At 60.5% G+C, this 57,491-nt stretch carries 51 protein-coding genes and 5 pseudogenes (2 of these 56 only partly in view); 37 read left to right on the top strand and 19 right to left on the bottom strand.

Annotated features, from left to right (window positions below):
- Positions 1-64, bottom strand: partial view of a FecCD family ABC transporter permease gene (locus VOY09_RS13140; RefSeq protein WP_322894153.1) — the start only. 983 nt of this gene lie to the left of the window's left edge; the window shows 64 of its 1,047 coding nt (coding positions 1-64); the start codon lies at positions 62-64; the stop codon falls past the left edge of the window.
- A complete protein-coding gene (locus tag VOY09_RS13135; protein WP_322894154.1) occupies positions 61-1,071 on the bottom strand; it encodes an ABC transporter substrate-binding protein in 1,011 nt (336 codons plus the stop codon). The genes VOY09_RS13140 and VOY09_RS13135 overlap by 4 nt, the downstream gene beginning before the upstream one ends.
- A gap of 763 nt (positions 1,072-1,834) precedes the next feature.
- Here VOY09_RS13135 and VOY09_RS13130 point away from each other — a divergent pair.
- Positions 1,835-2,335, top strand: a complete 501-nt coding sequence (locus tag VOY09_RS13130) for a ferritin-like domain-containing protein (RefSeq protein ID WP_322894344.1) — start codon at positions 1,835-1,837, stop codon at positions 2,333-2,335.
- A 593-nt stretch (positions 2,336-2,928) separates the two neighbouring features.
- Here VOY09_RS13130 and VOY09_RS13125 read toward each other — a convergent pair.
- From VOY09_RS13125 to VOY09_RS13110, 4 genes are all read right to left on the bottom strand, one after another.
- Positions 2,929-3,282, bottom strand: a complete 354-nt coding sequence (locus VOY09_RS13125) for a hypothetical protein (protein ID WP_322894155.1) — start codon at positions 3,280-3,282, stop codon at positions 2,929-2,931.
- 98 nt (positions 3,283-3,380) lie between these two features.
- On the bottom strand, positions 3,381-4,670 hold the full coding sequence (locus tag VOY09_RS13120) for an ATP-binding protein (RefSeq protein WP_322894156.1): 1,290 nt from the start codon (positions 4,668-4,670) through the stop codon (positions 3,381-3,383).
- Entirely contained in the window at positions 4,667-5,335 is a 669-nt protein-coding gene (locus tag VOY09_RS13115; protein ID WP_322894157.1) for a response regulator transcription factor, read from the bottom strand. Before VOY09_RS13115 ends, VOY09_RS13120 begins: the two co-directional genes overlap by 4 nt.
- On the bottom strand, positions 5,332-5,628 hold the full coding sequence (locus tag VOY09_RS13110; protein WP_322894158.1) for a Cys/Met metabolism pyridoxal-phosphate-dependent enzyme: 297 nt from the start codon (positions 5,626-5,628) through the stop codon (positions 5,332-5,334). Before VOY09_RS13110 ends, VOY09_RS13115 begins: the two co-directional genes overlap by 4 nt.
- Positions 5,629-5,748: 120 nt before the next feature.
- Here VOY09_RS13110 and VOY09_RS13105 point away from each other — a divergent pair, with 120 nt between their 5' ends.
- Complete coding sequence (locus tag VOY09_RS13105) at positions 5,749-6,588, top strand: prevent-host-death protein (protein WP_322894159.1); 840 nt, start codon at positions 5,749-5,751, stop codon at positions 6,586-6,588.
- 59 nt (positions 6,589-6,647) lie between these two features.
- On the opposite strand, the gene VOY09_RS13100 is transcribed toward VOY09_RS13105, so the two are convergent.
- Positions 6,648-6,773 (bottom strand): hypothetical protein, encoded by a 126-nt coding sequence (locus VOY09_RS13100; protein ID WP_322894160.1) that lies wholly within the window; start codon positions 6,771-6,773, stop codon positions 6,648-6,650.
- Between the two features lie 44 nt (positions 6,774-6,817).
- Here VOY09_RS13100 and VOY09_RS13095 point away from each other — a divergent pair.
- From VOY09_RS13095 to VOY09_RS13025, 15 genes and pseudogenes are all read left to right on the top strand, one after another.
- Positions 6,818-6,943: pseudogene (locus VOY09_RS13095) on the top strand (IS3 family transposase); the annotation flags it as partial.
- A gap of 42 nt (positions 6,944-6,985) precedes the next feature.
- Positions 6,986-7,150, top strand: a pseudogene (locus tag VOY09_RS13090) (IS481 family transposase); the annotation flags it as partial.
- Positions 7,151-7,329: 179 nt separating this feature from the next.
- Complete coding sequence (locus VOY09_RS13085) at positions 7,330-8,001, top strand: response regulator transcription factor (RefSeq protein ID WP_322894161.1); 672 nt, start codon at positions 7,330-7,332, stop codon at positions 7,999-8,001.
- Positions 8,002-8,137: 136 nt separating this feature from the next.
- Positions 8,138-9,457: a nucleotide sugar dehydrogenase gene (locus VOY09_RS13080; protein WP_322894162.1), complete on the top strand. Its 1,320-nt coding sequence runs from the start codon at positions 8,138-8,140 to the stop codon at positions 9,455-9,457.
- Between the two features lies 1 nt (position 9,458).
- The gene (locus VOY09_RS13075) at positions 9,459-10,922 is read left to right on the top strand and encodes a glycosyltransferase (RefSeq protein WP_322894163.1); all 1,464 of its coding nucleotides are present in this window, start codon (positions 9,459-9,461) and stop codon (positions 10,920-10,922) included.
- A gap of 21 nt (positions 10,923-10,943) precedes the next feature.
- The gene (locus tag VOY09_RS13070) at positions 10,944-12,023 is read left to right on the top strand and encodes a hypothetical protein (RefSeq protein WP_322894164.1); all 1,080 of its coding nucleotides are present in this window, start codon (positions 10,944-10,946) and stop codon (positions 12,021-12,023) included.
- 3 nt (positions 12,024-12,026) lie between these two features.
- The gene (locus VOY09_RS13065; RefSeq protein ID WP_322894165.1) at positions 12,027-13,442 is read left to right on the top strand and encodes a mannose-1-phosphate guanylyltransferase/mannose-6-phosphate isomerase; all 1,416 of its coding nucleotides are present in this window, start codon (positions 12,027-12,029) and stop codon (positions 13,440-13,442) included.
- Entirely contained in the window at positions 13,435-14,916 is a 1,482-nt protein-coding gene (locus VOY09_RS13060) for a NosD domain-containing protein (RefSeq protein WP_322894166.1), read from the top strand. Before VOY09_RS13065 ends, VOY09_RS13060 begins: the two co-directional genes overlap by 8 nt.
- Complete coding sequence (locus VOY09_RS13055) at positions 14,916-16,337, top strand: MBOAT family O-acyltransferase (RefSeq protein ID WP_322894167.1); 1,422 nt, start codon at positions 14,916-14,918, stop codon at positions 16,335-16,337. Before VOY09_RS13060 ends, VOY09_RS13055 begins: the two co-directional genes overlap by 1 nt.
- Before the next feature lie 8 nt (positions 16,338-16,345).
- Complete coding sequence (locus tag VOY09_RS13050; RefSeq protein ID WP_322894168.1) at positions 16,346-17,416, top strand: alginate O-acetyltransferase AlgX-related protein; 1,071 nt, start codon at positions 16,346-16,348, stop codon at positions 17,414-17,416.
- Positions 17,413-18,168 (top strand): hypothetical protein, encoded by a 756-nt coding sequence (locus VOY09_RS13045; protein WP_322894169.1) that lies wholly within the window; start codon positions 17,413-17,415, stop codon positions 18,166-18,168. Before VOY09_RS13050 ends, VOY09_RS13045 begins: the two co-directional genes overlap by 4 nt.
- Positions 18,165-19,454 carry an alginate O-acetyltransferase AlgX-related protein gene (locus tag VOY09_RS13040; RefSeq protein WP_322894170.1) on the top strand — a complete coding sequence of 430 codons (1,290 nt, stop codon included), beginning with the start codon at positions 18,165-18,167 and terminating at the stop codon, positions 19,452-19,454. Before VOY09_RS13045 ends, VOY09_RS13040 begins: the two co-directional genes overlap by 4 nt.
- A 20-nt stretch (positions 19,455-19,474) precedes the next feature.
- Positions 19,475-20,098, top strand: a complete 624-nt coding sequence (locus VOY09_RS13035) for an alginate O-acetyltransferase AlgF (protein WP_322894171.1) — start codon at positions 19,475-19,477, stop codon at positions 20,096-20,098.
- Between the two features lie 19 nt (positions 20,099-20,117).
- On the top strand, positions 20,118-22,865 hold the full coding sequence (locus VOY09_RS13030) for a hypothetical protein (protein ID WP_322894172.1): 2,748 nt from the start codon (positions 20,118-20,120) through the stop codon (positions 22,863-22,865).
- Positions 22,862-23,896 carry an alginate lyase family protein gene (locus VOY09_RS13025; RefSeq protein WP_322894173.1) on the top strand — a complete coding sequence of 345 codons (1,035 nt, stop codon included), beginning with the start codon at positions 22,862-22,864 and terminating at the stop codon, positions 23,894-23,896. Before VOY09_RS13030 ends, VOY09_RS13025 begins: the two co-directional genes overlap by 4 nt.
- A 353-nt stretch (positions 23,897-24,249) precedes the next feature.
- On the opposite strand, the gene VOY09_RS13020 is transcribed toward VOY09_RS13025, so the two are convergent.
- Together VOY09_RS13020 and VOY09_RS13015 are read right to left on the bottom strand one after the other, a co-directional pair.
- On the bottom strand, positions 24,250-24,477 hold the full coding sequence (locus VOY09_RS13020; protein WP_322894174.1) for a hypothetical protein: 228 nt from the start codon (positions 24,475-24,477) through the stop codon (positions 24,250-24,252).
- Positions 24,474-24,944, bottom strand: coding sequence for a hypothetical protein (locus VOY09_RS13015; RefSeq protein ID WP_322894175.1), 471 nt, complete (start codon positions 24,942-24,944; stop codon positions 24,474-24,476). Before VOY09_RS13015 ends, VOY09_RS13020 begins: the two co-directional genes overlap by 4 nt.
- Between VOY09_RS13015 and VOY09_RS13010 the strand changes: the two genes are divergently transcribed.
- Both VOY09_RS13010 and VOY09_RS13005 read left to right on the top strand, forming a co-directional pair.
- Entirely contained in the window at positions 24,915-25,550 is a 636-nt protein-coding gene (locus VOY09_RS13010; RefSeq protein ID WP_322894176.1) for a hypothetical protein, read from the top strand. The genes VOY09_RS13015 and VOY09_RS13010 overlap by 30 nt on opposite strands.
- Entirely contained in the window at positions 25,432-26,520 is a 1,089-nt protein-coding gene (locus VOY09_RS13005; protein WP_323811284.1) for a GH36-type glycosyl hydrolase domain-containing protein, read from the top strand. Before VOY09_RS13010 ends, VOY09_RS13005 begins: the two co-directional genes overlap by 119 nt.
- Positions 26,521-26,532: 12 nt before the next feature.
- Here the strand turns inward: VOY09_RS13005 and corA are convergent, their stop codons facing one another.
- Together corA and VOY09_RS12995 are read right to left on the bottom strand one after the other, a co-directional pair.
- Positions 26,533-27,633, bottom strand: coding sequence for a magnesium/cobalt transporter CorA (gene corA / locus VOY09_RS13000; RefSeq protein WP_322894177.1), 1,101 nt, complete (start codon positions 27,631-27,633; stop codon positions 26,533-26,535).
- Between the two features lie 124 nt (positions 27,634-27,757).
- Positions 27,758-27,880, bottom strand: a pseudogene (locus VOY09_RS12995) (IS3 family transposase); the annotation flags it as partial.
- 188 nt (positions 27,881-28,068) lie between these two features.
- Here VOY09_RS12995 and VOY09_RS12990 point away from each other — a divergent pair.
- From VOY09_RS12990 to VOY09_RS12965, 6 genes and pseudogenes are all read left to right on the top strand, one after another.
- A complete protein-coding gene (locus tag VOY09_RS12990) occupies positions 28,069-29,157 on the top strand; it encodes a PstS family phosphate ABC transporter substrate-binding protein (RefSeq protein ID WP_322894178.1) in 1,089 nt (362 codons plus the stop codon).
- Positions 29,158-29,258: 101 nt separating this feature from the next.
- On the top strand, positions 29,259-30,818 hold the full coding sequence (gene pstC, locus VOY09_RS12985) for a phosphate ABC transporter permease subunit PstC (protein WP_322894179.1): 1,560 nt from the start codon (positions 29,259-29,261) through the stop codon (positions 30,816-30,818).
- A pseudogene (locus tag VOY09_RS12980) lies at positions 30,818-31,099 on the top strand (DUF3333 domain-containing protein); the annotation flags it as partial. The gene pstC and the pseudogene VOY09_RS12980, both read left to right, overlap by 1 nt.
- Positions 31,100-31,741: 642 nt before the next feature.
- A pseudogene (locus VOY09_RS12975) lies at positions 31,742-32,638 on the top strand (ABC transporter ATP-binding protein); the annotation flags it as partial.
- Positions 32,635-33,408, top strand: coding sequence for an L-iditol 2-dehydrogenase (locus VOY09_RS12970; RefSeq protein ID WP_322894180.1), 774 nt, complete (start codon positions 32,635-32,637; stop codon positions 33,406-33,408). The pseudogene VOY09_RS12975 and the gene VOY09_RS12970, both read left to right, overlap by 4 nt.
- Positions 33,396-34,883 (top strand): mannitol dehydrogenase family protein, encoded by a 1,488-nt coding sequence (locus VOY09_RS12965; protein WP_322894181.1) that lies wholly within the window; start codon positions 33,396-33,398, stop codon positions 34,881-34,883. Before VOY09_RS12970 ends, VOY09_RS12965 begins: the two co-directional genes overlap by 13 nt.
- A gap of 116 nt (positions 34,884-34,999) precedes the next feature.
- Here the strand turns inward: VOY09_RS12965 and VOY09_RS12960 are convergent, their stop codons facing one another.
- Positions 35,000-36,175: a DegT/DnrJ/EryC1/StrS family aminotransferase gene (locus VOY09_RS12960; protein WP_322894346.1), complete on the bottom strand. Its 1,176-nt coding sequence runs from the start codon at positions 36,173-36,175 to the stop codon at positions 35,000-35,002.
- A gap of 329 nt (positions 36,176-36,504) precedes the next feature.
- On the opposite strand from VOY09_RS12960, the gene VOY09_RS12955 reads away from it, so the two are divergent.
- Genes VOY09_RS12955 through VOY09_RS12930 form a run of 6 tightly spaced genes read left to right on the top strand, consistent with a single transcriptional unit; the run spans position 36,505 to position 42,447 of the window.
- Positions 36,505-37,632, top strand: a complete 1,128-nt coding sequence (locus VOY09_RS12955) for an ABC transporter permease (protein ID WP_322894182.1) — start codon at positions 36,505-36,507, stop codon at positions 37,630-37,632.
- A 4-nt stretch (positions 37,633-37,636) separates the two neighbouring features.
- The gene (locus tag VOY09_RS12950) at positions 37,637-38,344 is read left to right on the top strand and encodes an ABC transporter ATP-binding protein (RefSeq protein WP_322894183.1); all 708 of its coding nucleotides are present in this window, start codon (positions 37,637-37,639) and stop codon (positions 38,342-38,344) included.
- The gene (locus VOY09_RS12945; RefSeq protein WP_322894184.1) at positions 38,344-39,267 is read left to right on the top strand and encodes an efflux RND transporter periplasmic adaptor subunit; all 924 of its coding nucleotides are present in this window, start codon (positions 38,344-38,346) and stop codon (positions 39,265-39,267) included. The genes VOY09_RS12950 and VOY09_RS12945 overlap by 1 nt, the downstream gene beginning before the upstream one ends.
- Positions 39,264-40,613 (top strand): TolC family protein, encoded by a 1,350-nt coding sequence (locus tag VOY09_RS12940; RefSeq protein WP_322894185.1) that lies wholly within the window; start codon positions 39,264-39,266, stop codon positions 40,611-40,613. The genes VOY09_RS12945 and VOY09_RS12940 overlap by 4 nt, the downstream gene beginning before the upstream one ends.
- Positions 40,614-40,630: 17 nt before the next feature.
- Positions 40,631-41,332 carry a response regulator transcription factor gene (locus VOY09_RS12935; RefSeq protein ID WP_322894186.1) on the top strand — a complete coding sequence of 234 codons (702 nt, stop codon included), beginning with the start codon at positions 40,631-40,633 and terminating at the stop codon, positions 41,330-41,332.
- Positions 41,329-42,447, top strand: a complete 1,119-nt coding sequence (locus VOY09_RS12930; RefSeq protein ID WP_322894187.1) for an ATP-binding protein — start codon at positions 41,329-41,331, stop codon at positions 42,445-42,447. The genes VOY09_RS12935 and VOY09_RS12930 overlap by 4 nt, the downstream gene beginning before the upstream one ends.
- Before the next feature lie 74 nt (positions 42,448-42,521).
- Here the strand turns inward: VOY09_RS12930 and ggt are convergent, their stop codons facing one another.
- The gene (gene ggt, locus VOY09_RS12925) at positions 42,522-44,312 is read right to left on the bottom strand and encodes a gamma-glutamyltransferase (protein ID WP_322894188.1); all 1,791 of its coding nucleotides are present in this window, start codon (positions 44,310-44,312) and stop codon (positions 42,522-42,524) included.
- 307 nt (positions 44,313-44,619) lie between these two features.
- Here ggt and VOY09_RS12920 point away from each other — a divergent pair, with 307 nt between their 5' ends.
- Positions 44,620-45,576: a ParB/RepB/Spo0J family partition protein gene (locus VOY09_RS12920; RefSeq protein ID WP_322894189.1), complete on the top strand. Its 957-nt coding sequence runs from the start codon at positions 44,620-44,622 to the stop codon at positions 45,574-45,576.
- Positions 45,577-45,661: 85 nt separating this feature from the next.
- Here VOY09_RS12920 and VOY09_RS12915 read toward each other — a convergent pair whose 3' ends face one another.
- The 6 genes from VOY09_RS12915 to VOY09_RS12890 are packed head-to-tail and all read right to left on the bottom strand — an operon-like array spanning position 45,662 to position 53,123.
- On the bottom strand, positions 45,662-47,353 hold the full coding sequence (locus tag VOY09_RS12915; protein ID WP_322894190.1) for a peptidase M14: 1,692 nt from the start codon (positions 47,351-47,353) through the stop codon (positions 45,662-45,664).
- The gene (locus tag VOY09_RS12910; RefSeq protein ID WP_322894191.1) at positions 47,350-48,201 is read right to left on the bottom strand and encodes an ABC transporter permease; all 852 of its coding nucleotides are present in this window, start codon (positions 48,199-48,201) and stop codon (positions 47,350-47,352) included. Before VOY09_RS12910 ends, VOY09_RS12915 begins: the two co-directional genes overlap by 4 nt.
- A 3-nt stretch (positions 48,202-48,204) precedes the next feature.
- Positions 48,205-49,128, bottom strand: a complete 924-nt coding sequence (locus tag VOY09_RS12905; protein ID WP_322894192.1) for an ABC transporter permease — start codon at positions 49,126-49,128, stop codon at positions 48,205-48,207.
- Positions 49,129-49,177: 49 nt separating this feature from the next.
- Positions 49,178-50,698, bottom strand: a complete 1,521-nt coding sequence (locus tag VOY09_RS12900; RefSeq protein ID WP_322894193.1) for an ABC transporter substrate-binding protein — start codon at positions 50,696-50,698, stop codon at positions 49,178-49,180.
- Positions 50,699-50,719: 21 nt separating this feature from the next.
- Positions 50,720-52,558, bottom strand: coding sequence for a dipeptide ABC transporter ATP-binding protein (locus VOY09_RS12895; protein ID WP_416236744.1), 1,839 nt, complete (start codon positions 52,556-52,558; stop codon positions 50,720-50,722).
- A 1-nt stretch (position 52,559) separates the two neighbouring features.
- Positions 52,560-53,123, bottom strand: a complete 564-nt coding sequence (locus VOY09_RS12890; RefSeq protein WP_322894195.1) for a winged helix DNA-binding protein — start codon at positions 53,121-53,123, stop codon at positions 52,560-52,562.
- A gap of 304 nt (positions 53,124-53,427) precedes the next feature.
- Between VOY09_RS12890 and VOY09_RS12885 the strand changes: the two genes are divergently transcribed.
- The 5 genes from VOY09_RS12885 to VOY09_RS12865 form a co-directional block, all read left to right on the top strand.
- Complete coding sequence (locus tag VOY09_RS12885; RefSeq protein WP_322894196.1) at positions 53,428-54,399, top strand: TRAP transporter substrate-binding protein; 972 nt, start codon at positions 53,428-53,430, stop codon at positions 54,397-54,399.
- Positions 54,400-54,453: 54 nt separating this feature from the next.
- A complete protein-coding gene (locus VOY09_RS12880) occupies positions 54,454-55,008 on the top strand; it encodes a TRAP transporter small permease (protein ID WP_322894197.1) in 555 nt (184 codons plus the stop codon).
- 1 nt (position 55,009) lies between these two features.
- Entirely contained in the window at positions 55,010-56,314 is a 1,305-nt protein-coding gene (locus VOY09_RS12875) for a TRAP transporter large permease subunit (protein WP_322894347.1), read from the top strand.
- 102 nt (positions 56,315-56,416) lie between these two features.
- Positions 56,417-56,590 (top strand): hypothetical protein, encoded by a 174-nt coding sequence (locus VOY09_RS12870; protein WP_322894198.1) that lies wholly within the window; start codon positions 56,417-56,419, stop codon positions 56,588-56,590.
- Positions 56,591-56,823: 233 nt separating this feature from the next.
- On the top strand, positions 56,824-57,491 hold the 5' portion of the coding sequence (locus tag VOY09_RS12865) for an ABC transporter permease (RefSeq protein WP_322894199.1). It continues 37 nt past the right edge of the window; the window shows 668 of its 705 coding nt (coding positions 1-668); it begins with the start codon at positions 56,824-56,826; its stop codon lies beyond the right edge, outside the window.

Here is a 57,491-nt window from a genome sequence, read left to right as displayed (position 1 = left end):
CAAGTGTCAGAAGCGCAAGCCGCACCATGCTGCCTTCGCTACCGTCGGGGGCGCTTGCGGTCATTGCGACAGGTCGATCGCCTCAAGCTGCTCGGCGACCTCCTCGGCCCCATATATTGTCTGGATGCTGGCATTCGTAGCGGCGCCAGGCATCACGACGATGCGACCTTTCGAGACCGCCTCCATCTGGCTGACAATTGGATCGGATTGCAGGAACGCGATCTTATTCTCGGCCGTGTCGAGGGTCCAGCGCTCGCGGTCCACCTGCGCCGCGACGATAACTGTCGGGTCCGACGCCATGATGCCCTCCCATCCGAGTGTCGGCCATTCGGATTCGGCCTTGATAGCGTTCGAGCCGCCAAGAAGGTCCGCGATATAGCTCGACGGACCGTTGCCTCCGGCCAGATAGGCATCGTCTTGCGGCGACGGGCTGGAGAACCAGAACAGGAAGGTCAGGTCCTCGCGATCCTCGAACCGGTCGCGCAGGGCCGCCTCGCGCGCTTTGAGATCCTCGATCACGGCCTCACCGCGATCCGCGACATCGAAGATCCGGGATAGATCCTCGATCTCCTTATAGAGCTGATCCATGGACCAGAGATCAGCGCGCGCGCCGTAGATATCACCGGAAACCTCGGTGACAGAGCACGCGCTCGGCGACAGATAGGTGGGAATGTCCAGTGCTTGGAAATCCTCGCGCTTTGCGACCTTGCTGTCCGGTCCCAGAAGCGTGACAAGCATTGCGGCGACAAAGTCAGGCTGCTTCGACAGCACCGACTCAAGGGTCGGAAACTCGACGGTCAGCAATTCCACCTGGGCGTTCGAGTCTGCAAGTTCAGGCAGCACCTCGTTCGGCCAGAAGGCGGTGGCCGCCATCCGATCCTCCAGGCCCAGCATCAGCATGATCTCGGCGCTGTTCTGGCCAAGGGCCACGGCGTTCTGCGGGGCGTGATCGAAGGTGACGGTCTGGCCGCAGTTCTCGATCGTCAGGGGATAGGTCGTGTCCGCGTAGAGGGGTGCGCCAAAAAGCGCCAGCACAGCAGTTCCAAGAGCAAGGGTTGACTTGAGTGGCATGTGGGAGTCCCATTTCTGAGTAATTTAGTCAGGATCCGGCTAATACCGAACCGCCAAAACATCAACAGTGTTTTTGTCAGGAAAAATGGCGAGAGGCGACGCCTCCGGCAAGGCATCGGCTCTGCCGATTGCGTGCCACTAAGACTGAACGGTAAATTTACGGCATGCGACCACGCCGCACTTAATAAACCCGACCGGCGGCTTTGGACCGATACTACTCTGTAGGCCGAAAAGAGATCGGCTTGCCTACATGGCTTTCAGCGATTGACCGTAAATTTTCTAAGCCACCGACTGCGTCCTCAATAGCCTTCCTGAGTTTTTGATCGTGGCCTGGGCAGAATTTCCCACCCTTTGTTTTCTCCCCGCAACCGCAGACGCAATCGTATTCAGCCATGCTTTTTTATCAGTGCTAGTTCGTGCTTGAGTATGCTTATTCAGATCACATGAGGCAACGGCTGCTTTTGGGTTTCGGCACTTTAGCACCTGACCATCTCTGAACGTCCAGAAGGGGCCGTCTGCAGCCACTTTGGGCAATGACCCCGACCGACACTCAGTAATGCTGCATGACCGCTTTGAGCCCTTACGCTTCTTATTTACGCGTCACCAAAATATGGCAGAGCGGTCTTCACGGCAAGCGGCGGACATTCTCTCGCTGGTCCAGACTAGGCTGCCAATGCGGCGGAATACAGTTTAGCCCGACCGACCAAAGGAACTTTCCTTGGTGCTGACCGTTGTGGAATTAACCGGAACAAAGGAGACCGATATGGTCATGAACTCGCTCAAAGACGTTTACCTCGACCAACTTCAGGACATCTGGAGCGCTAACACGCAGTGCCTGCCCGTTGTGACCGAACTCGGCCGCGCGGCCAAACACAAGGACTTGTCCGAAGCCCTGATCGCCGGCGGCAACGGTATTGCCGATGGGATCGCCGAAATAGAAAAGCTGTGCAACGACCACGGCATTAAGCCTAACGCGGAACATTGCAAGGGTATGGAAGGCCTTGTGAAGGAAGCTCGCGCACATGGCTTGTCTGATGAGATCACTGACGCTGACGTGCGCGACGCCGCCATCATCCCGCAATACCAGCGCATGGTGCATTACGCATTAGCGGGCTATGGCACGCTGGCCGCCTTTGCAAATCGCCTCGGTTTGGACAGTGACGCGGCAATTTTGAAGAAATGCCTTGATCAGACCTATGACGGCGACCGCCGCATGACCGAGATCGCCACCAAGGGTGGGGTGAACAGGGACGCCGTCTCCTGAACCATTTCCGCAACCGGCGAACTGGGCCGCCCAATATATCGGGCGGCCCTCCATAATATAGATATTCGTCGAGCGGCAATCTATCAAAAGCTACTGACATCTTAAGCGACCTTTTAGACACGTGTCATGATCTCAACCGCTGTCTGGCATCTTTCGAGCCCCCCTATACAGAAGGGTTCAGCCGTGTGACCGCACTATCAAAACTTAACTTTTCCGGCGGGGCATATCGATTTGTCCTGAAGGGAAAGCAGCAATGTGTGCAAAGAACAGAGGAAGTACTGAGGACCTCGCCGTCGTCGGGATCGACATCGGGAATGATATGATTTGTGATCCGCTTGGATTTCGCCGCATCTCGCATCCCACCACCCGGCACGATTTCTCGCGGGTCCATTGGCAGGCTGCCACGCGGTATCATCCTGCTGAAGGCGGCAACAGTCGCTGAAATACTGCATCGATACCCGCTGGGCGGGGTGATCAACGGACGGTCTTGGACCGACCTTGGGTATGGCCTCGGCGTCATGAGTGGCCGCGTGGGTGTCGCTGGGCGCGCAATCGGGCAGTCTGGCGCCGGCCCGTCCTGCGTAAACACCGTCTCAATGCCAGAATACCCGCCAATTCCCCTGCCAGTTCAATGTAGTGCCCGTTCGGCGCGTCTGTCTCCGGGATCGTCCCGATCTCGGAGACAGTCCGCGCAGCGCTTCTGTCACCTCGGTCTTGAGACCTGGATCCTGCAGTGCTGCCGACAGATTGCGGATCTTCATCCGGTAGACCTCCGACAGGCTTGGATGCAGCCGCAGGGCAGTTGGCTTAGGGCTTTGTGCGAGATAGGCGGTTAACTTGCGCTTCTCGCCTTCAAGTTCCGCGATCCGGTCCTTCATACTTGGCTGATACATCCCGTCTTCGATTGCTGCCATGATGCTGCTGATCTTCTTGTCGACCTGCCGCAAGGTCGCGGCAGGCCTTCTCACGCGCGGCATAAGCACCGGGGGCTTCCGAGTCGAAGCTGCCCAGCCGACTTGGTTGATACGGTCGCAAAATCTCTTAACTATCGTCCCGGCAAGTCCAGGGTCACCACCAGACCGCCCCTTGGACCATCATCAAGCCGCAGTGATCCACGATAAAGTCTGACAAGATCCGACACAATCGCCAACCCCAGCCCCGACCCGGGCTGACTTTCGTCGAGCCGTGCGCCCCGGTGCAGGAGGGCGGCGCGCCGGTCGGGGGGTATGCCAGGGCCGTCATCGCAGATCAGTAGGATGATTCTGCCATCTGGCCCGGCCTTGGCCAGCAGGCTGACGCTTTGGTTCGCCCAGTTGAGCGCGTTTTCCAGCAGATTGCCCAGCATCTCGGTCAGGTCTTCAGGCTCACCGGCAAAGATAAGATCATTGCCCGGGTCCAGCGATAGCGCGATACCGCGCCTTGCCGCATCGGGAGAAAGCACAAGCGCCAGATCCGCGACCACATCGGCAATCGGCACAGAATCGGTCAGCATCCGCCCGGACCCCGCCGCCCCCGCGCGCCGCAGATGCCAGCGGATCGACCTGTCCATCTGCTCCAGCATCGGGCGTTGGTTCGGCGTGGCGGTATTGGTCAGGGCGGCCAAGGGTGTTTTCAGCGCATGGGCCAGATTGCCCGCATGCGTGCGCGCGCGGGACACTGTTTCGCGGTTGGCCTCGATCAACCCGTTCAGTTCTTCCACCAATGGGCGCAATTCGCTGACGCCGGGGTCCGGCAGGCTCGTTGTCACACCACGGCGCAGGCGTTCCAGATTGCGGCGCAAATGGTCCAGCTTGCGCAGGCCGAGCACTGATGCGCCCAGACCGGCAGCCACCAGCGCTGCCCCTAATCCTGCCAGCGCCAGCGCCAATGGCCTGATCACCGCATCGCGCTCCGCGTCGACAACTTGCAAGGGCGCAGTGACCGTGACCCGCAACGGGTCCGACAGGCCCGGCGCGGTGAAAGTCCGGCGATAGGCCAAGAGTTCCGCGCCCTGCGGACCGAATATGCGCCTGTCGGCTTCGGTCATCATACCTGTAACCAAGGATGCGGCACTGGCCTGAACCTCGCCTGATTGGGTGGTCACGGTCCAATACCAGCCGGAATAAGGCGCATCAAAGCGTGGATCGGCGGGCCTTGGCGAGACCGTGAACATGCCGGTTTCATCATATTCCGAAGCGGCCATCACGCCAAGCGCCATCGCATCAAGTTCGGCCAGCACGCGTCTTTCGATGAAATCGCCCAGCAAGGCTGCGATCCACCACCAGGCCACCAGCAAGGCCGCCGCCGTCAGCCCGGCCGACAGCACCAGCAGCCGCGCGCGGATAGACCCCATCATTTTTCAGAACCCGCGGGCAGCAGATAACCTTCGCCACGGCGGGTTTCGATCCTGTCCATGCCGATCTTGCGGCGAATCCGGCCGATCACCACCTCGAGCGAGCGGAAATCGCGGTCGGCGGCATGATCATACATATGATCCGACAATTCTGTCCGGCTGACGATCCGGCCTTTGTGCAGGATCAGATAGGCCAGCAACCGGTTTTCAAAGGCGGTCAGTCGGACCGGCATACCCGCTTGGGTGATCTGGCCGCTGCTGGTGTCGAGATCCAGATCACCGGCGGTGACAATGGCGCTGGCATGGCCTGCCGCGCGGCGGATCAGGGTCTGCAGCCGCAGCACCACCTCATCCATGCGAAAGGGTTTGACGACGTAATCATCCGCACCAGCACGGAACCCGCGCACTTTATCGGCCCATTCATCGCGGGCGGTCAGGATCAGCACGGGGATCGTGACACCACTGGCGCGCCAGCGCGTAAGGACCTCGACCCCGTCAAGGCCGGGCAGGCCAAGGTCAAGCACGGCGGCATCGTAGGTTTCGGTCGATCCGAGAAATTCGCCATCTTCCCCGTCATGGGCGGTGTCGACGATCATGCCCGCAGCGCGCAAAGCCTCTGCGATCTGGGCGCAAAGTGTCGGATCGTCTTCGGTGACGAGGATCTTCATGGCAATATCCATGCCTCGGACAGACCGACACCGCGCACGTCGATGAACCGGCACCCCGGCCCGGTCAGCGTGATCCGCAGCACATTCTGCGACGGGGTCAGCCAGCGCAATTCAACCATCCCGTCATCCTGTTCAATCGACAAAGGTTCCCCCCTGAACCGCGTGGCTGCGCAGACCAGCGCACCATCAGGCGTGTCAGCGCTAATACGATCGGCAGCAGGCGGATTCTGGGCCGATGACAAGGTGCCGCAAAGGCCAAGCACCGCGCTGAGCATGATGAATCGATAAAGCATAGGATCAGCATAGGCTTTTGCACCCTAATGAAAACCAAACAACGGATTGCGGTGCTGTTTGGCCCAATTATGCGAAATGATTCTCCATCGACACATCAATCGATATTGAAAGGATACAAAATGACGATCTCAAACTTCCGCGCATTGACCTTTGGCATCGCTCTGGCGCTGCCTGTTGCCGCCTTTGCCCAGAACCAGAACCTCACCGGGACGGTCGGTGCAATCTTTGACAACCAGTTTACCGTGACCACCACCGAAGGTCAGGTGCTTGTCACAGCGACCGAGGGCGCTGACCTGCCGCAGGCGGGACAGAACGTCCGGCTGACCGGTACGCAGGATGGCAACAGCTTTGCCGCCACCGGTATTGAAACTGTGGCCGCAGGCGCAGCGACGCCGCCCGCGAACACTGCCCCGGTCACCGGCCGGGCTGCCGAGTTCGGCTTTGTCCAGACGCTGGCACAGGTGGATGAGGACGATGATGAATTCTTCGGCCAATTGCCTGACGGCACCTGGATCGCCGTCGAATATGACGATAACCGTATCGAGGATATCAAGGTCAGCGAAGGCATGGCCATTCCGGACGCAGTTCTGGACAATCTGCTGCCAGCATCGGTGCGCAACAATGCGCGGCTGACCGCATTGGCCCGGATCACCGAGATCGAACTTGATTCTGATGGCGATACCGAGGTCGGTGGGTTCGACGCAGACGGCATGCAGGTTGAACTGGAGTTCGACCAGACGGGCGAGCTGGAAGAGATCAAGATGGGGCGCGACAGCCGCCGGTCCCCGACACTGGACACCGCGACAGCCCGGCTGACCGAGGAAGGTTATACTGATCTGGGTTGGGCAAACCGGGCCGGACGGCATATCGAGGTGATTGCCCGCAATCCATTTGATGAAATGGTGCTGGTCCGGCTGGATGAAGACGGTCGGGTTTCGCGAGAGCGCGCGCTACGCTAAACATATCAGCAACGTAGGTAGGTAACCATCTGCCGAAGGCCGTTGCCGCGCTATATTGATCAGAGGCTTCTCAGTATGGCTTTTGGTTTGCGCGGCTTCGGGGCCGGTTTTTTGGCGCGGCGCTCGAAGTTGTCGAGGATGCGGTCGATCTCTGCCTTATCGGGATCGAATTGTGCCAATACCATTTCAGCATCCTGTCATGTTCTTCGTGCGGCCCTGACGGCGGTTGTGGGAAACCCGACGGAAAGCCGAGATGGCGGCCTTTGAACACATCAATGGCTTTTACAACTCGCGCCGCGGACGCTCAGCATTGGGTTGGAAAAGACCGGTCGCTTTCAAACGGAAGGTGGCTTAAACGAGCACTTGGACCGGTACAAATACGCGACAGGTCCAAAGCTTGCGGGCGCATGTCGCTGACTTCATTGCAGTTCACAACTTCGCTTGCAGGCTCAAGACCCTTGGTGGGTTCACACCCAACGAATATATCTGCAAGATCTGGACACCTGAGCCAGACAGATTCATCCTAAATCCGATCCATCAGGTGCTGGCGCTAAATACCTAGGTATTTTCCGGTGCTAGCCAGCCAATCATCCCCAAGCATAGTCTAATCCGTGTTCCAGTCCTGGGGCTTTGATGATCAAAAGCAGTGTAGTTTCACTTGTCTTTGTGTTGGCCATTATTCTGATTCTACGTTTTTATATTTGTTTTTTTAATTGGGGTTTAAGAGTAATGATGATTGATATGACTGCTGATATCTGTGGTGATCTGGACGAGAAAAATCTTGCGGATATACAGAGAAAAATATTCGTGATGGACGCCAATCCGATCCTTGCGTCGGGTATTGCATCTGCTCTCGCCTCGTCCGAACATTTGTCGTCGTTTGTTGTCTCAATTCATCCGACCGTGGACTACGACGTAATAGATTGCGGGACATCAGATATTCTGATTCTGGATCCGACACAGCTGTTGCAGAAGACAAAATCTTCGCAGCGCTGTTTCCAGGACGTCGCCAAAGCAACGTCGCTGATCGGCTATTGCTCTGATATATCGACAGAAGATTTGAGTGGTTTCAGGGCCGATGGATTCCGGGCGGTACTGCCGAAATTCGTCTTTGGCGAAGAGCTGGTGCGCATCGTCTGTGCCGTAGCTTTTGGCGGCGAATATTTCCACGAATCCTATCAGGACAGTCGCAGTTTTGCCAAAGAGGCGTATCGGGATGTTGATTTGACCGATCGCGAAATTGCTGTTTTGCGTAATCTCGCCATGGGCGTATCGATCAAGCAGATCGCGGCCATTCTGGAAATAAGCGCCAAAACGGTCGACACCTACAAGGCCCGTGCGAATCGCAAGCTGAACCTGTCTTCGCGCGCCGACATCGTGCAGTTTGCCATCCGGTCGGGCTGGATGAACTGACGTTGTGGCATTTCCTATTTTCCTGACAAGAGCTCTGGATTTACTGACAGAGTTACACATTTTACGGACGGGTCATCCCGGTGTTTTATCAATATCTAACCAGTGATAGTTTAAATGTTTACAAATTGGAAAACTCTTGGCCCATATCTCTGTTTTTGGAATCGGCTATGTCGGTGTGGTTTCTGCGGCCTGTCTGGCGCGCGACGGACATAAGGTCTGGGCGGTCGATATCGTGCCGGACCGCGTCGATGTGATCAACTCGGGTCGTTCGCCCATTGTCGAAAATGGGCTCGATCCGCTGATCGCCGATGCGGTGTCCCAGGGTCTTCTGACCGCCACTTTGGATGCGGAGGCCGCGATTGCCGCGACCGAGGCGAGTTTTGTCTGCGTCGGCACGCCAAGCAATGCGGACGGATCGGTTGGTCTGGATCATGTGATCTCGGTCTGTGGCATCATCGGGCGGGCGATTGCGAAAAAGCAGGGCTATCATTCGGTGATCATCCGCTCGACCATCGTGCCGGGCACGATGGAGACGACCTGCATCCCGGCGCTGGAAGCGGCTTCTGGCCTGCGCGCCGGTGTGGATTTCGGTGTGGGTTATTACCCTGAATTCCTGCGCGAAAGCACGGCGATTGAGGATTACGACAATCCCGGCCTGATCGTCTTTGGCGCTTTGGACAAACCCACCTTTGGCATTCTGAATGCGCTGAACAAGAACATGCCCTGTGCCATTCACGAGGTTGATCTGCGCACCGCCGAGATGGTGAAATATACCTCCAACACCTGGCGCGCGGTCAAGGTCAGCTTTGCCAATGAGATCGGCAATATTGCCAAGGCCTGTGGGCTTGACGGGCAATTGGTGATGAAGCTTTTGTGCTCTGACATCAAGGTGAATATCTCCGCCCATTTCATGCGCCCCGGTTTTGCCTTTGGTGGGTCCTGCCTGCCCAAGGATGTGCGCGCTTTGCAGCAGCTTGCCAAAGACCGTGATGTCGCAGCGCCGCTGTTGGGTGCGGTTTTATCCGCGAATGATGCGCAGATTGACCGCGCCGTGCAGATGGTCGCGCAAAGCGGGATGAAATCGGTGGGGCTGGTCGGTATCAGCTTTAAACCCGGCACCGATGATCTGCGCGAAAGCCCGCTGGCAGAGCTTGCTGCGCGGCTGATCACCGATGGTCATGATGTGCAGGTCTATGACCCCAATGTCAGCCTTGGCTATGCTCAGGATCTGGACAGTGTCGGACGCGGCAATGATGTGGTGCCGGATCTGCGCGACCGGATGGTGCCGAGCATTGATGCGTTGATCGCCGGTGCTGATATCCTGATCGTGGGCAATAATTACGACGAGGCGCTGCTGCCTTTGCGCCAGGCCGCGACGGATCAGCCGATGATTGATCTGTCGCGCATTCAGCGCGGCCTGACCTCGGCTGGCAGCTATCAGGGCATTTGCTGGTAACATGCAGGTTCTGGGTCATCTTCTTTACTTGCTGGTCTTGGGCGTGCTGGTGTTCAGCCTGCCCAAGGACGGGCTGGCCGGTGCCGAAGGGGCTGTGCTGGTCTTAGGTATTGTCGGCACCTGGCGTTATTCCTGGGCGGCGATCAATTTGATCCGGGCGGGGATCTATCAACTTTGGGCCTATCCACGGCTGCGGCGCAGCGCAGAGGTGGCTTACGCGGATCGCGCGACAGCTGCCCATGCCTATTTTCTGGTGACGAGCTATATGATCGAGCCGGATGTCACCCGGCGGGTCTATCATTCGATCTTTGCCGCGGCTGCGGCTTCGGCTGGTGGTGCGACTATCGTCGCCTCTGTCGTCGATGGTGCTGATCTGCGGTTGATCCGGTCGGTGCATGCGCTGATGCGGATGGATATGCGTAATGTGCGGCTGGTCATCGATCAAGTGCCCGGCACCGGCAAACGCGATGCTTTGGCCAAGTCGTTGCGGATCATCACCGGACAGGCCCCGACCTGGCGCGATATCGTGATCTTTGTGGATGGTGACAGCTGCGTGCCGGTTGATATTGTCGCCCGCGCCGCGCCGTTTTTCTGTGACCCATCTGTCGGCGCCCTGACCACCGATGAAAGCGTCGAGATTGTCGACACCCCGGCCTTTCGCGATTGGTTCGCGCTGCGTTTTACCCAGCGGCAGATGATGATGTCCTCGATGGGGCTGGGTCGCCGCGTGCTGACGCTGACCGGGCGGATGTCGGTATTCCGCGCCGATCTTGCGACCGATGCGGCGTTCATCCGGCAGGTGCAAAGCGATTATCTGGACCATTGGCGGCTGGGCCGGGTCAATTTCCTGACCGGCGATGACAAATCGACATGGTTCTGGTTGCTCAAGAACGGCTACCAGATGCTCTATCTGCCTGATGTGCAGACCGTGTCGATGGAGCGCCAGCCTTTGCCGGGGTTCACCGCCAGCGCGGTGACGCTGATGGTGCGCTGGTTTGGCAATATGATGCGGACCAATGGCCGCGCCTTGGCACTGCCTGGGTCGCTGATCGGCGGCTTTACATGGTGGTCCGTGCTGGATCAGCGGGTTTCGGTCTGGACCACGCTGGCGGGGCCTTTGGGCGTGATCCTGACGGCGATTTTCGTCAATCCGCTGATCCTGCCTGCCTATCTGGCCTGGGTCATGGCGACCCGCTATGTTTTCTGCGCTTTGCTGTCCTTGTTCCGTGGTGGCAGTTTTCCGATCAGCTATCCGTTTTTGCTGTATTTCGGGCAGATCGTCGGGGCTGGCGTCAAAAGCTTCGTGATGTTCCGCCTCGACCGGCAACGCTGGACCCGGCAGGGCAGCGGATCTTTTGCACGGCCTGCCGCTATGCGGCTGAGCGGCTTTATTTCTTCCTATGTCCACATTCTGTCACTCGGCTGGCTGACGCTGGCGGTGTCATGGATGACGGGCCTGATTTGACCTGAACCTGAAAGACATCCCATGGATCCTGTGATCACCACCAAAGCAAGCCGTGCGCCTGCCACTCTGCAAGCGGGCAATGATCACCCGGTCGTGCAGCTGCCCTTTATCGCCTTGATCGACGGACGGCAGTTCCGTGGCCATGGCCTGTCACTGGTCGCGGCCTATGTCGCGGGACTGATGGACCCTGCCGTTCTTGGCGCGACACGGATCGTGCGGCTGATGTTCCAGTTTGATGGCTTTGCCGTGACATTGGTCGTCGATGCCAAGGTGCAGGAAACCGCCCATGGTTCGGGCGAGGCTGAATTGATCTTCACCCAGCCCAGCGGCGCGCATCTGCCGCAGCTGCGCCATATCCTGAATGCCTATATCGCAGGTGATCTGGTCGCCTTGGGTCAGACCATCGGGGTGGCTGGCACAACGGCACCCAAGGCGCCGCAGCAGACCCGCAGCGCCAGGACCCGGCTGTCCTTGCGCCGCGTTGTCGGCGGCATGGGCCTTGCCTTGCTGTCTTTGGCCTTGGTCGCGATTGCCGGATCGCTGGTCTATCAACGCGCTTTCGTCACCTTGGTGCCGAGCCTGGGCAGCGTTGTCTCAACCGGTGAAACATTGCGCGCTACAACCACGGGTCAGGTCGTCTTTGTCAATCTGGACGCGGGGCAGGGCGATGTGGTTGTGGCGATCCAAGCTGCATCGGGTGAAGTGCAAAGCCTGCTCATGCCTTGCGATTGCACCGCCGTCACGCAGGGGTTGCGCGAAGGATCGACCGTTCTGATTGGCGAAACCATCATGCAATTGGTTTCGGCCAGTGACCAATGGGTCGTTGCGGCGACATTGGATCCGCAGATGCTGTTTGCACTCGCAGGGGCGGACCGGATTCTGTTGACCTATCCTGATGGGCAGACATCAGATGCGACAGCCGACCCGCAGCCGCTGTTTCAAGGTGCAGCGCAGACCATCATCCTGCGCCCCATCACCCCGCTGACCGAAGGCCAAGCCGGTGCGCCGGTGCAATTGCGCCTGCTGCGCGACGCGAGCGGCCTGGCTGTCTGGGCGGAAAACATCCGTGACCGTTTCCTAGTGACCTTTGAAGGGGCCTGAACCATGGCACATATTTCTCCTCTTATCCTGTGCGGTGGCATGGGGGCGCGGCTTTGGCCGATGTCACGGATTGACCAGCCCAAACAGTTTCAGCCAACCGCGGGCAAAGGCAGTCTGACCTATTTCCAGACGACGGTGCAGCGCCACCGCAGCGATATCTTTGCCGAGCCGATCATCGTGACCAATGCCTCGCAGGCCGAGCTGGTCAGCCAGCAACTTAATGAGATCCAGTCACCCGGCCGGATCATCAGCGAACCGATGGGCCGCAATACCGGCCCCGCCGTGCTGTCGGCGGCCATCATCGCCATGGCGCAGGATCCCGATGCGATCCTGCTGGTGCTGCCGTCGGACCATATCATCGTTGGCGATCTGAACCGCACGATCGCAAATATGCAAGAGGCCGCGAATGCGGGCCGGATCATCACCTTTGGCGTGACACCTGCCTATGCCGAAACCGGCTATGGCTATATCATCGATGGCGGTCAGGTTGCAGGCTATGACGGTCTGCATCAGGTCGCGAGCTTTATCGAAAAGCCGCCCTTGGACCTTGCCGAAGCTTTGATCGCCTCAGGCCATGCTTATTGGGCCTCCGGCATCAGCCTATTTCGGGCCGATGTGATCTGCGCGGAGTTCCAGCGGCTTGACCCCGTGACTTTCGCGGCTGTCAGCGCCGCCATCGCTGCGGGCCAATCCACCCCGACAGGGATCGTGCTGAACGCTGCCGATTTCGCCCATGCCCGCGATGAGCCGACCGAACGCGCGATTTTCGAACATAGCGACAAGATCGCTCTGGCGCCGATGGATCTGGGCTGGGACGATATCGGTGCCTGGGCTGCGGTCTATGACGTCAATCCGAAATCCACCGAGGGCAATGTCATCACTGGCGATGTCATTGCGCTTGATACGACCAATGCGCTGATCCATGGCGATGACCGTCTGGTCGTGGTCATCGGGCTGAACGACGTGATCGTCGTCGATACCAAAGATGCCGTTCTGGTGACCGACCGCAAGAATGCGCAAAAGGTCAAACAGGTTGTCGAACAGCTGAAACGGGATGGCCGTGCCGAGGTGGTCAGCCATACCTATCGCAAGAAAGCCTGGGGTGGGATCGAGGCGCTGGCGGCTGATCCGGACCACCGGCTGGATATGCTGACGCTGCTGCCCGGCTCGACCATGAAAATCAATGGCCATGGTTTGGGTGCAAGCTTTTTGTCGGTGATCGCAGGACAGGCCAGCTATCTTGAGGGCAGCAAGGACAATGACAGGATCCTTGCCTTGGGCTCGATGCTGACCATCGACAAGAATACCGAAATCAGTCTGACCAATACGGCCGCCTGCGATCTGCATGCTTATCTATTGTCGACCGGCCCGGTCAGCCCCGCTGCGGTGCAAAGCCAACAGGCTGCTGGCCGTGCTTAAAAGGCTGATCGTTCTTTGGGTCGTGCTTTGCGTCCCGCTATCGGTGCAATCACAACCGATGGATTATGCGGCGCGCGCACAGATGGCGGCGGCGGTGGCGGATCTGTCTGCGGCGCAGATGCCGCAGACACGGGCGGATGCAGCTGCCGCCGTACTCGATCAGATCGGGATGGGTTGGCCTGACCTGCCGCTGCATGACGTCGCGGCGACCGAGTTTGTCCGCACAGCGGATGCCGTCATCGAGATGGTCGATATTCGGTTGATCCTGGCGCAGATTGCCGTGCAATCGGGCGCGCGCGATCATGTCTTGCTGACCCAAGCGCAGGGCGCTGGCCCGCACGATGTGATCCTGCTGCGCGGTGGTTTTGTCGGTCTGGCCGATCTTTTCGCCCTGTCGCGCGACACGCTGGCAGCAGATGTGGTGATCGCGACTGATGCGGGGCTGGTGCTGACCCGGCCTTTGGCGATCTGGTCCGATGCCGGGTTACAGCTTGGGCCCGAGGATCGGCTGACATTAGCCCGCGATCAGGGCAGTTTCATCGTCAATCTGGGGCGACTTGATGTCATCGGCGGCACCGTGACCGGCAGCGCTGCGCCAAACCTTGCCGCGCCGGACTACCGGCCATTCATGCTGACGGCAGGACAGGGAAGCTTGACCGCCATTGACGCGGCCTTTGCCCATCTGGGCTTTGGTGCTGTGCCAAGCTTTGGCGGTGTCGCTGTCGTCAACAGCGGGCTGGGTGCGGCGCAATCGGCATCTTTCATCGTGCAAAGCCAGTTTTCCGATGTCACCAGCCTTGCCCTGATCGGCACCTCTGGCGGCAGTGTTTTGGGCAATCAGATCACCGGTGCCACCGGCCCGGCGATTTCTATCGCAGGCGCGCGGCAAAGCATCGTGGCGAAGAACATTTTGTCGCAACTCTCCGGGCCGCAAGGGATCCGTGTCAGCGCGAATGCCTCTGACGTGCAGATCATTGGCAATAGTATCGCAGGCCAGCCTCATATCGGGATGCTGATCGATGGTGGCAGCGACACAATCCGCATCAGCGGCAATCTGCTTTTGGGCGCATCCAGCACCGGGCTTGCTGTCGATGACGTCTCCTGTTTGCTAGTCGCGGATAATCTGATTGCCGCCAACGGCGGGGCCGGTGTCAGCCTGCGCAAGATCGACGCGGCCGATCTGCGCGGCAATGCGATCCTGTTCAACGCTGGCGCTGGGCTGATGTTGCGTGACCAGAGCATGACGGCGCAGGTGCAGGTCATGGATAATGCCATGATCGGCAATCGTGAAGGTCTGCGCGGTGCCACACCGGGCGCACCGTTTATCGCGGGCAATGATCTGCAAGGGCAGATGCCGCGCGTCTTTACCGGCGATCTGTCTGGCCAGATGTTGCCGTGGCTGCGCGCGCAGGCTGCAGCACAGCCCGTTGTGGCCGCGCGGCCTGTCGCCTGCATGATGGCGGAGCAAATCTGATGGTCTTTTCCTCTGAAACCTTTTTGTTTTTGTTCCTGCCCTTGTTTCTGGTGGTTTATTACCTGACGCCGATGCGGTTCCGGTCAGTGACGATCCTGATCGGGTCCTATGCGTTTTATGGCTGGTGGCGGCTTGATTTTCTGGGGCTTTTGTTCCTGACCACGCTCTGGACCTATGTTTTTGGCCGCCGCATCGGTGCCGCACAAAGCGCTGGGGCCGCGAAAGCCTATCTGATCGTCGGCTTGCTCGGCTGTCTGGGCGTGCTGGGCGTGTTCAAATATCTGAACTTTTTCATCGACAGCTTGGCCGCTCTTTGGGGCACAGACCCCGCGGGCATGGGCGTGCATTGGCGGCTGATCCTGCCGATCGGCGTGTCGTTCTATGTGTTTCAGGCGGTCAGTTATCTGGTTGATGTCTATCGCAAAGATGCCGAGGCGACTGCGCGGTTCTTTGATTTTGCCGCTTTCATCGCGCTTTTCCCGCAATTGATCGCGGGGCCGATCCTGCGGTTCAAGGATCTGACCGGGCAATTTGCCTATCGTGTGCATTCGGTCGATCTGTTTTTGCAAGGCATGACGATCTTTCTGATCGGCCTCGCGAAAAAGGTGCTGCTGGCCGATACTGTGGCCCCTTTGGCCAACCTGGCGTTTGAGACGCCGGATCCGACGCTGGCGCTCGCCTGGGTCGGGGCGGCGGCCTATATGATCCAGCTTTATTTTGATTTCTCGGGCTATAGCGATATGGCCATCGGGCTTGGGCTGATGATGGGGTTTCACTTCATCGCCAATTTCGACACGCCCTATATCAGCCGGTCAATCACCGAATTCTGGCGACGCTGGCATATCAGCCTGTCGGTCTGGCTGCGCGATTATCTTTACATCCCGTTGGGCGGCAACCGCAAAGGCGTGGTGCGCACCTATGTCAATCTGATGCTGGTGATGCTGTTGGGCGGGCTGTGGCACGGGGCCAATTGGACCTTTGTGATCTGGGGGCTTTGGCACGGCACATGGCTGGCACTGGAACGGGCGACCGGACGCGACAAAGGTGCTGATCTTCCCGCGCTGGCCAGTACCTTGCTGATCGTGCTGCTGGGCTGGGTCATGTTCCGCGCTGCCTCGGTCGGTGCGGCCTGGGATGTTTATGCCGGGATGCTGGGGTTGAACGGGGTCGCGCTGACGCCGCAGGTGGCGATGGCGATGACCAGTGAAAGCCTTGTGTTCCTGATCCTCGGGATCTTTGTTGCGGCTGTAGAGCCTTGGTTGAACCGCGGTGCCGCCTTGCATCTGCGCCCCGATCCGTCTGGCGATCTGAGCGTGCTGAATGCCGCCGTGCCTTCGGTGCTGATGCTGGGGCTGGGTGGCTTTGCCATCATGAAACTGGCCGAACAGAGCTTTTCCCCTTTCCTTTATTTCCAGTTCTAGGTGTTAAGATGAATGTGTTTTTCCAAGCGACCCGGCTGACCCTGCCTTTGGCGTTTTTCGGCTATGCGCTGTTTGCGAATGTGACGCTGCTGGCCTCTGATGGCAAAGCGCCGGTTTTGCCGGATGCGGGCTTGCTGTCCGGCGGGCTGACGCGTGATCTGGACGCGCTCTATAAAAAAGACCTGCCGCATATGGGCCTGTCGTCTAGCCTGATCGGGGCTGCCCGCTATGCCCTGCTGGGCGAGGCGCGGCAGGGCGCGATTGTCGGCCAGAACGGCTGGCTTTTCACGGCTGAAGAATTGCGCGATGCGCCGTCTGCGGCTCAGATGGCCGATGTGATCGCCACGATTGTGCAGGCCCAGAGCCAGATTACGGATATTGGCAGCGATCTGGTGATCATCCCCTTGCCTGCCAAGATGGATATCGCCCGCGCGCAGGCCCCCGATCCGCAGGCGGCAGAGGCGTTGGCGCAGCTTTACCGTGATTTCACGACGCAGCTTGCGGCGCTGGATCTGACTTTCGTCGATGCGCGCAGCGCGATGCAGGATGCCGCAGAGCCGGTGTTTTTCAGCACTGACACGCATTGGACACCGCAGGGTGCCGGATTGGTGGCGCAGGCGGTGCGCGATCAGGGCAGCATCGGCTTGGGTGATCTGACCTATGATCAGACCGAGTCTGTCGATCAGGCGCTGACCGGCGATCTGATCAGCTTTGTGACGAGCCCCGCATTGGCCCCACGGATCGGGCTGTCTGCCGAGACGGTCAGCATTGCCGTGCAAATTCCCAGCGAAACCATCGTCGATATTTTCGGTGCCGGCGACACCGATATCGTGCTGGTCGGCACCAGCTATAGCGCGAACGAAGACTGGGGCTTTGCCGATGCGCTGATGGCCGCACTTGGCCGCGACGTGATCAATATGGCGCAGCAAGGTCTGGGGCCTGTGCAACCGATGCAGGATTATCTGGCAAGCGCGGATTTTCAAAACACGCCACCGGCGCTGGTGATCTGGGAGATCCCGATCCGTTACCTGACCGATCCCGCACTTTGGCCCGCCGCAGCGGAAGGGATGGCACCATGATCCGGAGCTTGCCGATCACGGCGCTGTTCATCACCCTCGCTACAGCGCCTTTGGCGCATCAGGCACGCTTGCCGCTTGCCCACGAAAACGTGGCACTGCAGGTGGATTTCGTATTCGACAATGCCGTGCGCCAAACCAATGACCTGCCCAGTGCTGCCTTGCGCGTCTTGCGGCGGCGGATGATCGCGGGGGAAAGCCTGCGCTTTGTTGATCTGCGCGCGCTGGCCGATGCGGGCGATGGGCTGGCCGCCTTCCGCCTTGCCCGGGTGATGGAGGACAGCACGATCCCCGACACCACCGGGACCAAGGCGCATTATTACGCCATCGCCGCCTATACCGGGCGGGATTTTGCAGTGCCGTCGCTGGCCAAATTGCTGGTCGCCGAAGGCGCGAGTTATAGCGCCGCAAGACTGACACATAGCCTGAACGCGATGACCGTGCAGGCGCTGAGCGGCAATGGCATTGCGGCCACCTTGCTGGGGCAGATGTATGCTGACGGCGTGCCTTTCGGGCAGGATCTGGTGCAGGCGCAGTATTTTTTGGCAATGGCCGACGGTGGCGGCAGTCCGCAGGCGGCCTTGCAATTGGGGATCGCCCTGATGGCCGACGACGCTGACATCGCCGCCGACCATGCCGGTGCGCGCGCGGCACTGACGCTGGCCGCTGGCGGCACCGACCTGTCGGTGCGTGTCACGGCAGAGAACCTTTTGCGGCTGATCGCTGCCACACCAAACCCGGAGCTGACCGAATGAAAACCTGTCTCGCAGGGCTTGCCCTGATCCTTGCCGCCAGCGCCGCACAGGCCGATCCATCCGCCTATGGCTGTTACGGGTTGGAAACCGCTGCGGTCCTGCCTTCGGTCGAAGGGCAGGACGGCGTCTTTTACCGGGTGCTGGCTGATCTGCGCCTGCGCCACCCGATGGAGGATGCGGTGGTGCAGCAGATGAGCGCTTTGTCCGCAGCACTGGCCAGCCGTGGCACGACGCTGATCTATGTTACCGTGCCGACCAAAAGCCAGGCGATGCCGCAATTCCTGCCTGCCTCGGCCAGTGATTATGCCTTTGACAGCAAAACGGCAACTTTGGTCTATGACGATATCGTCGGGCGCTTGTCCGCAGCCGGTGTGTTGGCCCCGGATATTCTGACCGCGCTTGCGGCAACGGCTGATGGACGCCCGTTCTTTGCCGCCGATTTCCATTGGACCGCCGCAGGTGCCAGACAGGCGGCAGAGGTCATCGGTGATCTGATCAAGGCACAACCGGCCTATGCGGATCTGAGCGTCGCGGAATACCGCACCACCGAAGGTGCGCCGACGACAGCCTTTTCCACCATGCGCCGCAGCCTGCAAAGTTTCTGCACAAAGGCGCTGCCGGCAGTCATCGACACGATGCGCCAAACCGAAGTCGTCGAAAGCGCTGGCCTAGGATTGGCGGATATCTTTGCCGGCGACGGTGATGTGGTGCCGGTTGTGCTGGTTGGCACATCCTTTTCGGATACGCCGCTGAGCAATTTTGCAGGGTTTCTGTCAGAGTTTTCCGGCCTTGATGTGGTCAATTATGCGGTCACCGGCGGCAATCAGTTCGGCGCGATCACGTCTTATCTGACCTCGCGCGATTTCGCGGAAAATCCGCCGCGTTTCCTGATCTGGGAAAATCCAATCTATAACAATCTGGCGCAATATGGTCCTGACCCGTTGGAGGAGCTGATCGCGGCCGCAGGCAGCGATTGCGCGCAGCCGCTGACCATCACTGCGCGACAGGATGACAGCCTGACCGTCGATCTGACCGGGATCGATATTGCGCGGGCCGCCGTGATCCGCGCCGATCTGGGCAGCGCCGGACCCCGGCAGGCCGCCTTTACCCTGACCACTGGTGCCGGTTTCACCCGCAGCGCGGTGATCGAACGCAGTGACCGGATGCTGGCCTCGGGCCTGTTTTACAAACCGCTCGGCAGTATCTGGCACCCCGATCTGACCACAGTGACCGTGACCTTTGACCGCCCGGTCACCGATGATGCCAGCCTGACGCTGTGCCAATAACCTTAAAAGGACGATATGATATGTTGAATATTTCACGAAATCTGACCCTGACCTTGGCGCTTTGCGCCGCGCCTGTCTTTGCGCAGGATGGTCAGCTTTATGAGACACCTTCCGACCCCGATGCATCTTTCGTGCGCATCGTGTCGCCCGGTGACACGCTCGCCGTGGTTGCGACCAATACATTTGACGCGGTGCAAGGCGGGGTGACCCCCTATGTCACCATGCCAGCCGGGATGGTGACGGTCAGCGTCGGCGATCTGGCGGGCAAGGAAGAGATCCTTGCCGCCAGTTTCTATACTTTCATCACTGGCACCGATGGCGCGCTGCATATGGTGAAAGACACGATCAGCAACAGCCCGGCGAAGGCCGATCTGGTGATCTACAACCTGTCGGATCTGCCGCAGATCGACCTTTATGTCCCCAGTGTCGATGCGGTCGCCTTGGCCGGGATCACGCAGAACACATCGCATGACGTGACGTTGAAAGCACCGCTGACGCTGGATTTCGAGATCCGCGACGGCGCAAGCACGCTGGCCACATTGCCCGCCATCGCGATGCAGCGCCGGGCTGGCGTCACGGTCGTCTTCAGCGGTGCGGATGGTGATTACACCGCCTTCAGCACCGAAAATCTTTACATCAACTAAGTCACGAAAGGGCTGTCCCATGAAGATCAAACGTACCGGGGCTGGCCTGATCGGGGCTTTTGCCATGCTTGCAACCCCGCCTGCCGGTCTGAGCGCGCAATCGCTGTCCCTGAACTTTGCCCCGCCTGACATGGTCGTCGCGCCGGTCTGTGTGCCGCGCGCGCCCGATGCCGATATCGTTGCGGACTGGGGCAGCTGGGACGGGATCACGCTGCCGGACCGCAATATCGACATGATCAACCGCGACATGCGGCGGCTGGCGGAACTGGATGCATTGCGCTGGGACGACACGATCACATCCGTGATTGCCAAATTGCCGCTGCTGTCACCCAGCTATACCGAGGACCATGTGGCCCTTGCGCGGATCGAACATATGATCATGCTGGGACAGGTGCAGCAGTTGAAATCGCTGGGGCTGGTGCAGGATCTGCTTGATCGTGGCGACGCCAATTCCCCGCGCATGCAAAACGCGCTGGCCGGTTATCTGACCGAAGGCATCGGCATTGACCGTGACGTGGTGCTTGGCGAGGAAATGCTGGTCAATGCTGGCTATGGCGGCAATGCCGATGCTTTGCTGATCTTGTCGCAACTGACCCAACAGGGTCAGGCACCGGCAGGCTGGAACATCAGCCCGGAATTGGCGGTGACCATGGCTTTCGGTTCGCTTGTCGGGCAGATCGACCCTTTGATCTGTGACCGGATCGCGCGGATCGCGCGCGAATTTTCCAATGGTGGCGTGGTTGCCGTCGATCATGATCTGGCGGTGCGCTGGTACCGCTTGGCCGCTGATCTGGGGGATCCGATTGCCGCATGGCGGGTGGCGGAATATCAATTGCGGTCTGAAGAGATCACCAAGGACAATGCAATCCTCCTCACCTATCTGACCAAGGCCGCGGATGGCGGCTTGCCCTATGCGCAGGTCGCCCTTGGCCGGGTCTATGAAGCCGGTGCGCTGGTTGCGGCGGACCCTGATAAAGCCCTGACGCTTTATCAGGCTGCCGCTGACAGCGGTGACCGTGCCGGGCTGGTCCGGCTGTCTGGATTTCTGGAAACCCATCAGTCGCAGGACAGCGAAGATCAAACTGCCTTTCTGGCAACCTTGGATGCTTTGGCCGCAATCGAAAGCCCACCAGACTGGGTCTATTCGAAACTGGCCGGGTCAATCCTACAAGAGCAGGGGCTTTGGGCTGGTCAGGATGCGGCGCAGGCTTTGCTCGAACAAGGTGCCGCCCTGCATGACCCGGTGTCAATCGTGATGCTGGCGCGCATGCGTTTCGGCACGATGTCGGATCAGGCGGATTTCTACAATATCGTCGATGATCTGGCCTATGCGGTCACCACCCTTGGCGAGGTGGCGCCCGCTGCCGAGTTACAGGCGGCCTTTCTGTGCAAGGCGCCAATGGCGCCGCTGTTCGAGGACGTGGCCTATTGGGCCGGGGTTGAAGCCGCGATCGGATCATCTTCGCTCGCTTTCACCGATACAGCACTTGCGCAACTGGCGGATGATCCTGACCCGATGGCGATGGCGACCTTGCAGACCCAAGCACTTTATGGGCGGGCGACGCCGTTGGCCAATCTGCTCGATGTCATGGACCGCGCCGGGGCACCCGACTCCGAACAGGCGTTCTGGCAAAATTATGCGGACGGCCTGCCCAATGTCGCGTCAGCCCGTGCTGCGCTGGCCTTGGATCAAGCGACCAATCCGGGTGCGCGCGCGGACGCCTTGGATCTATTCCGCGCGGCCGTGGCTGCCGGTGACAAGACCGCGCCGCTGAAACTGGCCAAGGCCTTGCTCAGCGATCCCGGCGAAGCGGCGCTGGCCGAGGCGGCGGTGTTGCTGCGCGATCTCGCCCAGACCGGCAATGGGGAAGCCATGGCGTTACTGCCGGTCGCGGATCCGCAAGAATTTCCGGATCTGCGCGCGGTCTATAGCGGTTTTGCCGAGCAGATCGCTGCACGCGGTGATTTCATGGCGCTGATGCTGGCGATGCCATTCCTGCCAGATGCGGCGGGCCGCGATCTTTACTATAATCGTGCCATCACGGCGATGACCTGCACTTTTCCCGAGGCTTTGGCCTTGGGCAATGTCCTTGGCACGGCTGGGGATCTTGACGCCGCGACCCGCTGGTTTGCCATAGCCGATCATCTGGCGGGCGATGTCGCCTGGCAGATCATCCAATTGGGCGATGCGCATCGCGCGATTTTCGGTGCTGCCGGGGATGAAGCCGCCTTGGCCTATTTCGACAAAGCCTTTGACCTTGGCAGCCGCACCGCTGTCTTGCGCCTGCTGCGGATGCAGACCGACCCCGACCAGCCAAACGCCGATCAGGGTGAGATCGCATCGCTTTACGCGTCTTTGATCGCCCGCAGTTCGGCATCGGAAGTGCCCGATATTCTTGCCACTTTGGCCAGTGGCGACAGCGCCCTGCGTCTGGCGGTCGAGGTGCAGATCGATCTGCCCGCTCTCTATCGCGACGGCGCCGAAGCCGGTGATCCGGTGGCGATGCGCGAACATGCCCGCCGCCTGCGGACCAGTGCGGTCAGCGTTGCGGATCTGGATGCGGCCACGCTCTGGCTGATCCGGGCGGCCGAAGCGAATGACGTGCCCGCGATGGTGATGCTGGCGCAGGCCTATGCGGTGGGCGTCGGCGTGCCGGTCTCGCTGGATGATGCGCGCGGCTGGCTGCAAAAGGCCGCCGATGCGGGTGATCCGACAGCGGGCGATATGGTCAAATTATTCGAAATTGAAGCAGAGGCGACCCAATGATAAAACTCCTTTCCGCCGTTCTGGCCAGCAGTGTCGCAACCGGGGTCATGGCACAGGATGATGCGCCCGCGTCCTTCACCTGCCCGGTGATGCCGGATCCGGTGATCGGGCTGGATCATGGCAGCCGCTATATCGACGATGACAAAAGCCGGTCATCTTTCGATGATGCATCCAATGACGATGTGAATGCGCAGCTTGAACCGATTGACGCCTTCATCACGGCGCTGGTGGGCGCGGCGAATATGGCCCTGACCGATGACATCAACCGTGCTGCCGCTGGCGCCTGTGTGATCGATGGTTTGGCAAGCTGGGCCGAGGCGGATGCTTTGCGTGAACTGGCCACGATGAATGCGCAACTGGCGGTGCCATCACGGATTGCCGGACTTGCCTTTGCTTATGGACAGGTCAGACCGCTGCAAGAGGCATCAGACCAGACTGCGCTGATCGACAATTGGCTGGCGCGCCGTGCCAGCGCGACGATGGATTACTTTGACACCGACGCCCCACCAAATGCGAGCCGCAACAATCTGCGGGCCTGGGCCGCGCTGGGCGTTGCCCGGGTCGGGTTGATTATCGATGATGCGCCAATGCAGGATTGGGCGGCAAGCTCGGTCCGTCTGGTCGCCTGTCAGGCCGCCGATGACGGCAGCCTGCCGCTGGAAATGGCACGCGAACATCTGGCGCTGCATTATCAGATCCATGCCGTGGCCCCTTTGGTGGTCACCGCAGCGTTGTTGCCCGATCAGGACCTGTTCCGCGCCTGCGATATGGCGGTCCATCGCAGTGTCGATTTCGTGGTCAAGGCTTTCGCCGATCCGACCCTGGCCGAAGAAGTAGCCGGTCATCCGCAAACCTATTTCGATGGGTCAGAGGAATTGCGCGGTTTTGAACTGGCCTGGGCGGTTCCCTATTTGACGCTGTTTTATGCACCCGACCTCAAAGAGCTGGTCAAGGACCTTGGCACATTGGGCTCTTCCAAACTCGGCGGGCGGCAGGACCTGCTCTGGGTCCCGGTGACTGAACCGGCCTAAGGTCAGTAGACATTCATTTCAGTAGTTCAGCATGTTTCACCGCCGGAAAACGAAGCGGTGATGCGTCTGATTCTACCTGACTGACCACGGTGCGTCTGGCGCTCTATTTTCCGAAGTCCTACGGGCAAGCCAGCGCAGCATTGTGGAGGGGAACTGGCTATCTCACCGTTGCCCTGTCGATCCCGAATGACAGGACAATCTCAAGCTTGTCAGCTTCACGCCAAACGCGCCGCCAGGCAGGTCAAGGTGCGGCTTGTCATTTGTATTGCAGCGAGCACCACTAAGGTCCGCGCCAGCATGCTATGATCAAAGAGCAGCCTTTTCCGACGCAATGGCCGCTGGGTTGTACCCAATTAAGCCGGTTCCGCCGCCGCAAGAATGGTGGCCAGTTCAGCACTGGCTGTGATGCCCTGCACAAAGGGGCGTTTTTGCATCAGCCACGGTAATGCGGCAAGATAGACGCGTCCCTCATATCCCGCCATGCCTGCCATGCAAAAGCTGTCGTCGATTTGCGGGATATCCTGCCCGGCAGTCAGCAGCGCCACCCGCAAGCTTGGAAAGGGAATTTCCTCGCTCGTCATCGTTTTTGCCCGCGGGCATCAATGAAAACGTCGAATTTGTGCGTTTGGCCTTTGGCAGTGATCACCGTGCCGCTGGAATTGTGATCCAGCTCATAATCCTCGCCCAACGCCAGCACCGACAAAAGACCCGCATCCCGCAACGCCAAAAGTCTGCGGATCGATTCTGGCGGGACCGCTGCGTAATTGTCCACGAAAATAGATTTCAAACCAGTGTCGAAGCGCGCGCGGTCTTGTTCAGTCAGCTCTGGCACAATTTCTTCGAATTTTTCATGCATACGAAGTAAGGCATAGCGCCAGGCCACAGTGACCCTGTCCGATTTGTTTCTCTCAACTTCTTCAAGGTTTTTGCGCGCCCATCGAAACGGGTTCTGATTCAGCCTGGCTTGAAAATAGGCATGCTCAAATGTGTCGGCTGTCAGATCTACCAGTCTGATCTTTTGGGCATAATCCGTGCCACCGCCTTGCATGACGTGCTGGCCGCGCATGAATATCTGCGTATGCGCCAATTGGATGTCGATCTGGTGGTCATGAACGACCGGGCCTCATCCTATGTGCAGGACATGCAGGTGATGATCGAGGTGGCGGTGCGGTCGGCCCAGTTACGCCCGCGCAGCGCAGGACAGCCGTTCGACACCCAATGCGCGATTCATACGTTGCGCGCCGATTTGGTGACCGAAGGCCAGCTTGCGCAATTGCTGGCCGTGGCACATGTGACCTTATTGGCCAGTCGCGGCACTGTCGGGGCGCAGCTTGACGGGCTGATGCCGGTTGTGATGCCGATGGCGGAAATACAAACCACGCCTGTTGCGGCTACGGTCCTGGCCATTGATCCGCCCATCCCGGCGCTGGAGTTTTTCAACGGCACCGGCGGTTTCGCCGAGGATGGCCGGGAATATGTCACCATCCTGAGCAATGGGGCGACCACGCCCGCGCCCTGGATCAATGTCATCGCCAATCCCGGTTTCGGCTTTCAGGTCTCTGCCGAGGGCAGCGGCTCTGTTTGGGCTGAAAACAGCCGCGAAAACCAGATCATGCCTTGGTCAAACGATCCGGTCAGCGACCCGGCGGGGTGACTGGAACGATGGGATGAACCGTGTCGGTGAAGCCGGGCAGGGGACATCGGTCTGGCTGGGCTGGCTGCTGATTGCGACGATTGACCGGCTTTCCTCTTTTGCCGACACCCGCGATCCAGCCCGCGCCCGAGCTTGGCGCGCGCATCGTGCAACCCTGGTGCAGGCGATAGAGCGGGATGGCTGGGATGGCGCATGGTATCGGCGCGGCACTTATGACGATGGCACCTTGCTCGGAGCAGCCAGTTTCGACGAATGCCGCATCGACAGTATCGCGCAATCATGGGCGGTGTTGTCGGGCGCGGCGGACCCTGCGCGCGCAACAAAAGCCATGGCCAGCATGACAGAACATCTGGTGCGCCCGGACCCCGGTCTGGCGCTGCTCTTCACCCCGCCCTTTGACCGCACCGCGCAGGACCCCGGCTATATCAAAGGCTATCCGCCCGGCCTGCGCGAAAATGGCGGGCAATACAGCCATGCCGCAATGTGGGCGATCCTTGCGCATTGCGCGCTTGGCGATGGCGATGCGGCGGGTGCGCTGTTCGCCTTGGTCAATCCGGTCAACCATGCGCTGACCCCCGATGCTGCCGCGCGTTACGAGGTCGAACCCTATGTGGTGGCCGCCGATGTCTATGCCACCGCCCCGCATGACGGGCGCGGCGGCTGGACGTGGTATACCGGATCAGCGGGCTGGATGTATCGCGCCGGGATCGAAGGGCTGCTGGGCCTGACCCGCCAAGGCCCGGACTGGGTGTTGAACCCGTGTTTCCCCAAGGACTGGCCAGAGCTGAAAGCAACGGTCAATCTGGGTGATACATCACTGGACATCATCATTCGCAATAGCGGCGGCACCGGCGTTGGCATCGCGTCCGCGACCGTGAATGACAAACCCCTGACGCTGGATCAGGGCCGGGTCAGGCTGCGCCCAGCAGCAGGGCGGCAAAGACTTGTCATCACCATGACCGCCGGCTGACGGGCCCCGCGTCTAATCGCGGTCGCGCCCGATCCAGCCCATGCTACGAAACCAGATCAACAGCCCCACAGCGATTCCTGCCATCGTGATCAGCACCGCCGGATAGCCATAGCGCCAGCCAAGCTCCGGCATCGACCAAGGCCCCGCGGCGGGATCGAAATTCATTCCGTAGACCCCCACAATAAAGGTCAGCGGGATAAAAATCGTGGCGATGATCGTCAGGACCTTCATCACCTCATTCATCTTGTTGCTGACGCTGGACAGATGGATATCGATCAGGCCGGAACAAATCTCGCGATAGGTTTCGATCATCTCGATCAACTGGGCGATATGGTCCTGACAATCGCGCAGATAGATCAACGTCTGTGCGTTGATCAGAGTAGACTCCTCGCGCAGCAAAGCATTGACCATATCGCGCATCGGCCAAAGCGCGCGGCGGGCGGTCAGCAGGTTGCGCTTGAGGTCGTGAATGCGCGCCATCTGCTTTTGGCCGGGCTGAGTGATGACATCATCCTCCAGATCCTCGACTTGTTCGCCATATGTTTCGAGGATCGGGAAAAATGCATCAATCGCAGCATCAATCAGCGCATAAGCCAGGTAATCGGCACCGCGCTGCCGGATCTGCCCACCATGTGCGCGCAGCCGGTGGCGCACCGGATCAAAACTGTCTCCGGGACGTTCCTGAAAGGAAACAACATGATCGCGCCCCAGCACCATGGTCACCTGCTCGGTTTCCAGTCGGGCAGCAGAGGCGATCGGCATGCGCAGCACGATGAAAAGATGCCCTTCATAGGCGTCCACCTTGGGGCGTTGGTGCAGGTTGACGATATCTTCCAGCGCCAAGGGGTGCAGGCCAAATGTCTTGCCGATCTGCTGCAGCGTCGGGATATCGCCAAGCCCGTCGATATTGATCCAGCGCACCAGAGGGACCGACATGGTGGGAGCCAGATCGGAAGCTGCGACATTTACTGTCTCGGTAAAGCTGTCCGGACCATAGGCGATCATCTGAATCTGTGGATGCACAGCTTGGGGTGCCACGGTCAATGTGCCGGGTGCCGCGCCGGGTTTGGTCCGGCGACGGTGTTTGGTCGGATGCGGTTTAGGCTGGCGCAAGTTGTGTCTTTCTTCAGATGCCGGGCGCTGGACTCGATCCTGCATAGCAGATCATACCCTGAAAGCGCGGGCCAGTATTGATCTGCTGTCGCTGCCACAGGGTGATACCGGTTTTGACGACCGACTTTGCTGCAGAGAAGTAGAACGACGCATCACCCATGCCGTGCTCGCGGCACAGCTCGCACACCGCAGTCTTCTGACGGAGGATCGCCATAATCTGCGCTTCATTATATCTGCTTGTCGTCATGCGACATCGTCTCGTTCCTCCGGTCGAGGAAATTCTACTTATCCAGCCCCTTATTTTCGGGGGAGTATCCGAGATGACAGGGTTAAATGTTTTGCCGAACCACAAAGAGTCAGAAGGTCGCTACAATTGTCATAAATTCGTTACAAAATTGAGACATTAGCTTCATCCAAGGCAATTAGGCAGCCTGCATGGGCGATAATAGTCCGAACCACGTATTAGGAGAAATCACGTCTCATCTCAAACTTTCCACCGCTGCTGTCGCGCTTCTGGCGCTGTCGGCTGCCGCTGTTTCCGCTCAGACGCGCGGCAATGTTCAGGCCGCCGGTTCTTCGACAGTGCTGCCATATGCCAATATCGTTGCTGAAGCTTTCGGCGCCGAAAGCGATTTCCCGACACCCGTCGTTGAAGGTGGCGGTTCTTCGACAGGCCGCGCAATGCTTTGCGAAGGCGTCGGCGAAGGCACCGTCGACATCGCAAACTCTTCATCCCTGATGAGCGACACCGAGCGTCAGAGCTGCATCGAAGCTGGTGTGACCCCGATCGAAGTGCGTTTCGGCTATGATGGCATCGTCTTCGCATCCGACATCAACGGTCCATCCTTCGCGTTTGAACCTGCTCACTTCTACATCGCTTTGGCCGCTGAGCATTTCATCGACGGCGAACTTGTTCCAAACACTCTGACAAACTGGGCCGAAGTGGCTGAAGTTGCTCAGTCGATGGGCGTCGAAGGCGATCTGTCAGATCAGGAAATCAACGCATTCATCCCAGGCACCAACCACGGCACCCGTGAAGTGTTTGACGAAAACGTGCTGCTGGCCGGTTGCGAGCAGGGTGGTTTCTACGAAGCGATGATCGCTGCTGGTGTTGACGAAGACACCGCCGAAGAATCATGCATGGGCGTGCGCACCGATGGTCGTTCGGTCGACATCGAAGGCGACTACACCCAGACACTGGCCAACCTGCAGTCCACGCCAACTGGCATGGGCGTGTTCGGTCTGTCCTGCTACGAAAATAACACAGACACTCTGCAGGTCGCCACAATGTCCGACGTTGTTTCTTCGACCGAGACGATCTCGGTTGGTGAATACCCGGTGTCGCGTCCGCTGCAGTTCTACGTCAAGCAAGAGCATATCGGCGTGATCCCAGGTCTGCTGGAATACGTTGAGTTCTTCATCTCTGATGAGATTGCTGGTCCAGGCGGCCCGCTGTCCGACTACGGTCTGGTTCCCGATCCAGAACTGGCCGAAACACAGGCGATGGTCGCAGCGCTGCGCTGATCTGACCCTCTGACCGAATATGTGGGCGGCCTCTGATCACGGGGGCCGCCTCACCTCACATCGGTCGGCAAAGCTGCCTGACCCCATTGTCAAGGTTCTCGATGAGCGCTTATCTCAATTTCCCCATTGTGCTTCTGGTTATCATCGCGCTTGCGATAGCCGGCTACTTTCTCGCCCGCCGCCGGGCCTCTGCCATTGCACCGCGCTTGTTGCATTCGCGCCCGCACCAGCATGGCTGGCATGTGGTTTTCGCGACCGCCGCGCCTGCTTTGATTTTTGTCATGTTCTGGGTCTTTGCTACTGGGGTTGCGTCAAATATATGTGTAAATTCGATCGTGGCAGATGGCTTGGCCGATGTGCAGGTTCCCCTGCAGCAACGCGAGAACTTGACCGAAGCCAAGCTGGAAGTCCGTGAAGGCGTGCTGCGCACGCAATTCGTGCCGGGGGTTAGGAACCTTGCAGTCGCTATCAACCGTTATGTTGCCAACGGGAATGCCACCGAGGCCGACGTCCGCAGCTGGAACGCCGATACGACATCGGTCCAGCAACTTTTGAGCGCCGATGGGCAGGTCGTCGGAACCGCCCTTACGCCCGGGATGTTGCGTGTGGCGCTGGATCTGCGCCAGTTCAACCAGCGTGTCGCGGTCATCGGGCCTGTGCTTGCGCTGATCTTGACGGTGGTCGGATTTGCCCTGTCGCTGCGCGCTGTTTCTGCCGATTTCCGCGCGCGCACCGTGGTTGAGCGCTGGGTTGTCGGCTTCCTCATTTTCGCCTCCACAATGGCGATCCTGACCACAGTCGCGATCCTTTCGGCGATCACGCTGCCGTCGCTCACCTTCTTCCGCGAATATGGATTCTTCAATTTCCTTTTCGGGACGGCCTGGGCACCGGCAGGTGACGTGGTCGGTATCCCCGAAGGTCGCGATGGCGGTTATCAATCCGCACTTGGTTTCGTGCCACTGATCTGGGGAACGCTCTATATTTCGGTGGTCGCTTTGCTGGTGGCGGTGCCGCTGGGCCTGTTGGCCGCGGTTTATCTGTCCGAATTCGCGTCCAAATGGACACGCGCCTGGGTGAAACCTGCGCTCGAGATCCTCGCCGGCGTGCCCACCATCGTATACGGTATCTTTGCGCTGATCACTATTGGCCCCTTCTTGCAAGCGGTTGTCGGTGCAACCGTTATGCCCAACACGGTATCGGTCATGACTGCGGGCGTGGTGATGGGGATGATGCTGGTGCCTTTCATCTCGTCGCTCAGCGATGACGTGATCAACGCCGTGCCACAGGCAATGCGTGACGAGTCGCTTGGCCTTGGCGCAACGCAGGCCGAAACTGTTACCAAGGTTATCCTGCCAGCGGCGTTGCCTGGAATCGTCGGCGCAATCGTGCTGGCTGCATCGCGCGCGATTGGTGAGACGATGATTGTGGTGCTTGCCACTGGTGCCTTGTCCAACGTTCAGGGGATCGAACCGAACCCATTCGGCGCTGTCGTGACAGTGACCACGCGGATTGTCGCGGTGCTGACCGGCGAAGGGTCAGGCTTTGACTCGATTGACGTGCTCGCTGTCTTCGCGCTCGCCTTCACCTTGTTCTTCATCACGCTGGCTCTGAACCTGCTTGCACAGCGGTTGGTCGCAAAATATCGGGAGCAGTACGACTGATGTCTGACGCAAATTTCTCCGGCGCAACGCCGATCCGTAAAAGCTCGCTTCTCGAAAAATCGGCACTGGTGCGCAAGCGGCACCGTCTCGGCGCGGTCCTGCGCTGGCTGGGCCTCGGAGCGATCACGATTGTGATGTTCTTCCTCGCCGTCCTGCTCTGGTCCATCGTATCGCGTGGTGTGCCGGCCTTGTTCCAGTATCAGGCTCAGATCGAATTGTATTACGATCCAGCCGTGCTTAACCCGGAAGGTGGCGAGTTGACGCCCGAAATGCTGGGTTCGATCAATCTGCGCACCGGGTTCGAGCGTGGTATCTTCACGAACTCCCTGCGCCGGACATTGGAGAACGCAGGCATTGATATCGAAGCGACGGTAACGCAGCGTTGGCTGGATGAAGCTATCGGATCGCTGGACGCTGCCGGGTTGACCGGCGGGGCGGCAATTATCGAAGCCGCAGGTGCGCCAGCCGATGCTGCTGCAGCTTTCGGTCAAGCTGGTGGAACAATAAGGGCCGCAGTCACCGCCTTTGGCGGCGATGATCCAGCATCGGCTTTGGAAGCCCGCGACGCTGCCGCCGAGGCACTCGCCGGGATCGGGTTCAGCGATGCGGCCAGTAGCATCGCAGCAATCGATCCTGCAGATGGTGCCGAAGCGGCCAGCGAACTTGCAGCGACGGGCTATCAGCAAGCTTTGCTGGATGCGGCTGGTTCCCTGCGGCAGCCTAACCAATTCGATGACGCAGCCTTGTCAGAGATTATCTATGCCACGAACCGCCGTGACGTGCGTGACCGGCTGGTCGCAGATCCGGAACTTGTCGGCACGACCGATAATACTGCGGTGCCAATCGATATCTCGATCACGCGCTACTTGTCGGGCGAATTGAGCGGTGTCGGAATCTCAGGTATGCCTCCAGGGTTCGATATCCCGTCGGGCTGCGGGAAATCGACCTTGCTGCGCCTGATCGCGGGGTTGGAGGATGTCACCTCTGGCCGGATCGAGATTGACGGGGTTGAGGCGACAGCCGCCCCGCCGTCCAAACGCGGGCTGGCGATGGTGTTTCAATCCTATGCGCTCTATCCGCATATGTCGGTGCGCAAGAATATCATGTTCCCGCTGCGCATGGCGGGGATGGACAAGGCCGAACAGAACCGGCGCGTCGATCTGGCGGCCTCAGTCCTGAACCTGACCGATTATCTGGATCGCCGTCCGGGCCAATTGTCAGGCGGGCAGCGCCAGCGTGTTGCCATTGGCCGGGCAATTGTGCGCGAACCGTCGGCGTTTTTGTTTGATGAGCCTTTGTCGAACCTTGATGCGGCCTTGCGTGTCGGGATGCGGCTGGAAATCAGCGAATTACATACCCGTCTGAAGACGACGATGGTTTACGTGACCCATGATCAGGTCGAGGCGATGACCATGGCCGACAAGATCGTGGTGCTGCGCGCGGGGCATATCGAACAGGTGGGCAATCCGCTGGACCTCTACCGGGAACCGCGCAACCTGTTCGTGGCGGGGTTCATCGGATCGCCCAGGATGAATTTCATCGAAGGTCCAGAGGCCGCGAAACACGATGCCCATACGATTGGCATCCGGCCTGAACATATCGCCGTTTCCGCCGATACTGGCCCTTGGTCCGGCGTCGTTGGTGTGTCCGAACATCTGGGGTCGGATACGTTTTTCCATGTCCACCAGACCGGCCTTGCTGATGTCATCACCGTGCGTGCCGATGGCGAGGTGGGTTTCCGCCACGGCGACCGCATTCATCTGACACCGCGCGCGGATGTCATTCACCGCTTTAACGACAAAGGACTACGGATCGCATGAAACGACTGGACGGAAAAACCGCGCTGATCACCGGGGCTGCGCGCGGCATCGGGCTGGCCTTTGCCGAGGCCTATATCCGCGAAGGCGCGCGTGTGGCGCTGGCCGATATCGACATCACCCGCGCGCGGGGCGAGGCCGCGCGTCTGGGCGATGCGGCCTTTGCGGTGGAAATGGATGTGACTAAGCAGGCCAGCATTGATGCCGCAGTGGATGCCGCGGTCGCGCATTTCGGGCAGATCGACATCCTGATCAACAATGCCGCAATATTCACTGCGGCACCTATTTCAGAGATCAACCGCGATGATTTTACACGCTGTTTTGATATCAATGTCGCAGGTACTTTGTTCACGATGCAGGCCGTTGCCAATCACATGATCGCGCGCGGGCAGGGTGGCAAGATCATCAACATGGCGTCTCAGGCCGGGCGGCGGGGCGAGGCTTTGGTTGCCGTTTATTGCGCCACCAAGGCGGCGGTCATCAGCCTGACGCAATCGGCGGCGCTCAACCTGATTGAACATGGGATCAATGTGAATGCCATCGCCCCCGGCGTGGTGGATGGTGAACACTGGGATAGGGTGGATGCGTTTTTCGCCAAATATGAAAACAAGGCACCGGGGCAGAAAAAGCGTGAAGTAGGAGACGCCGTCCCCTTTGGCCGGATGGGCACGGCGCAGGACCTGACCGGCATCGCGATCTTTCTTGCGTCAAGCGAGGCGGATTACATCCTTGCCCAGACCTATAACGTGGACGGTGGCCAATGGATGAGCTGACGCCGCTGTCTTTGACGACACTTGGCAACCTGCCCGCAGATGTGCAGGTGCCGAAATACACCCGGCGTGATCTGTCACCGGGCATCGTTCATATCGGGCTGGGTAATTTCCACCGCGCGCATCAGGCGTGGTATACGCATCGTCTGATGCAGATGGGCCTTGCGCAGGATTGGGCGGTCATCGGCGCAGGCGTGCGCGCCGGCGACGCTGCGATGCGCGACAAGCTGCTGGCGCAGGATTGCCTGACGACGCTGATTAAACTCGACCCTTCCGGCAAATCGGCTGAAATTACCGGTGCGATGGTCGATTTCCTCCCCGTGCAGGACGGCAACGCCGCCTTGATCGCACGGATGGCAGCGCCCGATATCCGTATCGTCTCGCTGACCGTGACCGAAGGTGGTTATTACATTGATCCGGTGACCGGCGATCTGGACCTATCCCACCCGGATATCCGCCATGACGCGGAGAACCCGCAAACCCCACGGACAGCCTTTGGCGCGATGGTGGCGGCCTTGGCGCAACGCCGGGCACACGGCACAGGCCCGTTCACCGGCCTGTGCTGTGACAACCTGCAAGGCAATGGCGCGGTCCTGCGCCAGACTGTCGTGGGTCTTGCGCGCCTGTCCGACCCAGCGCTGGCTGACTGGATCGATGCGCAATGCGGTTTCCCCAATGCCATGGTCGATTGCATCGTCCCCGCCACCGGGCCGCGCGAGATTGCGCTCGCGCAGGATTTCGGCATCCAAGACAGCGCGCCGGTGACGCATGAAAACTTTCGCCAATGGGTGATCGAGGATGATTTCTGCGCCGGTCGTCCTGGTTGGGACCGGGCAGGCGCGACTTTCACCCATGATGTCCATGCACATGAGGCCATGAAAATCCGCATCCTCAACGGTGGCCATCAGGTGATCTGCGGCGCAGGCGAATTGCTGGGCCTCGGCACAATTGCCGCAACCATGGCGCATCCGGGCATCAAAGCCATGTTCCAACGGATTGCCCATACAGAAATCGCACCGCATGTCGCCGCCGTGCCCGGTCAAACGCCTGATGCGTACATCGACCTGATCACCCGTCGATTTGCCAATTCTGAAATCGCTGACACGACACGCCGCGTGGCCTTTGACGGATCAAGCCGGCATAAAGGCTTTATCGTGCCCTCAATCCGCGACGGTCTGGCATCCGGCACGCCTGTCGACGGTCTGGCAGTGGTTTCGGCCATCTGGGCGCATTATTGCCTCGGAAAAACGCAGGACGGCACGATCATTTCGCCGAACGATCCGCATTGGTCGGATTTGCAGACCGCTGCGCAAAAGGCCCAAACCCGGCCGATGGCATGGCTCGACCAGCGCCAGATCTATGGTGACCTGAAAGATGCCCGGCGCTTTGCCGATGCCTTTGCCCTCGCCTATGAAAAGCTACAATCCGAGGGTTTGGAAAAGGTCATTCAAAACTACGCTCAGGGTCATGATCTGTAAGGCTGGCAGGACCGCAGTCAATGTTGCGTCACGTGTGATCGCGAAACGAAAGATTGTTATGCATCTGTCACCGCGTCCCGTTGACAGCCCTGTCAGGTGAACCCGGACCAGATGTATCAGCGACGCATCACAGCGTCCTTGACAGCCGTGATCAGAATTTCGACAATCCTGTCACATTCGGCCTGCGTCAACCGGGCGGGCAGACGCACGTCGCAGGCCCGCATCAGCATCGCGCGGGTCTGCGGCAGCTCAGGCACCTCGCCCAGAAAACGCCAGTTCCAGAAGGCGCGGGCATTATCCGCGCTCTGCCCGAAGACCTGCACCTTGAGGCCCTGTTCGGCAGCGCAGGCGACGAAACGGGCGGTCTGGTCCGCATCCATATCCACCAGATTGAACTGGATCGAATCCGGCGCGCGGGTTTCGGGCGCCATTTTCTGCGGCACGTCGAACCACGACACCGCATTCAACGCCGCCGCAACCCGGTCGTGATTGGCGCGGCCATCGCGCACGCGGCGCGGCAATTCGGCAAGCTGCGGGCGGATCACGGCAGCGGACAGATTGTTGAGCCGCAGATTATACAGTGGCAATTGGTTCTGCCAGCGCGCAAAGGCATCCTGCAAAACCGGATGCTTTTTCCAATTATGCTCGTAAGCACCTGACATGATCACAGCGCGGGCAATCAGATCAGGATCATCGCTGACCATGATTCCGCCTTCGCCGGCATTGATCAGCTTGTAGGATTGAAAGCTGAAACAGCCGATCTTGCCAATCGTGCCGATATTTCGGTCATGCCATGTCGTGCCCAGCGAATGCGCGGCATCCTCGATCACCGGGATGCCTGCCGCATCGCACAGCGCCATGATCGCATCCATATCCGATGTATGGCCGCGCATATGGCTGATGATGACCGCCTGCACATCCGGCAGACGGGCGGCAAAATCCTCCAGATTGATCCGGTAATCATCGCCACATTCACACAGCACTGGAATGCAATCGGCATGCAGCACGGCAGAGGGGACCGCCGCAAAGGTGAAGGCCGGGATCATCACGCGCGCATCGCGCGGCAGATCAAGCGCCTTGAGCGACAGGAAAAGTGCCGCCGAACAAGACGATACCGCCAGCGCATAACGCGCACCAAGCATCGCGGCAAATTCGGTTTCGAGCAATGCGACAGGTGCATTTTCAGCCGCATTGTAACGAAACAGATCACCTGTCGCCAGAAGCCGCGCGACTTCTTCCATCGCTTCCGCAGGGATCGGCTCGGCGTCATAGACGTTCGGGGCAGTTATGATCGTGTCACGCATGCTATCAGCTATCCTGAAATCCGGTTCTGGGTGCAATAAACGATGGCCTGTGACAATTCCATGACAAACCAAGGATATCACACGTGACAGATGGTCCATCCCGCCGTGTGGCCGTGGCCAGTATATAACTGACTACAAGCATATCGCACCGGATGCAGATATGTCTACGTCTTTGGCGTCGTGATATCGACCTGCATTGTCTTGGGTCCGCTGCGTTGCCGATATGAGGCGGCAATCTTTTGACTGCCCCTTCGGGATCACGCAACTCTCAACGCCGCCTCCATGCCCGCTCCACAAACCTGTGGGACAGCAGCGGCATGATAAATCTCGCGTTCAAATCTGTGTTGTATTGCTGGCGGCGGTATCTGCCGGTCATCATTGCCGTCGGTATCTCGGGCCTGATGATGGTCGTGCAGGCCGCCCTGGCGATGGGCGCTTTTTCGCTATCAGCGGCCCCGGTGCGCCTCAGCCAAGCTGATCTGTGGATCGGCCCGGCGGATGCGGTGGCGCTCGATCAAAGCCGCGGGTTGAGTGAGTTGGCTATTGGGCGGCTGTGGCTTGATCCAGATATCACCCGGATCGAACCCTTTACCAACCCAAATTATGTCAGCATCGGCGACAATGAAGAGACCGGGCAGATGGGCCTTGTCACCCCGCTGCCAATCGGCGCGGACCCGATGCTGCTGGCCCGCGCGATCCCGGATGATCTGCGCCAGAAGCTGCGCGATCCCGGCACGATCATCATCGACCGCACCGATGCGCGCAAACTGGGCGTGGCTCTGGGCGACCGGCTGCGGGTGAACCGGCAGTCTTTGCGCGTCGTCGCCTTGGCCGACGGTGTACGGGCGATGTTCGGCATCCAGCTGATCATGTCGGAACTGACCGCACGTGATCTGGCACCGGGTGGTGGCACCAATCCAGCCTTTTATCTGGCCCGGCTGCGTGCCGGTGCCGATCCCCAGGTGGTCGCGGAACGGCTGGCGCAGGGGATACCGCAACCGGAATACCGGGTCTGGCAACCATCTGATCTGTCTGCAGCGACCGTCAGGTCATGGGCGCTTGGCTCTGGCGCGGGGACCTTGTTTCTGGCCTCAAGTGCGATTGCTTTGGTGATCACGCTGATGGTGGTCAGCCAGACCTTGGGCGCCGCCGTGGCAGGTGCGATGCGCGAATATGCGGCTTTGCGCGCCTACGGGATCAGCTTTCGCGCGGTGCAATGGGTGGTGATGAAACAGGGGCTTTACGTCTGTCTCGCCGCCTTGGTGCTGACCGCGCTGGCGTCGCTCGTCGTGCTCTGGGCCCTGCATCAGCGCGGTGTCGCGTCGGAACTGCCTGTGCCCTTGGCCGCTGCCGTGGCCGCAGGGCTGGCGCTGACGGTGGTGATCTCCAACCTGCTGGCCTTGCGCCGCCTGCGCCGCGCCGATCCTGCATCTTTGTTGAGGTAACGTCATGAAACACGACACCAATCTGCATGTCCTGTCGGGCACTGCGATTTCCAAACATTTCGGTAAACGCGGCAAGGCGGTGCAGATTCTTGAAAACCTCGACATCACCTTGCCGCGCGGGGCCTTGTCGCTCGTCAAAGGGCCGTCAGGCTGCGGCAAATCCACCTTGCTTGCGATCCTTGCCGGGCTGACAGCCCCCGATGCGGGGCAGGTCAATGTGCTGGGCCAAGACCTGTGGTCGCTGCGCGCGCGCGCACGTGACGCATTCCGGCTGCGGCATATGGGTTTTGTGTTTCAGGGCTCGATCCTGTTTCCGGCGTTGCGTGCGCATGAACAGATCGCACTGGTGTTGGGCCATATGGGCATTCCGGCAGCCGAGGCGCAGGAGCGTGCGATGGCCGCGCTAGAGGATGTGGGCCTTGGCCCGCGCGCCAACCTGCGCCCGGATGCCTTGTCGGGGGGTGAAAAGCAGCGCGTCGCCATCGCCTGCGCCTTGGCCAAAGCGCCGCAAGTGATCTTTGCGGACGAGCCGACCAGCGCGCTCGATACCGAAAACGCCGAAATGGTCAGCCGCCATCTGCGCAGGCTGGCCAGTGACCACGGGGTCAGCGTGATCTGCGTGACCCATGACGACCGGCTCAGCCCTTTTGCCGACCGGATTTACCATATGCGTGCGGGCCGGATCGACCGCATCCAGACCGAGGGAATGTGATGAAACGCTTTTTAGCTCTATGCCTTTTTGCCGTCTTTGTGATTAGCGCTGTGCTCTCGGCATCGATGCTGCGTGCGCAGGATGACTTTGTTGCGCCGCTTGAACAGCCCAGCGGCAGTTTCATCGCCGTGGCGCGCGGGGTGGTTGAACCCTCTGGCGGGCTGATGCGGCTGGCCGCGCAGCGTGAAGGCTTGATCGAGGCGGTGATGGTCGAAGAAGGTGACAAAGTCACCAAAGGGCAGGAACTCGCCCGGCTGAATGATACCTCTGCACAGGTGCAGCTGACCATCGCGCAGGCTGAGTTGGAGCAAAGCCGCACACAGGAACAATTGTCCCGTATCAGGGCAGAGGCCGCACAGGCCGAGGCTGACAGGCTCGCCCCCCTTGCCGCCGCCGACGCCCTGCCGCAGCGCCAGATCACCGAGGCCACACGCAATGCGCGGGTCGCCGCGATTGAACTGGCGATTGCGGGGCAGAATGTCGTGCTGGCGCAGGAACGGCTGAAAGTGCAGGAAGCCGCCGCCGATGCCCATATCGTGCGCGCGCCGGTCGATGGCGTGATCGTGCGCCGCACCGCGCGCCCGGGCGACGGGACCTCGACCAGCACGGTGACAGAAATGTTCCTGCTCGCACCCGATGGCCCCTTGGTGCTGAAGGCGCAATTAGACGAACAATTTGTCGGGCTGGTGCATCCCGGACAAAGCGCTGAAATCCTGCGTGAACGTGATGACGGCAGCCGGTTGACTGGCAGCGTCAGCCGGGTCGCGCCGGTGTTTGGCAGTCTGGCCTCTGCACAGGCCGGACAAGCCGGGCGCGGGGACGAGGCGCGGACGGTCGAAATCTCAATCCGGCTCGATGGCCCTGCCGACCAGATTGCCAAACTGGTGCTGGGCCAACGCATGATCGCGAGGATCGCAGAATGAACCGCTTTACCACATTGGCACTGACCGCCTTGCTGTTATCTGCCTGTGCTGCAGCACCTGAACTCGATGGCCGCCCTGTCACCGCCCAACGCGCGGCTGATTTTCAATCGTCGCTGCAAACGACCGTGGCCCCGGTCTGGACCCTTGATTTCGGCGATGCCGGATTGCGCCGGATGCTGGCCGAGGCGGATGCCACAGGGCTGGACGCGGCATCCGCCCGCGCGCGGTTCCGTGCGGCAGATCTTGCGCTGGATCAGGTCCGCAGCAGCGCGGGGCTGGGTGCGACAGCGGGTTTTGGCGCGGATAACAAAGCATTGTCGGTCACGGGCGCGCTGCGCTATGAACCCGATCTGACCGGCCGCATTGATGCCGCTTTGCAGGCTGCGTCCTTGGATCATACCGCCAGCGGTCTGGACCTGCTCATCGCGCGGCGGACCTTGGCACGCGCCGTGACCCAAGGCTGGGTTGCCTTGGCCGAAGCGCGCGGTGATGTGGCCCGCGCGGCGGAAACGATCAGCGCCGACCAGAATGCCATCGTCCTGCTGCGCCTGCGCCGCGATGCGGGCGAAATCACCGGCGCCGATCTGGCCGCGCGCAATCAGGCGCTGATCCGGGCGCAGGCGGCCTCTGCCGGGGCCGCAGGGCGGGTGGCCTTGGCCGAGGCACGGCTGCGCGCGCTGGGCGTGCAAACGATCCCCGCTGCGATCTCTCTCAAATCCGCGACACGCCCCGCGCTGTCCGCGCGCACCGATCTGGCTGCGACACAGGCGACACCTGCGGTCTGTACCGCTTGGCTGCGGTTTCAGGCCAGCGATGCAACCCGCGCGCAAACGCTGGCTGAGACCCGTCCGCGTCTGGTGCTGACCTCATCCTTGTCCGCAACGGCCACGACACTCGCCGGTCTGATCACCGGCAATGCGGCGGCGGTGACCAATGTGGTGCGGCTTGAGGGTAATCTGCTCGATAGCGGCCAGTCGCGCCGCACCATCGACCGCGCCCGGCTGTCGGTCGCGCAGGCCGAAATCGACTGGCTGCGCGCCCGCAATCAGGCCGAGATTACCGCGCTGGAGGCCACCACCGCCCGCCAAAGCGCCGAAGCCGGGCTTGACGCCGCCATTGCGGCATGGCGCAATGCGCGCGACGACCTCGACAGGGTCCGCGCCCGGCTTGACGCAGGACAGGCCGATGCGCTGGACCTGGCTGAGGCGACACGCGGCCTGAATGCGGCGCAAGCCGATATCGACCGCACAAGGGCCGAGGCATTTCTGGCTGCCGCAGCACTCCATGATGCGCTGCCGCCTGTGTTGCCGGGCTGTGATGCAACAACCGCGCCTGCTCCGGCGTAACACAGGTAAGGCAGGCGATGGACCGACATGACCCCAATGCGCTGATCCTGATCATCGAGGATGAGGCCGAAATCGCCCTGATCCTGTCGCGCTACCTTGAGGCTGCGGGCTATCGCACCCTGACCGCGCGCGACGGGGATCAGGCCTTGCGGCTGACCGCGACGTTGCGGCCTGATCTGATGCTGCTTGACCTCAATATCCCGCGCCGCGACGGGTTTCAGGTGCTGTCGGCCCTGCGCAGCCGCGATGATACCTTGCCGGTCATCGTGGTCAGCGCCTTGTCGGAAGATGTCGATAAACTATCTGCCTTGCGGATCGGGGCCGATGATTATGTGACCAAGCCGTTCAACCCCAAAGAGGTGGTCGCGCGTGTGACCGCCGTGCTGCGCCGCGTCCGCCCGCAGATCGGTGCTGGATTGCGGGCAGGCAATCTGCTGCTTGATCCTGTCGCGCGCAGGGTCTCTGCCGATGGCCGTGATGCCGGGCTGACTGACAGCGAATATCGCCTGCTGTCGGTGCTGCTGCAACAGCCCGGACGCGCCTTCAGCCGCAGTGAATTGCTGGATGCGGGGCTGGAAGACAGCGATGCGCTGGAACGCACCGTGGACAGCCATATCTCGCATCTGCGCAGCAAACTGGCCGAGATCGGCGCGCAGGTGCGCATCGTCAATCTGCGCGGTTTCGGCTACCGGCTCGACCCGGCAGAGGGTGCCGCATGAACCATCTGTCCAGCTATCTGTTCCGCGCGGCGGGCCTCTCCGCCTTGGTCGCTGTCGGGGTGATCTTTGCGGTGGTCATGCTGGCGGATTGGTGGAATTTCCGCAGTTTCGAGGCAGGCCTGTCCCCCGCCTTGCTGGCAGAACTGAACAGCGAAGGCCCCTATGGCACTGAGCTGTCAAATGCGCTGAACGCCTTTTACACCAGCTTTCCGGTCCGCGCCGTTATGCCGGTGGCAATCTTTCTGGGCACGCTGGTTGGCGGTCTGGTCGGCATGGTTCACAGCCGCCGCCTGATGCGCCCGCTGGATGCCGTGGCCAGCGCGCTGGAGGATCTGGCGCGCGGCGAAACCAGTGCAAGGGCAGATAGTCGCCCCAGCCGGATCAGGGAAATCGACCGCTTTCAGAATAATTTCAACGCCATGGCCGAAGGTGTCGCGCGCGCCGAACGGGAATTGCGCGAAACAAATGCCGCTATTGCGCATGAACTGCGCACACCGTTGACGGTGCTGATCGGGCGGCTGAACGGCATGATCGACGGGATTTTCCCGCTGGATGAGGCCGGTCTGCGCGCGCTTTTGGTGCAGACTGGCCAGCTGCACCGGATCATCGAGGATCTCAACCTGCTGACCCTGGCCGATGCCGGGCGGTTCCAGCTTTATCCGGAACCGCTTGATCTGGCTGATCTGGTCGCAAATATGCTGGCCAGCGAACCGGATGATATCGAAACCGATCTGCGGCCTGCGCCTGCTGTCGCCGATCCCGCCCGGCTCCGGCAGATGCTGGCGATCCTGCTCGACAATGCCCGGCGCTATGCGGACGGACAGGGGCTGCGGGTCGAAACCTTTGCCGATGGCAATATGGCTGTGCTGCGCGTGCTTGACCGTGGTCCGGGCTTATCACCAGATCAGGCCGCGCGCGCTTTTGACCGGTTCTGGCGCGCTGATGCATCGCGCGGCAGCAAGACCGGCGGCAGCGGGCTTGGCCTTGCCGTGCTGCGCAGCCTGGCCGAAGCGCATGGCGGCACCATCACCCACGCGCCCCGCCCCGGTGGCGGTGCCAGCTTTGACTTGCGGCTTCCGGCCCTTCCGCCACCCGCCGCGACAGGGCCGTCCTGACCGCGCGGGCGCAGGTAGACCAGCCCCAGCGCGCGCGATTTACGCAAAACTGGGATCGAGCGTTATATGGCCCTTCAATCCCCCAGCGCGATCCCTTCGCGCCGGGGATCGGCACCACCGCGCAGCCCGTCGCCAATCGAGATTGCCTGCAGGCCGGATGTCATCGCCGTCACATTCGTCTCGAACCCCAGATCGGTCAAAGGGGCCGTCAAATCCTCGGCCCAAGTGCCGGCCTCGATCTGATAGGTGCCGAAGCTGTTGATCAGATGCGGCATCGACACCGCCTCCTGCACATTCATCCCCCAATCAAGATAGGCGATGATCGCCTGCGCGGTGAAGCCGATGATCGTCGCCCCACCGGGGCTGCCGATGGCCAGTACAGGCGATCCGTCGCGCAGCACGATGGTCGGTGACATGGAAGAGCGCGGGCGCTTGCCCGGCTCCACCCGGTTGGCGATAGGCCAGCCATCGGCATGGGTAGCGAAAGAGAAATCTGTCAGCTCATTATTGAGCAGGAAGCCCCGCACAAAGATCCGCGACCCGAAACCACCTTCAATCGTTGTGGTCATCGACAGGACATTGCCGTCGGCATCGACAATGGAAATATGCGATGTCGCCGGACGTTCCTCGCGCAGATCATCGCCCCAGATCATGGCGTGATCCCATTCCGGGGTGCCTGCCGACACTTCGGGCAAGGCGTCATCGCCGCGCAGCAGATCGGCACGGCTGGCCAGATAATCGCGGTCGATCAGCCCCTGCAACGGCACCGGCACGAAATCGCTGTCAGCCAGATACCGGCCTCTGTCGGCAAAGGCGAGCCGGGTCGCATCCCCCATCAGACGCCGCGCTTCAACGTCCTGCGGACCCATCGCGCCGATGTCGAAATTTTCCAGCATGCCCAGGATCTGTGCGACCGCCACCGCACCGGATGACGGCGGCCCCATGCCGCATACCTCTGCGCCGCGATAATCATAACAGACCGCAGGTCGTTCGATCACCTGATAGCGGGCAAGGTCAGTCATCGACAACAGGCCGGGATTATCGGCGGTGCGGGTCGCCGCCACGATATCGGCCGCAATCTCGCCGGTATAAAACGCCTGCGTGCCTTGCGTCGCGATTTGGCGCAAAGTCTCGGCATAGGCGGGGTTGGTCAGCGTGGCACCGGCGGCAACCGGTGCGCCATCCGGCAGGAAATAATCCGCCGTCGCGGGAAAGGTCGTCAGGCTGTCTGCCGCCGCCGCCACCGAATCCGCCATCCGGGTCGAGACGGCGAAACCATCCTCGGCATGGCTGATCGCATCGTCAAACAGGCCCTGCCAGTTCGACCGGCCCCAGCGGCGATGCGCCTCTTCCATCAGTTTTGGTGTACCCGGCGTCCCGACCGAGCGACCGCTGACGACAGCCGTCATGAAATCCAGCGGCGCGCCGTCCGCATCCTGAAAATAGCGCGGATCGGCGGCCAATGGGGCGGTTTCGCGCGCATCCAGTGTCGTGATCTCACCGCTTTCAGCGTCATACCAGACAAGGAACGCACCGCCGCCCAGGCCGGAGGATTGCGGCTCCACCAACCCCAGCACCGCCTGCACGGCGACCATCGCATCGGCGGCATTGCCACCTTCGCGCAGCACCCGCGCACCGGCATCGACGGCCAAGGGGTTCGCGGCGGTGATCATCCAATCGGTCGCTTCGACCGGCAGGCCGTCACCTTTCGCCGCCAGCGCTGCGGCGGCGGCATCTGATATGCCGGGGAATTCCTGCGCGACCTCGGTTGCCGGTTCCGGCACGATCACGTCAGACGCCTGCTGCGCCATCGCTTGTGACGCCAGAAGCCATGCCAGAATGGCCGTGGATGTTGATCGATACATGAAACTCTCCCCTATGTTGTTCGGGCCATCCGCGACGATGTGATTTCACACCCGCGCGACCGACTGACTGTTGCCAATGGACCCATAACTTGACGGCAAGAGTGCATGATCAGGCGAGCAGATCAAGTGCTTCTCGCCTGAAACGAATGTTCCTGCGCAACACCACAGAACGGCGGCTTATCATTATTTTAAAACGTCAGCGGCTAAGATGAACGACCAAGAACAGCGCAGATGCACTGGGCTGTCAGGTTGAAACTGAAACCCGCAAGACATGGCCCCGCCATCTTGTGACAAAAGGAAATATCCGATGAATAAGACCCATAACACGATCTTTGCCGATCTTCTGAAACATCTGGATGTGTTGGAAAAGCCGGTCACTGGGACAAAGCCACAACATTTTCTCAACACCGCTACGGCGACGCCCGCTCCGCGACAGACAGGTGGGACACGGCTGGTTGATCCCGCGACCTGCGTGATGTGGGGCGGGCATAACCGCGTCTATGATCTGCTGAATGCCGAAAATTGCGCCGATCTGATCGACGGGATCAAGGCGCAGGGCCAGCAGGAATTTCCCGCCGTGGTCCGGCGTCTGCGGCCCGCGGGCCAAGGCACTGATGCACCGGAGTTCGAGGTGATCTGCGGCGCGCGGCGTCATTTCGCCGTCAGCTGGCTGCGCGCGCATGATCACCCGCAGCTCGATTTTCTGATCGAGGAACGCGACCTCACCGATGAAGCGGCATTCCGTCTTGCCGATATCGAAAACCGCGACCGCGAAGATATTTCCGATTTCGAACGCGCCCGCGATTATGCCCGCGCGGTGGATGTCTATTATGACGGACGCCAGCGCCTGATGGCGGAACGATTGCAGGTGTCACCGGGGTTTCTGTCGCGGTTCCTGCAACTCGCACGGCTGGAAACAGAGGTTGTCGCCGCCTTCGCCTCGATCCGCGAGATCAAGGAAGGGCATGTGCGTCAGCTACGCCCGCTGCTGAGCAATCTGAAAACCCGCGGCAACGTGCTGTCCGAGGCAAAGGCGATTGCCGGTCAGGGTTTGCCTGCCGCAGAGGTGCTGACCCGGCTGAAGGCCGCCGGCAGGGCGGCATTACCACGCAAAGCGCAGCCAACCTTCTTTTCGCATCCGCGCGGCAACGTGCGGCTGAAGAAAAAGGGCAATCTGATCGCGCTGGAATTCAGTGCCACACTGGCGGATGTCGCCCTACGCTCTGCGGTAGAGGCGTATCTGGCATCGCGCAAAACGGCATGATTGCCAATTGGCAACTTCTATATTCGTACTTTCATATCAACGTGTTAAGGGGAAATCGCTATGGGCAATATTGCGACAACCGTTCTCAAACCACCGGCAGATCCAGATCCTGCAAGGCCCACCGCGCCGCAAGCACGGTCTGCATCTGCGCCTCATGCGCCATCCGGAACGCGCTGCCATAGATGGTTTCATCCACCGCCTCGGTAATCAGGGTCAGCGGCACCGCATGCCGGTCGTCGGTCGAGATCAGACAGGGAAAGCCGTTGATCATCCGGAACCCGGTTTCACCCGCGTGGATTTCATAAAGCCTGATCTGGGCGCGGTTCTGCAGGATCAGACCCGGCACATCGGCCAAATGCTTTGTGACGCGATCTGCCAAAACCTCGGTCGCGGCTTCCCAGCCGGGGTGGTGGCGGAAAATCAGGAAAAACCCCTTGGGCAGGGTCCAAAGCGCAAAGCCACGCGGCACATAGCCTGAAAACGGCCGGATCCATTCATGCGCCGGATAGCCATGCAGGTTGAGATGCAGCACAGCGCCCGACAATTGCTCGGCCTGCGTGCGGATCGCTTTTTCGCCCGGCATATCGGCGCTGCGATATTCAAGATCATCGCCCAAGGCGGTGTAGCGTGCAGCATGGTGCATATGCCGTGGATTGGCGTCGATCAGCCGCTGGTGCAGGGCATAGCCATCAGGGTTTTCCAGCGGCGATATGGTGAAAGCCGCGCCTTGTTGCGCCAGCCGTTGCGCCGCGCGCAGCGCGCCCACCACGCCTGTGGTTTCATTGGCGTGTTGACCTGCGCTGATCATCACGGCGCGCCCGGCACCGGGCAGGTGCCGGGCCTGCACCGCGCGGTTGCTGCGGGACCCGGCGGTAAAACCTGTGCCACCCAAGGCCGCTAGTTCACCCGCCACCTGCAAGGGGCACAGCGGTGCCTGCGCCTGATCCAGCGGCTGGCGCGGTTTTGCGGCGGGCGGGGTGATGTTGAATGCGCGGGTTTCCACGCGCAAGGTGACGTCAGGGCCTGCGACAACCTCTGGCACGATCTGGCCGGGCCGCAGATCGCGGGCACCGATCTGGCGGCCGGTTCTGATCTGAAAATGTTCCAGAACCGAGAAATACAGATCCTCATGCATCGCTTCGCGCAGGCTGATCACCTCATCGCCGCAGGGCAGCGGCAGGTCCTGCATCGGCAGCGTCACATGGATGTTCAGTTCTTCAAAGAACGGCTCGGCCTTGTCCCAGTCATGGCCTGCCACTGCGGCAAGCGCCGCTGCGAACACAGCCTCGACATCCGTTTCGATCCTTGTGTCGGTTTCCGCGCTGCGCAGCCAGCCAGTCGGCGACAGCACCAGCCCGCCTGTCGCATCCTGATGCAGGCGGTTGGGCGCAAAAACATGATGCATTTCCTGCCGCGCGCCATAATGCAGCGTGACCTGATAGGCGGCTTCCCCGCCGGGCCGGAAACTGACCCCGACACCCGGCAACAGGGCGGGCAGGGGATAGGCCTCCAGCAAAAAACGGTTTGCGGGTGCTTCGGGATGGACGGGATAGGACACATCGACCGCCGTCAGCCCGTCCAGCGCCACATCTTCCACAAAGAAATGCAGCAAAGGTTTCAGCGCGCTGCGGATGCGGGCCTGGACATCTTTCGCGGCCAGTCGCGCCTCGGCCGCGCGGCGGGCAAAGACATCGTCGAAGGTCCAGATTTCGACCTGCGTGCCAGGGGTAAAATCCAGATTGTCCAATGTGCGCGGGAAGGTCTGTGAATATCTCATCGCCCCACCCGTCCGGTTGGGTCAAGGCTGTCCCGCAGCCAGTCACCCAGCAGGTTCAGGCCAAGCACTGTCAGCAAAATCGCCAGCCCTGGAAAGACGCTGACCCACCAGGCCGTTTGCAGATAGGTGCGCCCTTCCGCCAGCATCCCGCCCCAGCTGGGGATCGACGGGTCAACGCCAAGGCCCAGAAACGTCAGGCTGCTTTCCAGCAGGATGTTATTGGCCACGTTCAGCGTCATCAGAACGACAATCGGCCCCATCAGGTTCGGCAACAGATGGCTCAGGATGATGTTACGGTCCGCGACACCGATGGCGCGCGCCGACAGGATGAATTCCCGGTCCCGCAAGGACAGCACCAAACCGCGCACCAGCCGCGCATATTGCACCCATTGCGACACGATCAGCAGGATGATGGTGTTGCGCAGACTGCCGCCCAGAATCGCGATAAAGGTGATCGCCAGCAGGATGAAAGGCAGCGCCAGTTGCACATCGGCAAAGCGCATGACGATGATATCCCAGATGCCGCGGTAATAGCCGGCAATCAGCCCCATCGTGACCCCGATCACCACCGATCCCAGCACCGAGACAAACCCCACCTGAAGCGAGATCCAGCCCCCCGCAGCAACCCGCGCCAGCACGTCGCGGCCAAGGGCATCGGTGCCAAAGATATGCCCGGCCTCCTGAAACGGCGGCAACAGGCGCGCGGTCAGGTTGATCTCTCCTGCCATGCCGGGGAACAGGACATCCGAAAACAGCACCGTCAGCGCGATAAGCGCGACCAATCCGGCCCCAAGGATGAATTCAAGACTGCCGAAGCGCATATTGCTGCGGGTTTGCGATTTGGCCATGGTCTACTCCGTTCGGATACGCGGATCGATCAGCCCATAGGCGACATCGACCAGAAGGTTCACGGCAACGATCATCAGGGACAGGATCATGATCACCGCCTGCAATACGGGATAATCCCGCGACGCCACCGCATCAAAGGCAAGTGACCCCATGCCGGGCCAGTTGAACACCCGCTCGACCACCACAATCCCGCCCAGCAGACCGCCGAATTGCAGCCCAAGGAAGGTGACCAGCGGAATCGCGCAATTGCGCAGGGCGTGTTTGTAAAGCACTTTGCTTTCGCTCAATCCCTTGGCGCGGGCGACAGTGATATATTGCGCCTGCAAGGTTTCCAGCATGGATGTTCGCACCAGACGCACATTCGTCGCCGTCAGGATGATCCCCATAGTGACCGCAGGCATGATAAAGGTCGCAAAGCCGTTCATGCCGCTGGGCGGCAACCAGCGCAGGGTGATCGAGAACAGCAGCACCAGCATCGTCGCCAGCCAGAAATTCGGAAAGGATAGCCCGACCAGCGACAGGATACGGATCATCTGATCCGGCCACCGCCCCTGCGACACTGCCGCGTGAATGCCCAGCGGGATCGACAGCAAGATGGACACAGCCATCGACGCGAAAGCCAGCATCAGTGTCGCGGGCAAAGCCCCTGCGATCAGCTGCGACACTGGCGTGCCGCCCATGAAGCTGCGCCCGAAATCCAGCGTGAACAGCCCCGACAGTGACTGCAGATATTGCACATAGAACGGCTGGTTCAGGCCCAGCCCTTCGCGGATGCGCAGCAGATCAGCCTCTGTCACGTTGGATGACCCGGCTGTCAGCATCAGCGCCGGATCACCCGTCATGCGAATGGCGAAGGCGACGATCAATGTCACCGCCACGACGACGAAAACCGCCTGTAACAACCGCTTGATCAAAAAGCCAACCATTCTGCATCCTTTGCTTGTGGCGGGGGCCGCAACCGGCCCCCGCGCTGTGTTATTGCACCGTCACCCGGTCAAGCCGCAGGCGGCTGTCAGGCGGGGCGATGAAGTTCTGCACGCGGTTGCTGACGCCATAGATGGCATTCAGGTTATAAAGCGGCATTTCCAGCGCACGTTCGGCAGTATAGGCGGCGATCTCTTGCAGGATCTGCTCGCGCGCGTCCCGGTCGGTCAGCGGGCGCTGGCTTTCCAGCAAGGCGTCAAGCTCTGCATCGCTGTCATAGGGGTTCCAGTTTTCGCCGGTGTGATACATGGAATAGGCGGTATTGTCGTAATCCAGCGTCCAGCCGCCCCAGCTTTGCTGGAACATCTCACCGGTTTTACCCTGCGGGATGATGTCGTTCAGCAGCACGTTGGTTTCATAGGGCTGGATCGTTGCGGTGACGCCCACCATCGACAGATAGGCGCCCACGGCCTGCACCACCTCGTTAAAGGTCGGTTCATTGCCACGGATGTCGATCTGCACGGTCGCACCCTGTGGCACACCGGCCTCGTCCAGCAGCGCGCGTGCGGCTTCGGGATCGTAGGGCAGTGGCGCAAGGGCTTCGTCATAGCCAAAGGACAACGGCCCTTGCAGCGACGCGATCACCGATGCCTGTCCGCCAAGAACGGAGTCGACAATCGCCTCGCGGTCGACGGCCATGATCAGGGCGCGGCGCACGCGTTCATCCGCAGTGATCCCGTCCTGCGTGTTAAAGCGCAGAGAATAAACAGTCGGGCCGGGGCGGGAAACCAGCGTCAGGTTCGGGTCAGCTTCGATCGTCGGGATCATGCCGATCGGGATGGTCGGCGGGATCACCAGATCGACGCCACCTGATTGCAGTTCTGCAAGGGCGGTGGACGGTTCGGTGATAAAGCGGAATTCCAGTTCGGCCAGCGCGGGCGCGCCGTTCCAGTGATCTTCATAGGCTTCCATGCTGATGCCCACGCGCGGTTCGTAAGACACGAACCGGAACGGGCCGGTGCCGACCGGGTTCACGTTGAAATAATCATCGCCATGTTCCGCAAAATATTGCGGCGGCACGATCATCCCGCCATAGGCGGCCAGCTTGGTCAGCAGCACCGGATCGGGCGCGGACAGATGGAAATCGACGGTGAAATCGTCGATCACCTCGACCCGCTCGATGGCGGTATAATTCGACCGCTGCGGCCCGGCTGCGCCATCCTCGCCCAGAAGGCGCTCAAAGGTGAAACGGACAGCTTCGGCGTTGAACGGCTCGCCATTGTGGAAGGTGACGCCTTCACGCAGGGTGAAACGGATGCGGGTGCCATCGTCGAGTTCTTCCCATGCCGTGGCGAGACCCGGCACCAGTTCAAGATCTTCGTTGCGATAGGTCAGGCCGTCGAACATATTGGTCGCGACCGATGCCCAGTTGACCAGAAAGGTATCAATCGGGTCCCAGCTGCCCGGGTCTTGCGGGGATGAGACAGTCAGCTTGCCTTCCTGCGCGTGCAACGGCATCGCGCCAAGCGTCAGCGCAAGCAGGGCTGCGGTTATTCCTTTGGTTTTCCTCATGATCTCTCCTGTCGGTTGATGTTATTGATCGATGGCGACGAAATGGCCGGGGGCAATTTCCCGGCGCAGCAGAACCTGCGGCTCATCCCCCACGGCGCGGGTTGTCGAGGGAATCTCACCCTCGATCCGGGGGCGGCTCGCCCGCGCGCCGGGGTCAGCGACCGGAACCGCAGACAGCAGACGGCGGGTATAGGGATGGGTGGGCGTCTCGAACACTTGCTTGCGGCTGCCCAGTTCCATGATCTGACCCAGATACAGCACGGCGACCCGGTGGCTCATCTTTTCGACCACGGCCAGATCATGGCTGATGAACAGATAGGCCAGCCCGCGTTCCTGTTGCAGATCCATGAACAGGTTGATGATCTGCGCCTGAATAGACACATCCAGCGCCGACAGCGCCTCATCCGCGATGATCAGCTTGGGGTCAGAGGCCAGCGCGCGCGCAATGCTGACCCGCTGCCTCTGCCCGCCGGAAAACTGATGCGGATAGCGTTCGGCGTGATCAGCCTCCAGCCCCACACGTTCCAGCAATTCGGCAACACGGCGATTGATGCGCGCGCTGCCGTCCAGCAGGTTATGGGTGCGGATCGGTTCGGCAATCGAATAACCCACGGTCTTGCGCGGGTCGAGCGAGGCGAATGGATCCTGAAAGATATATTGCACATCTTGCCGCAGCCGGTGACGCTCGGCGCGATCCATGGCCGACATCGCCTTGCCGCCCCAGAACACCTCGCCGCCGACCGGCAGTTGCAACTGCTGCACGGTGCGCCCGATGGTGGATTTGCCGGACCCGGATTCACCAACCAGCGCCAGAGTTTCCCCCGGATGGATGTCAAACGACACCTGCTGCACCGCGCTGCAGCGATGCGTCACCCGGCCAAGCAGGGTCTTGCGCACGTCAAAGCTGACGGACAGATTGCGCACCGACAGGATCGGTGCCGCGTCAAAGCGGGCGGTGTCCTGATCGCGGGTTTCGCCAACCATGCGGGTGGTTTCACCGTCCAGCATCATCACCGGGTCACGGCGCGGCAGATCACGCCCGCCCATGCTGCCCAGTCGCGGCACGGCGTTCAGCAAGGTCTGCGTATAGGGATGTTTGGGCGCGGCAAAGATCTGCGCCGCTGGCCCGTCTTCGACCTTGCGGCCTTTCCACATGACGACCACGTCATCGGCCATTTCGGCCACCACCCCCATGTCATGGGTGATGAACAGAACCGCCATGCCAAGCTCGGCCTGAAGCTCTTTGATGATGGTCAGAACCTGCGCCTGTATCGTCACATCCAGCGCCGTTGTCGGTTCATCCGCGATCAGCAGTTTGGGCCGGCAGGCCAGCGCCATGGCGATCATCACCCGCTGGCGCATCCCGCCCGACAGTTGATGCGGATAGCGGCGCACCATCGTGCCGGCATCCGGCAAGCGCACCAGATCAAGCAGGCGCGCGGCCTCGCCCCAGGCGGCGCGGCGATCCATATTTTCGTGCAGCATCAGCACTTCTGCAATCTGATCGCCGATGGTGAAGACGGGGTTCAGCGATGTCATCGGTTCCTGAAAGATCATCGCGATCTCTTTGCCGCGGATCTTGCGCATCCGGTCCTGCGATTGCTGCAACAGGTCAATCTCACTGCCGCCGGTGCGGAACAGAATGCGCCCGCTGCCATAGGTCGCGCCAGCGCCATCGGCCAGCCGCATGATCGCCGCTGATGTCACGGATTTTCCCGATCCGCTTTCGCCCACAACGGCCAATGTCCGCCCCGGGGCGACCGAAAGGCTTAAGCCGTCCACAACGCGGCTGGTCCCAAAGGACACGGAAAGGTTATCAATGGTCAGCAGGGCGTCAGGCGCTGTCAGCAAGGGCTTCATCCTAAAGTGTCGCGGCAGAGCGTGCCGCCTGATTGAAAGCACCCGACATAAAGCGCAGCACGGCGGCAATCTCGGACAGGGCTTCTTCCGAAGGGCGGGCATTGGCGGTGCTGTCCACCAAAAGACGTTCGCGGATCTTGGCATAGCGCGCGCAGGCCTCTGCGCCGGCTTCGGTGATGCGGACGGTCTTTTCCTTGGCCGCACGACCGGTCGTCAAAAGCCCCGCCGCCTGCAGTTTCTTGATGGCGTAATTCACGACATGCGTATCTTCGATATCCAAGACGAGACAGAGGTCAGCCAGCTTTTTCTCGCGGTCGCGGTGGCGGATCGAATGCAGGATCAGAACCTCGACCGGCGACAGACCGGGCACGCCCGACGCCGCCATGCAGCGGACCATCCAGCGTTCAAAGGCATGGCTGGCAAGGATCAGGCCATATTCAACCTCTGACATGCCCGGCGATCCACCTTCGGCCAGATGCGACGATGACACAATCGGCCCCACATCGCGCACCGGGCGCATATGCGATGGAATGACCATGGGATCTGTCTGCGGCGAACGGGACATAGGCGGCTCCTTAATCGCGCCACGTCAGCATTATGTCGATAAGATGTCAATCACTTGTCGCATCGTTTTCCGCGTTCACCCGCCCGGAACTGCCGGATATTTGTGGCAATGCTTAAATGGATTGCACAATGCGTCATTGGACAAAGGAAGCGGTGTCATCTTTTGTCTCTGGTCCCCTTGTAACCATGGGCCGCTTTGCGAAAGCGGCCTGAGAGGGCGTATGAAATTTGTGTTGACGAATAGCTAGGGCGCTGTGAACACTTCATTGAAATCGCGTCAGACCAGAAAAATGAAGGAGTTCAGCATGAACAATCGTTTCGCCGCAGCAGGATTTATTGTCGCGCTCACCGCCGCGCCTTCATTCGCGCAGACCAGTTGGGACATGCCGACGCCCTATGGCGATGCGGTCTTTCACACCCAGAACATCACCGCCTTTGCCGATGAGGTGCGTGAGGCAACGGGCGGATCGCTGGATATCACGATCCATTCGGCCGGGTCGCTGTTTGCCCATGGCCAGATCAAGGATTCCGTGCGGCGCGGCCTTGCGCCCATTGGCGAGGTGCTGATGTCGCAGCTTGTCAACGAAGACCCGGTCTTTGGTGTGGACAGCATTCCGTTTCTTGCCGCAAGCTATGATGACGCAGAGGCGCTTTGGGCCGCATCGCGCGATGAAGTCGCGGGCGCGCTGGAGGCGCAGGGGCTGACGCTGCTCTACTCTGTACCTTGGCCGGGGCAGTCGTTCTTTCTGCGCGAAGAGGTCACAGACCCTGCCCAACTGCAGGGCGTGACCTTTCGTGCCTATAACAATGCGACGGAACGGCTGGCGCAGCTTTTGGGCATGATCCCGACACAGGTCGAGGCGGGCGATATTCCCACCGCATTCAGCACCGGGCGCGTGGCGTCGATGATCACATCGCCATCGACCGGCGTGTCGTCGCAGGCCTGGGATTACACGACCCATTTCATCGACGTGCAGGCCTGGCTGCCCAAGAATATGGTTTTCGTCAACACCGCGGCATTTGACGCGCTGACCGACGATGAACGCGCCGCCGTGCTGGCCGCTGCCGAGGCGGCAGAGGCCCGCGGCTGGGAGATGTCCCGCGCCGAGACGGATACCCAGATCGCCGCACTGGAAGAGGCGGGCATGATGATCATGCAGCCGTCAGAGGCCCTGTCGGCAAGTCTGGCCGAAATCGGTGAAACGATGGCCGCCGAATGGCTGGACGGCGCGGGGGATGCGGGCGCTGCCGTTCTGGACGCCTATCGCGCCAATTAAGCACGGTTGGGCAGGGCTATGCGTCCTGCCTTTTCACTGACAAAGGAGCCGCCTATGCGCAAGGTCCTCGACGCGCTTTATGCCGTCGCGCTCGCCATTGCCTGTCTGGCGATGGTGGCGATTGCCGTGCTGGTTCTGGTGCAGATCCTTGGCCGTGTGCTTGACCGTGCGTTGATCTTCGCGGGGGCAACGCCGCTTGGGTTCAGCATTCCGTCTTTGTCGGATTTCGGCGGGTTTCTGTTCGTCGCCTCTGCCACGCTGGCCTTGCCGGCCACATTGCGGGCGGGCGGGCATGTGCGGGTCAGCCTGCTGCTGAACATCGGCGGGCCGGTGGTGCAGCGCATATTGGGTATTCTGGTGCTGATGGTCGCTTTGGGGCTTGCCGGTTTCGCGACGTGGCATTCAGGCTTACAGGTGCTGGATTCCTGGCGTTTCAACGCGGTGTCATTCGGGATGGTGCAGGTGCCGCTTTGGATCCCGCAGGGGGTGATGACGCTGGGGTTCGGGCTGCTGCTGGTCGCTGTCGCGGATGAGCTGGTCACCGCACTGCGTGGTCAGGTCACGTCATTCCAGCGTGCCGAAGATCAGCGCAGCGCTGGGGGCCATTGAGATGGACCTGCTGACGATTTCGATCATCCTCGTGGTGACCTTGTTCGGGTTCCTGCTGGCCGGGCTCTGGGTCGGGTTTTCGCTGATGGCGGTCGCACTTGTCGCGATGGAACTGATCCGCCCCGGATTGGGCGGGTCGGTCTTCGCCACCAAGGTCTGGGGGTCGCTGAATGTCTGGGACCTGACCGCCCTGCCGATGTTCATTTGGATGGGCGAAATCCTGTTCCGGTCGCGGCTGTCATCGGATCTGTTCCGTGGGCTGGCGCCGTTCACCCGGCGCCTGCCGGGCGGATTGCTGCATGCCAATATTCTGGGCTGCGCGTTGTTTGCCGCAGTGTCCGGATCATCCGCAGCGACGACGGCGACGGTCGGGCGGATGTCTTTGCCGGAGTTGAAAAAACGCGGCTATGATCCCGATATGTCCATCGGCACGCTGGCGGGGGCGGGGACCTTTGGTTTTCTGATCCCGCCGTCGATCATTCTGATCGTCTATGGGGCCGCGACCGAACAGAGCATCGCGCGACTGTTTCTGGCTGGTGTCCTGCCGGGGTTGATGCTGGCGGCATTGTTCGCCGGTTACGTCATGATCTGGGCGCTGTTCAACCGGGACAAACTGCCCGCGCCGGACCCGGCGCCGAGCTGGGCCGACCGCTGGGATGCGATCAAGGCGCTTGGCCCGACCGTGGCGCTGATCCTTGCCGTGATCGGGTCGATCTATGGCGGTCTTGCCTCACCGACCGAGGCGGCGGTGATCGGCGTGGTCGGCGCGCTGATGATTGCGGGTTTCACCGGCGGTCTGGACCGCGTTAGCGCGGTTGCCAGCCTGCAAGGGGCCGCGATCACCACCTGCATGATCGCCTTTATCCTGGCGGGCGCGTCTTTCCTGACCGTGGCGATGGGGTATACCGGCATTCCACGGCTGCTGGCGGAATGGATCGGCACGCAAGGCTATTCGCAATTCGCACTACTGGCAGTGCTTTTGCTGTTCTTCGTCGTGCTGGGGTTCTTCCTTGACGGCATTTCGATTGTCGTTCTGACCACATCGGTGATCCTGCCGATGGTCATGACCGCAGGGATCGACCCGATCTGGTTCGGCATCTTTCTGGTGCTTGTGGTCGAGATGAGCCAGATCACACCGCCCGTTGGTTTCAATCTCTTCGTGCTGCAATCCATCACCGGGCGCGGCATTTTTGAAATCGCGCGGATGGCTTTGCCGTTCTTTCTGATCCTCGTGCTCGCCACGGCAATCCTGTCGGTTTTTCCGCAGATCGCCCTGTGGCTGCCCAATACGATGATGAACCGCTAGCGGCGGCGTATGCGCTGGATGATCACGAAGACACTGGGAACGAAAACATCTTTTTGAAGTTTCAGTTACTGAACGGATATCAGATAGTAAGGAATACATCAGATGAAAAAATTGAATTCTTCGCGCGTGATCGTCGGCTTTCTGGCACTTTTCGCACTCGCCTCTTGCGGCGACACGACCAATGAACGCGCAGCGACAGGTGCGCTTGGTGGCGCAGCGGTCGCCGGACCACCCGGTGCTGTCATCGGTGGCGCCGCAGGCGCGCTGTCGAACTGATCCACGGGCGGGACAAGCCAATGGCGGGCAGTATCAAAACCTGCCCGCCTGAATAGGTCAAAGCGGCATCATCCGGTCGACGATATCGGGGGGCGAAGGGCGCGTACGCTGTCCAGCACCCTCCAAGGCTTGTTGCTACAAACAAATTCCTGCTAGAGCACAGCGGCGGCGCGCGGTTGCGTTGCTTTTCTCTGCGGGGGTTTGGACAGCGTGACATCAGCCATGGAATATGAATGAGCGATATTGCGGACGGCTTTGTCAAGGCGGCGCAGCTGGCTGTCTCGCTTGATCCTGAACTGATCGAAATTACCCTGCGCTCGCTTTATGTGACGTTGAGTGCCACCGCCATCGCCTCGGTGATCGGGTTGCCGATGGGTGCCTGGCTTGCCGTCACCCGGTTTCCGGCGCGGCGCTATGTCATTGCGCTGCTCAATGCGCTGATGGGGCTGCCGCCGGTTGTGGTGGGGCTGATCGTTTACATCCTGCTGTCGCGCTCCGGCCCCTTTGGCGTGCTGGGGCTGCTGTTCACACCGACCGCCATGGTCATCGCGCAGGTCATCATCATCACGCCTTTGGTCGCCTCGATCGCGCATCAGGCGATGCGGGAATTATGGGCGGATTATCATGATCTGCTGATCTCGCTGCATGCATCGCGGTGGCAGCGGATTGTCACGCTGGTCTGGGACGGCCGGCGCACGTTGATGACCGCGCAGCTCGCAGGTTTCGGGCGTGGGATTGGTGAGGTGGGCGCGATCATGATCGTCGGCGGCAATATCGACAATGCGACACGGGTGCTGACCACAGCGATATCGCTGGAGACCGGGCGTGGCGAATTCGCACTGGCACTGGCCTTGGGCTTTATCCTGATCGCGCTCGCGATACTTGTTAATCTGAGCATCCA

It is taken from the genome of Yoonia sp. 67-2 (assembly GCF_035117555.1).
In the GTDB taxonomy this organism is placed as follows: Bacteria; Pseudomonadota; Alphaproteobacteria; order Rhodobacterales; family Rhodobacteraceae; genus Yoonia.
Note: the sequence above shows the minus strand (reverse complement) of the source record. Positions and strands in the feature narration are given on the sequence as shown.

Bases quoted from the DNA above. Each gene is read 5' to 3' on its own strand.
- VOY09_RS13135 (WP_322894154.1), bottom strand. From the start codon at position 1,071: ATGCCACTCAAGTCAACCCTTGCTCTTGGAACTGCTGTGCTGGCGCTT.
- VOY09_RS13130 (WP_322894344.1), top strand. From the start codon at position 1,835: ATGGTCATGAACTCGCTCAAAGACGTTTACCTCGACCAACTTCAGGAC.
- VOY09_RS13120 (WP_322894156.1), bottom strand. From the start codon at position 4,670: ATGATGGGGTCTATCCGCGCGCGGCTGCTGGTGCTGTCGGCCGGGCTG.
- VOY09_RS13115 (WP_322894157.1), bottom strand. From the start codon at position 5,335: ATGAAGATCCTCGTCACCGAAGACGATCCGACACTTTGCGCCCAGATC.
- VOY09_RS13110 (WP_322894158.1), bottom strand. From the start codon at position 5,628: ATGCTTTATCGATTCATCATGCTCAGCGCGGTGCTTGGCCTTTGCGGC.
- VOY09_RS13105 (WP_322894159.1), top strand. From the start codon at position 5,749: ATGACGATCTCAAACTTCCGCGCATTGACCTTTGGCATCGCTCTGGCG.
- VOY09_RS13100 (WP_322894160.1), bottom strand. From the start codon at position 6,773: ATGGTATTGGCACAATTCGATCCCGATAAGGCAGAGATCGACCGCATC.
- VOY09_RS13085 (WP_322894161.1), top strand. From the start codon at position 7,330: ATGACTGCTGATATCTGTGGTGATCTGGACGAGAAAAATCTTGCGGAT.
- VOY09_RS13075 (WP_322894163.1), top strand. From the start codon at position 9,459: ATGCAGGTTCTGGGTCATCTTCTTTACTTGCTGGTCTTGGGCGTGCTG.
- VOY09_RS13070 (WP_322894164.1), top strand. From the start codon at position 10,944: ATGGATCCTGTGATCACCACCAAAGCAAGCCGTGCGCCTGCCACTCTG.
- VOY09_RS13065 (WP_322894165.1), top strand. From the start codon at position 12,027: ATGGCACATATTTCTCCTCTTATCCTGTGCGGTGGCATGGGGGCGCGG.
- VOY09_RS13055 (WP_322894167.1), top strand. From the start codon at position 14,916: ATGGTCTTTTCCTCTGAAACCTTTTTGTTTTTGTTCCTGCCCTTGTTT.
- VOY09_RS13050 (WP_322894168.1), top strand. From the start codon at position 16,346: ATGAATGTGTTTTTCCAAGCGACCCGGCTGACCCTGCCTTTGGCGTTT.
- VOY09_RS13045 (WP_322894169.1), top strand. From the start codon at position 17,413: ATGATCCGGAGCTTGCCGATCACGGCGCTGTTCATCACCCTCGCTACA.
- VOY09_RS13040 (WP_322894170.1), top strand. From the start codon at position 18,165: ATGAAAACCTGTCTCGCAGGGCTTGCCCTGATCCTTGCCGCCAGCGCC.
- VOY09_RS13035 (WP_322894171.1), top strand. From the start codon at position 19,475: ATGTTGAATATTTCACGAAATCTGACCCTGACCTTGGCGCTTTGCGCC.
- VOY09_RS13030 (WP_322894172.1), top strand. From the start codon at position 20,118: ATGAAGATCAAACGTACCGGGGCTGGCCTGATCGGGGCTTTTGCCATG.
- VOY09_RS13025 (WP_322894173.1), top strand. From the start codon at position 22,862: ATGATAAAACTCCTTTCCGCCGTTCTGGCCAGCAGTGTCGCAACCGGG.
- VOY09_RS13020 (WP_322894174.1), bottom strand. From the start codon at position 24,477: ATGACGAGCGAGGAAATTCCCTTTCCAAGCTTGCGGGTGGCGCTGCTG.
- VOY09_RS13015 (WP_322894175.1), bottom strand. From the start codon at position 24,944: ATGCAAGGCGGTGGCACGGATTATGCCCAAAAGATCAGACTGGTAGAT.
- VOY09_RS12990 (WP_322894178.1), top strand. From the start codon at position 28,069: ATGGGCGATAATAGTCCGAACCACGTATTAGGAGAAATCACGTCTCAT.
- pstC (WP_322894179.1), top strand. From the start codon at position 29,259: ATGAGCGCTTATCTCAATTTCCCCATTGTGCTTCTGGTTATCATCGCG.
- VOY09_RS12970 (WP_322894180.1), top strand. From the start codon at position 32,635: ATGAAACGACTGGACGGAAAAACCGCGCTGATCACCGGGGCTGCGCGC.
- VOY09_RS12965 (WP_322894181.1), top strand. From the start codon at position 33,396: ATGGATGAGCTGACGCCGCTGTCTTTGACGACACTTGGCAACCTGCCC.
- VOY09_RS12955 (WP_322894182.1), top strand. From the start codon at position 36,505: ATGATAAATCTCGCGTTCAAATCTGTGTTGTATTGCTGGCGGCGGTAT.
- VOY09_RS12950 (WP_322894183.1), top strand. From the start codon at position 37,637: ATGAAACACGACACCAATCTGCATGTCCTGTCGGGCACTGCGATTTCC.
- VOY09_RS12945 (WP_322894184.1), top strand. From the start codon at position 38,344: ATGAAACGCTTTTTAGCTCTATGCCTTTTTGCCGTCTTTGTGATTAGC.
- VOY09_RS12940 (WP_322894185.1), top strand. From the start codon at position 39,264: ATGAACCGCTTTACCACATTGGCACTGACCGCCTTGCTGTTATCTGCC.
- VOY09_RS12935 (WP_322894186.1), top strand. From the start codon at position 40,631: ATGGACCGACATGACCCCAATGCGCTGATCCTGATCATCGAGGATGAG.
- VOY09_RS12930 (WP_322894187.1), top strand. From the start codon at position 41,329: ATGAACCATCTGTCCAGCTATCTGTTCCGCGCGGCGGGCCTCTCCGCC.
- ggt (WP_322894188.1), bottom strand. From the start codon at position 44,312: ATGTATCGATCAACATCCACGGCCATTCTGGCATGGCTTCTGGCGTCA.
- VOY09_RS12920 (WP_322894189.1), top strand. From the start codon at position 44,620: ATGAATAAGACCCATAACACGATCTTTGCCGATCTTCTGAAACATCTG.
- VOY09_RS12915 (WP_322894190.1), bottom strand. From the start codon at position 47,353: ATGAGATATTCACAGACCTTCCCGCGCACATTGGACAATCTGGATTTT.
- VOY09_RS12910 (WP_322894191.1), bottom strand. From the start codon at position 48,201: ATGGCCAAATCGCAAACCCGCAGCAATATGCGCTTCGGCAGTCTTGAA.
- VOY09_RS12905 (WP_322894192.1), bottom strand. From the start codon at position 49,128: ATGGTTGGCTTTTTGATCAAGCGGTTGTTACAGGCGGTTTTCGTCGTC.
- VOY09_RS12900 (WP_322894193.1), bottom strand. From the start codon at position 50,698: ATGAGGAAAACCAAAGGAATAACCGCAGCCCTGCTTGCGCTGACGCTT.
- VOY09_RS12895 (WP_416236744.1), bottom strand. From the start codon at position 52,558: ATGAAGCCCTTGCTGACAGCGCCTGACGCCCTGCTGACCATTGATAAC.
- VOY09_RS12890 (WP_322894195.1), bottom strand. From the start codon at position 53,123: ATGTCCCGTTCGCCGCAGACAGATCCCATGGTCATTCCATCGCATATG.
- VOY09_RS12885 (WP_322894196.1), top strand. From the start codon at position 53,428: ATGAACAATCGTTTCGCCGCAGCAGGATTTATTGTCGCGCTCACCGCC.
- VOY09_RS12880 (WP_322894197.1), top strand. From the start codon at position 54,454: ATGCGCAAGGTCCTCGACGCGCTTTATGCCGTCGCGCTCGCCATTGCC.
- VOY09_RS12875 (WP_322894347.1), top strand. From the start codon at position 55,010: ATGGACCTGCTGACGATTTCGATCATCCTCGTGGTGACCTTGTTCGGG.
- VOY09_RS12870 (WP_322894198.1), top strand. From the start codon at position 56,417: ATGAAAAAATTGAATTCTTCGCGCGTGATCGTCGGCTTTCTGGCACTT.